General features: G+C 72.2%; 49 protein-coding genes (2 of these 49 cut by a window edge). 21 read left to right on the top strand and 28 right to left on the bottom strand.

Going from position 1 to position 56372, the window contains the following annotated elements; genetic code table 11:
- A protein-coding gene (locus KME79_RS09680; RefSeq protein ID WP_219544142.1) for a zinc metalloprotease crosses the window boundary here: on the top strand, positions 1-450 show its end. Its footprint begins 1464 nt before the window's first position; the window shows 450 of its 1914 coding nt (coding positions 1465-1914); its start codon lies off the left edge, out of view; its stop codon occupies positions 448-450.
- Here KME79_RS09680 and KME79_RS09685 read toward each other — a convergent pair.
- Positions 434-868 carry a hypothetical protein gene (locus KME79_RS09685; RefSeq protein WP_219544143.1) on the bottom strand — a complete coding sequence of 145 codons (435 nt, stop codon included), beginning with the start codon at positions 866-868 and terminating at the stop codon, positions 434-436. The genes KME79_RS09680 and KME79_RS09685 overlap by 17 nt on opposite strands.
- A gap of 94 nt (positions 869-962) precedes the next feature.
- On the opposite strand from KME79_RS09685, the gene KME79_RS09690 reads away from it, so the two are divergent.
- From KME79_RS09690 to KME79_RS09700, 3 genes are read left to right on the top strand one after another with little or no spacing between them, the layout of a single operon-like run.
- Positions 963-1640, top strand: a complete 678-nt coding sequence (locus KME79_RS09690; protein WP_219544144.1) for a response regulator transcription factor — start codon at positions 963-965, stop codon at positions 1638-1640.
- Entirely contained in the window at positions 1637-2875 is a 1239-nt protein-coding gene (locus tag KME79_RS09695; RefSeq protein ID WP_219544145.1) for a sensor histidine kinase, read from the top strand. Before KME79_RS09690 ends, KME79_RS09695 begins: the two co-directional genes overlap by 4 nt.
- 36 nt (positions 2876-2911) lie before the next feature.
- A complete protein-coding gene (locus KME79_RS09700; protein WP_148033524.1) occupies positions 2912-3271 on the top strand; it encodes a PepSY domain-containing protein in 360 nt (119 codons plus the stop codon).
- A 3-nt stretch (positions 3272-3274) separates the two neighbouring features.
- Here the strand turns inward: KME79_RS09700 and KME79_RS09705 are convergent, their stop codons facing one another.
- The 5 genes from KME79_RS09705 to KME79_RS09730 all read right to left on the bottom strand — a co-directional run bounded on the left by KME79_RS09705 (position 3275) and on the right by KME79_RS09730 (position 11347).
- Entirely contained in the window at positions 3275-3910 is a 636-nt protein-coding gene (locus KME79_RS09705; protein WP_219544146.1) for an HNH endonuclease family protein, read from the bottom strand.
- A 102-nt stretch (positions 3911-4012) separates the two neighbouring features.
- A complete protein-coding gene (locus tag KME79_RS09715; protein WP_308248853.1) occupies positions 4013-7495 on the bottom strand; it encodes a 2Fe-2S iron-sulfur cluster-binding protein in 3483 nt (1160 codons plus the stop codon).
- Positions 7492-7740, bottom strand: coding sequence for a sarcosine oxidase subunit delta (locus tag KME79_RS09720; protein ID WP_148033525.1), 249 nt, complete (start codon positions 7738-7740; stop codon positions 7492-7494). The genes KME79_RS09715 and KME79_RS09720 overlap by 4 nt, the downstream gene beginning before the upstream one ends.
- The gene (locus KME79_RS09725; protein WP_219544147.1) at positions 7740-8942 is read right to left on the bottom strand and encodes a sarcosine oxidase subunit beta family protein; all 1203 of its coding nucleotides are present in this window, start codon (positions 8940-8942) and stop codon (positions 7740-7742) included. The genes KME79_RS09720 and KME79_RS09725 overlap by 1 nt, the downstream gene beginning before the upstream one ends.
- On the bottom strand, positions 8939-11347 hold the full coding sequence (locus KME79_RS09730; protein ID WP_219544148.1) for a GcvT family protein: 2409 nt from the start codon (positions 11345-11347) through the stop codon (positions 8939-8941). Before KME79_RS09730 ends, KME79_RS09725 begins: the two co-directional genes overlap by 4 nt.
- 130 nt (positions 11348-11477) lie before the next feature.
- Here KME79_RS09730 and KME79_RS09735 point away from each other — a divergent pair, with 130 nt between their 5' ends.
- Complete coding sequence (locus KME79_RS09735; protein ID WP_219544149.1) at positions 11478-12083, top strand: TetR/AcrR family transcriptional regulator; 606 nt, start codon at positions 11478-11480, stop codon at positions 12081-12083.
- 8 nt (positions 12084-12091) lie between these two features.
- Here KME79_RS09735 and KME79_RS09740 read toward each other — a convergent pair whose 3' ends face one another.
- Genes KME79_RS09740 through KME79_RS09765 form a run of 6 tightly spaced genes read right to left on the bottom strand, consistent with a single transcriptional unit; the run spans position 12092 to position 18255 of the window.
- Entirely contained in the window at positions 12092-12850 is a 759-nt protein-coding gene (locus tag KME79_RS09740) for an SDR family NAD(P)-dependent oxidoreductase (RefSeq protein ID WP_148033529.1), read from the bottom strand.
- 2 nt (positions 12851-12852) lie between these two features.
- On the bottom strand, positions 12853-15129 hold the full coding sequence (locus tag KME79_RS09745) for a tetratricopeptide repeat protein (protein ID WP_219544150.1): 2277 nt from the start codon (positions 15127-15129) through the stop codon (positions 12853-12855).
- Positions 15130-15148: 19 nt separating this feature from the next.
- Positions 15149-15904, bottom strand: coding sequence for an SCO6745 family protein (locus KME79_RS09750; protein WP_246639585.1), 756 nt, complete (start codon positions 15902-15904; stop codon positions 15149-15151).
- A 50-nt stretch (positions 15905-15954) separates the two neighbouring features.
- Complete coding sequence (gene dapF / locus KME79_RS09755; protein ID WP_148033531.1) at positions 15955-16761, bottom strand: diaminopimelate epimerase; 807 nt, start codon at positions 16759-16761, stop codon at positions 15955-15957.
- An 18-nt stretch (positions 16762-16779) separates the two neighbouring features.
- The gene (gene miaA, locus KME79_RS09760; protein WP_219544151.1) at positions 16780-17673 is read right to left on the bottom strand and encodes a tRNA (adenosine(37)-N6)-dimethylallyltransferase MiaA; all 894 of its coding nucleotides are present in this window, start codon (positions 17671-17673) and stop codon (positions 16780-16782) included.
- A gap of 48 nt (positions 17674-17721) precedes the next feature.
- Positions 17722-18255, bottom strand: a complete 534-nt coding sequence (locus KME79_RS09765) for a methylated-DNA--[protein]-cysteine S-methyltransferase (protein ID WP_246639586.1) — start codon at positions 18253-18255, stop codon at positions 17722-17724.
- Here KME79_RS09765 and KME79_RS09770 point away from each other — a divergent pair.
- Positions 18233-19132: a ribonuclease Z gene (locus KME79_RS09770; RefSeq protein WP_219544152.1), complete on the top strand. Its 900-nt coding sequence runs from the start codon at positions 18233-18235 to the stop codon at positions 19130-19132. The genes KME79_RS09765 and KME79_RS09770 overlap by 23 nt on opposite strands.
- Positions 19133-19150: 18 nt before the next feature.
- On the opposite strand, the gene KME79_RS09775 is transcribed toward KME79_RS09770, so the two are convergent.
- From KME79_RS09775 to miaB, 3 genes are all read right to left on the bottom strand, one after another.
- Positions 19151-19897 carry an isocitrate lyase/PEP mutase family protein gene (locus tag KME79_RS09775; protein ID WP_219544153.1) on the bottom strand — a complete coding sequence of 249 codons (747 nt, stop codon included), beginning with the start codon at positions 19895-19897 and terminating at the stop codon, positions 19151-19153.
- A gap of 141 nt (positions 19898-20038) precedes the next feature.
- Positions 20039-20626 carry a prolipoprotein diacylglyceryl transferase gene (locus tag KME79_RS09780; protein ID WP_219544154.1) on the bottom strand — a complete coding sequence of 196 codons (588 nt, stop codon included), beginning with the start codon at positions 20624-20626 and terminating at the stop codon, positions 20039-20041.
- An 898-nt stretch (positions 20627-21524) separates the two neighbouring features.
- Complete coding sequence (gene miaB / locus KME79_RS09785; RefSeq protein ID WP_219544155.1) at positions 21525-23009, bottom strand: tRNA (N6-isopentenyl adenosine(37)-C2)-methylthiotransferase MiaB; 1485 nt, start codon at positions 23007-23009, stop codon at positions 21525-21527.
- A gap of 137 nt (positions 23010-23146) precedes the next feature.
- Here miaB and KME79_RS09790 point away from each other — a divergent pair, with 137 nt between their 5' ends.
- Genes KME79_RS09790 through KME79_RS09810 form a run of 5 tightly spaced genes read left to right on the top strand, consistent with a single transcriptional unit; the run spans position 23147 to position 28306 of the window.
- Positions 23147-23902, top strand: coding sequence for an amino acid ABC transporter ATP-binding protein (locus tag KME79_RS09790; protein ID WP_219544156.1), 756 nt, complete (start codon positions 23147-23149; stop codon positions 23900-23902).
- A gap of 18 nt (positions 23903-23920) precedes the next feature.
- Positions 23921-24805: a glutamate ABC transporter substrate-binding protein gene (locus KME79_RS09795; RefSeq protein ID WP_148033538.1), complete on the top strand. Its 885-nt coding sequence runs from the start codon at positions 23921-23923 to the stop codon at positions 24803-24805.
- Between the two features lie 58 nt (positions 24806-24863).
- The gene (locus KME79_RS09800; protein WP_219544157.1) at positions 24864-25532 is read left to right on the top strand and encodes an amino acid ABC transporter permease; all 669 of its coding nucleotides are present in this window, start codon (positions 24864-24866) and stop codon (positions 25530-25532) included.
- Positions 25529-26422, top strand: a complete 894-nt coding sequence (locus tag KME79_RS09805) for an amino acid ABC transporter permease (RefSeq protein ID WP_219544158.1) — start codon at positions 25529-25531, stop codon at positions 26420-26422. Before KME79_RS09800 ends, KME79_RS09805 begins: the two co-directional genes overlap by 4 nt.
- A gap of 36 nt (positions 26423-26458) precedes the next feature.
- Positions 26459-28306 (top strand): S9 family peptidase, encoded by a 1848-nt coding sequence (locus tag KME79_RS09810; protein WP_219544159.1) that lies wholly within the window; start codon positions 26459-26461, stop codon positions 28304-28306.
- 4 nt (positions 28307-28310) lie between these two features.
- On the opposite strand, the gene rny is transcribed toward KME79_RS09810, so the two are convergent.
- From rny to recA, 5 genes are all read right to left on the bottom strand, one after another.
- Positions 28311-29927, bottom strand: coding sequence for a ribonuclease Y (gene rny, locus KME79_RS09815; RefSeq protein WP_246639587.1), 1617 nt, complete (start codon positions 29925-29927; stop codon positions 28311-28313).
- Between the two features lie 293 nt (positions 29928-30220).
- Positions 30221-31561 (bottom strand): hypothetical protein, encoded by a 1341-nt coding sequence (locus tag KME79_RS09820; RefSeq protein ID WP_219544160.1) that lies wholly within the window; start codon positions 31559-31561, stop codon positions 30221-30223.
- On the bottom strand, positions 31558-32058 hold the full coding sequence (locus tag KME79_RS09825) for a SigE family RNA polymerase sigma factor (protein ID WP_219544161.1): 501 nt from the start codon (positions 32056-32058) through the stop codon (positions 31558-31560). Before KME79_RS09825 ends, KME79_RS09820 begins: the two co-directional genes overlap by 4 nt.
- A gap of 218 nt (positions 32059-32276) precedes the next feature.
- Positions 32277-34793, bottom strand: a complete 2517-nt coding sequence (gene recX, locus KME79_RS46875; RefSeq protein WP_308248854.1) for a recombination regulator RecX — start codon at positions 34791-34793, stop codon at positions 32277-32279.
- A gap of 11 nt (positions 34794-34804) precedes the next feature.
- The gene (gene recA, locus KME79_RS09835; RefSeq protein ID WP_148033544.1) at positions 34805-35902 is read right to left on the bottom strand and encodes a recombinase RecA; all 1098 of its coding nucleotides are present in this window, start codon (positions 35900-35902) and stop codon (positions 34805-34807) included.
- Between the two features lie 221 nt (positions 35903-36123).
- Here recA and KME79_RS09840 point away from each other — a divergent pair, with 221 nt between their 5' ends.
- The gene (locus KME79_RS09840; RefSeq protein WP_219544163.1) at positions 36124-36390 is read left to right on the top strand and encodes a hypothetical protein; all 267 of its coding nucleotides are present in this window, start codon (positions 36124-36126) and stop codon (positions 36388-36390) included.
- Here KME79_RS09840 and KME79_RS09845 read toward each other — a convergent pair.
- On the bottom strand, positions 36382-36576 hold the full coding sequence (locus KME79_RS09845; protein WP_219544164.1) for a DUF3046 domain-containing protein: 195 nt from the start codon (positions 36574-36576) through the stop codon (positions 36382-36384). The genes KME79_RS09840 and KME79_RS09845 overlap by 9 nt on opposite strands.
- Positions 36577-36951: 375 nt before the next feature.
- The gene (locus tag KME79_RS09850) at positions 36952-37440 is read right to left on the bottom strand and encodes a VOC family protein (RefSeq protein ID WP_219544165.1); all 489 of its coding nucleotides are present in this window, start codon (positions 37438-37440) and stop codon (positions 36952-36954) included.
- An 86-nt stretch (positions 37441-37526) separates the two neighbouring features.
- On the opposite strand from KME79_RS09850, the gene KME79_RS09855 reads away from it, so the two are divergent.
- Positions 37527-42017 (top strand): ATP-dependent helicase, encoded by a 4491-nt coding sequence (locus tag KME79_RS09855; protein WP_246639613.1) that lies wholly within the window; start codon positions 37527-37529, stop codon positions 42015-42017.
- Between the two features lie 4 nt (positions 42018-42021).
- Here KME79_RS09855 and KME79_RS09860 read toward each other — a convergent pair whose 3' ends face one another.
- The 3 genes from KME79_RS09860 to KME79_RS09870 all read right to left on the bottom strand — a co-directional run bounded on the left by KME79_RS09860 (position 42022) and on the right by KME79_RS09870 (position 45002).
- The gene (locus KME79_RS09860; RefSeq protein WP_148033548.1) at positions 42022-43107 is read right to left on the bottom strand and encodes a carboxylate-amine ligase; all 1086 of its coding nucleotides are present in this window, start codon (positions 43105-43107) and stop codon (positions 42022-42024) included.
- A 69-nt stretch (positions 43108-43176) separates the two neighbouring features.
- A complete protein-coding gene (locus KME79_RS09865; RefSeq protein WP_219544166.1) occupies positions 43177-43833 on the bottom strand; it encodes a M15 family metallopeptidase in 657 nt (218 codons plus the stop codon).
- 23 nt (positions 43834-43856) lie between these two features.
- Complete coding sequence (locus KME79_RS09870; RefSeq protein ID WP_219544275.1) at positions 43857-45002, bottom strand: ROK family transcriptional regulator; 1146 nt, start codon at positions 45000-45002, stop codon at positions 43857-43859.
- A gap of 137 nt (positions 45003-45139) precedes the next feature.
- Here KME79_RS09870 and KME79_RS09875 point away from each other — a divergent pair, with 137 nt between their 5' ends.
- The 4 genes from KME79_RS09875 to KME79_RS09890 are packed head-to-tail and all read left to right on the top strand — an operon-like array spanning position 45140 to position 49833.
- A complete protein-coding gene (locus KME79_RS09875) occupies positions 45140-46465 on the top strand; it encodes an extracellular solute-binding protein (RefSeq protein ID WP_148033550.1) in 1326 nt (441 codons plus the stop codon).
- 6 nt (positions 46466-46471) lie between these two features.
- On the top strand, positions 46472-47476 hold the full coding sequence (locus KME79_RS09880; RefSeq protein WP_219544167.1) for a carbohydrate ABC transporter permease: 1005 nt from the start codon (positions 46472-46474) through the stop codon (positions 47474-47476).
- The gene (locus KME79_RS09885; RefSeq protein WP_219544168.1) at positions 47476-48327 is read left to right on the top strand and encodes a carbohydrate ABC transporter permease; all 852 of its coding nucleotides are present in this window, start codon (positions 47476-47478) and stop codon (positions 48325-48327) included. The genes KME79_RS09880 and KME79_RS09885 overlap by 1 nt, the downstream gene beginning before the upstream one ends.
- A 60-nt stretch (positions 48328-48387) precedes the next feature.
- Positions 48388-49833 (top strand): glycoside hydrolase family 3 protein, encoded by a 1446-nt coding sequence (locus KME79_RS09890; RefSeq protein WP_219544169.1) that lies wholly within the window; start codon positions 48388-48390, stop codon positions 49831-49833.
- A 15-nt stretch (positions 49834-49848) separates the two neighbouring features.
- Here the strand turns inward: KME79_RS09890 and KME79_RS09895 are convergent, their stop codons facing one another.
- A complete protein-coding gene (locus KME79_RS09895) occupies positions 49849-51030 on the bottom strand; it encodes an ROK family transcriptional regulator (protein WP_148034846.1) in 1182 nt (393 codons plus the stop codon).
- Positions 51031-51120: 90 nt separating this feature from the next.
- On the opposite strand from KME79_RS09895, the gene KME79_RS09900 reads away from it, so the two are divergent.
- Together KME79_RS09900 and KME79_RS09905 are read left to right on the top strand one after the other, a co-directional pair.
- Positions 51121-53073 carry an endonuclease/exonuclease/phosphatase family protein gene (locus KME79_RS09900; protein ID WP_219544170.1) on the top strand — a complete coding sequence of 651 codons (1953 nt, stop codon included), beginning with the start codon at positions 51121-51123 and terminating at the stop codon, positions 53071-53073.
- An 8-nt stretch (positions 53074-53081) separates the two neighbouring features.
- Positions 53082-53531, top strand: coding sequence for an RrF2 family transcriptional regulator (locus KME79_RS09905; protein ID WP_148033555.1), 450 nt, complete (start codon positions 53082-53084; stop codon positions 53529-53531).
- Between the two features lie 46 nt (positions 53532-53577).
- On the opposite strand, the gene KME79_RS09910 is transcribed toward KME79_RS09905, so the two are convergent.
- Positions 53578-54780, bottom strand: coding sequence for an MFS transporter (locus KME79_RS09910; protein WP_219544171.1), 1203 nt, complete (start codon positions 54778-54780; stop codon positions 53578-53580).
- An 81-nt stretch (positions 54781-54861) separates the two neighbouring features.
- Between KME79_RS09910 and KME79_RS09915 the strand changes: the two genes are divergently transcribed.
- A complete protein-coding gene (locus tag KME79_RS09915) occupies positions 54862-55446 on the top strand; it encodes a TetR/AcrR family transcriptional regulator (protein ID WP_219544172.1) in 585 nt (194 codons plus the stop codon).
- Between the two features lie 7 nt (positions 55447-55453).
- On the opposite strand, the gene KME79_RS09920 is transcribed toward KME79_RS09915, so the two are convergent.
- Positions 55454-55633, bottom strand: a complete 180-nt coding sequence (locus tag KME79_RS09920) for a hypothetical protein (protein WP_219544173.1) — start codon at positions 55631-55633, stop codon at positions 55454-55456.
- A 152-nt stretch (positions 55634-55785) separates the two neighbouring features.
- Here KME79_RS09920 and KME79_RS09925 point away from each other — a divergent pair, with 152 nt between their 5' ends.
- Positions 55786-56372: the 5' portion of a DNA-formamidopyrimidine glycosylase family protein gene (locus tag KME79_RS09925; protein WP_219544174.1), read on the top strand. Its footprint extends 193 nt past the window's final position; the window shows 587 of its 780 coding nt (coding positions 1-587); its start codon is at positions 55786-55788; its stop codon lies off the right edge, out of view.

The following is a 56372-nucleotide window of genomic DNA, read 5'->3' on the forward strand; positions in this document are numbered from 1 at the left end:
GGCGAGGACCAGGGCAAGCTGTTCTCGCTGCTCGGCTCCGACTCGCCGGCGCTGCGCCCGGGCAACGAGGCGCTGGACGAGATGATCGACCGGTTCGGGCAGCACCCGCTGTCCGTCTACGCCCGGATGGTGAAAGGGCTCAACGCCGAGCGGGAGTTCAAGACCATCACCGCCGGCAAGCGGCTGCGGATCCGGCCGCCCGACCCGAAGCAGGGCATCGAGCAGCTCGCCAGGGTCGCCGGGGCGGGCACGATCGACAACATCACGCTCAACATGGTGATGCGCCGCTGGGCCAGGGCGGAGGCGCGGCAGGGCGACCTGCCCAAGGCCAGGGCGGTGCTCGACAAGATGGTCGCGACCTTCCAGGCCAAGGGGGTCAACCCCATCATCATGGGCCAGATCAGGAAGCAGGCCGAGCTGACCTCGCAGGCGCTCAGTCTGGAAGCTTGACCGGTCGGCCGCCCGCGCAGCCCACCTTGACCTCGACCTCCTCGGCGTCGTCGTCCGGCTCGAACTCCACCTTGGCCTCGGTGTCGGGGCCGGGCTCGACGCCGTCGACCGAGTAGCCCTGGGCGGGGCTCCACGAGCGCAGCGTCACCTCGCCGCCCGCGCAGGAGGCGATGACGGTGCCGCCCGCGGTGCGGATCACCTCGTTCTCCAGGGGCGCCTGGGTGGGGGTCCGCGCGGGGCTCTGGGACGGGCGCTGAATGGTGGCGGTCACCCTGGTCAGCGCGGCACGGGCCTCCTCCTGCGTCATCACCTGGCCGGACGTGCCGGTCAGCGCGCCGCCGAGCAGGCCGAGCACCGCCACGGCCGCGCCGGTCGCGGCGACCGCGGCGGCGGCCCAGGCCAGGACGAGTCGCTTCACCCTCGTCACCTTTCCCCTCGTACGGCTAAGCGCGGGTTAAGACAGCCCTAAGACGGCGGCTCGTACCTCTGTTTACCGTCTACCGTTTCACCATATGGCTGACATCCTGCTGATTGAGGACGACGTGACGATCCGCACGGCGCTGAGCCGCGGGCTGCGGGATCTCGGCCACGCCGTCGCCTCCTCCCCCACCGCGCTCGACGGCCTGCGGCTGGCCGTGCAGGACCGGCCCGACCTGATCGTGCTCGATCTGGGGCTGCCCGACCTCGACGGCGCCGAGCTGCTGCGGATGCTGCGGGCGGTGAGCAAGGTGCCGGTCATCGTGGCGACCGCCCGCGACGGCGACGCCGAGATGGTGCCTGTGCTGGACGCGGGCGCGGACGACTACGTGGTCAAGCCGTACAGCGCGGCCCAGCTCGACGCCCGGATCAGGGCGGTGCTGCGGCGGGCCGGCGACCCGGCGCCGACGCCGCTCCAGGTCGGCGCGCTGCGCGTGGACCCGCGCGCCCGGCTGGCCGAGCTGGACGGCGCGGCGCTGGACCTGACGCCGCGCGAGTTCGACGTGCTGCACTACCTGGCGGCGCGCGCGGGCGAGGTCGTCACCAAGCGGGAGCTGCTGACCGAGGTGTGGCAGCTCCCGTACGGCGGCGCCGACAAGACCGTCGACGTGCACCTGTCGTGGCTGCGCAGGAAACTCGGCGAGACCGCCTCCGAGCCCCGTTACCTGCACACGGTGCGCGGCGTCGGGGTGAAGCTGGTCGAGCCGTCGTGAGGCGCTGGCTGGCGCTGCTGGTGGCGGCCACCACGTCGCTGGTGCTGATCGCGCTGCTGGTGCCGATGGCGCTGCTGATCCGTTCGGTGGCGGAGAACGGCGCGATGAGCCGCGCCACCGCCGCCGCCGAGTCGGTGGCCGTCTCGGTCGGCACGGCGGACCTGCCGCTGGCGGTCGAGCGCGTGGAGTGGCCCGTGACGGTGTTCCTGCCCGGCGGGCGCGTGATCGGCGAGGAGGCCCGGCGCACCGACGCCGTGGAGCTGGCGTCGACCGGCCGCAGCGTCACCGCCGAGTGCGACGACGGCAGGGAGGTGCTGGTCGCGGTGCAGTCGCCGGAAGGCACCGTGGTCATCAGGTCGTTCGTGAGCGACGCCGAGCTGATGCGCGGCGTCCGCGAGGCGTGGACGGCCCTGCTCGTGCTGGGGCTGGCGCTGGTCGTGCTGGGCATCGCCCTGGCCGACCGGCTGGCCAGGGCCATGACCGGGCCGATCGACGGGCTGGCCCGGGTGTCGCACCGGCTGGCCGGCGGCGACCTGGACGCGCGGGCGGAGCCGGGAGGGCCGACGGAGGTGCGGGCGGTCGCGCTGGCGCTGAACCACCTGGCCGGCCGCATCGGCGACCTGCTGGCGGCCGAGCGCGAGTCGGTGGCCGACCTGTCGCACCGCCTCCGTACGCCTCTGACGGGCCTCAGGCTGGACGTGGAGTCGCTGCGCGACCCCGAGGAGGCGGCGCGCGTGGGCGCCCGCGTGGACGCGCTGGAGCGCGCCGTCAGCGCGGTCATCACCGACGCCCGCCGCCGCTCGGCCGGGCGCGAGTCCTGCGACGCCACCGCCGTGGTGCGGGAGCGGGTGCGCTTCTGGTCGGTGCTCGCCGAGGACCAGGGGCGCGAGGTGGACGTCGCCCTGCCCGGCGGCGAGCTGCCCGTCGCGGCCGGCGCCGAGTCGCTGGCGGCGTGCGTGGACGCGCTGCTGGGCAACGTGTTCGCGCACACCCCCGAAGGGGCGTCCTTCTCGGTACGGCTCGCGCCGCATCCGAAGGGGGCCGAGCTCGTGGTCAGCGACACGGGCCCCGGATTCGACCCCGCCCTGCTCGCCCGGGGCAACAGCGGCGGCGGCTCGACCGGCCTGGGCCTGGACATCGCCCGCCGCACCGCCGAGTCCAGCGGGGGCGGCCTGGCCGTGTCGCCCGTGCCGTCCGGCGGCGCACGGGTTGAAGTGACGTTAGGGCGGCCTTAGCGCGGCATTACCGGCGACCGGGGTTTTCTTGAAGACATGCAGACCACTACGAAAATCATCGTCGCCAGCGCCGCCGCCATGGCCCTCGTGGCCGGCGGCTCCGCCGCCTTCGCCGCCTCCCAGGACTCCCTCGAAGGCCCCGCCTCCCAGAGCGTCGCCCAGACCGCCCCTCAGGTGACCGCCCAGCAGGCCATCGAGCTCGCCCTGAAGGAGGTGCCGGGCTCGTGGGTGTCGGAGGTCGACTTCGACGGCCGCGGCAAGAAGACGGACGTCTGGGAGGTCAAGACGATCAAGGGTGACGTCGAGCACGAGCTCGACATCGACGCCGCGTCGGGCAAGCTGCTCAAGCAGGAGACCGAGCGGGCCGACGACGATGACGACAGCGACGACGACTGACGCTCAGCACGAGTCGAGGATGCCGTCCATGGCGTCCTTCTCGGCCTTCGTCACCCAGAGCTCGTACTTGGCCTTGACGTCGATCTGACGGGCGATGTACGCGCAGCGGTAGGACCGGCGCGGCGGCAGCCATGTCGCCGCGTCGGAGTCGCTCTTCTGGCTGTTGAGCGGGCCGTCGACGGCGAGCAGGTTGAGCGGGTCGTTGGCGAACTCCTTGCGCTTGGCGTCCGACCACTGCTGGGCGCCCTTCTGCCAGGCGTCGGAGAGCGGGATCAGGTGGTCGATCTGGACCTTGCTGCTGGTGTCCTGGCCGCGCTTGAAGTTGATCGTCTCGCCGCCGTACGGGTCCTTCAGGACGCCGGTGAGGACGATGCAGTCGTGGGTGCCCTCCTTGAACGTCTCGTCGGTCAGGTCGCGCTTGAGAATGTCGTTACGGGTGTCGCAGCCGTTGCGGTCGACGTCCGCCCAGGCGGGGCCGAACTCGTCGCGGTCGAACCCGGTCTTCGGCGCCCGCCCCTTGACGGCCAGCTTCTCCAGCTTGCCGCGCGCGTCCTTGACGTCGACGTCGGACGAGGCTTTGCCGCCGTCCTCCGCCTGCTGTCCCAGTTGTGCTTCCAGCTCCCCGCACCCAGTGAGCATCACTACGGCGGCCAAACCCGCCAAGACCGCCCGAACACGCACTGCGACTCCCAGACTCGGCTATCGATCGTCTAGGTATATCAATTCCTCTTTGCCCGCGCTTTACCCCTCCAAGGCATCAATCAGCCACTCTCCGAGATAGTTCGCGTACGAGGAGCGAACGAAAATCCGGTACAAGTCGCCGTACCTCTGGAGGATCACCGGCGCCTTGCCGAGGACCGTCTGCGCGTGGCCGGTGAACACCCCCGGATGCAGGTCGATCGGGCACCCGGTGATCAGGACGTCCAGCGCCCCCGGACCGGTGAGCTCGATGACGGTCCGCTGCCCCGAGACGTCCACCCACCCAGGCCCCGGCTCAACCTCCCCGGCCACCAGCCACCACTCCGGCCCCAGCCGCATGCCCTTGCCCGGTTCCTCCCCCCGTACCTCCCACATCGGCACGAAGGGCACCTCCCGCACCCGCACCCGCCCACCACCCACCGCCGCGAACCGCTCCTTGAACCCCGCAGCCGGACTCTCCGCCCACATCCGCAGGACCGGAAAACCCCCGCCCCCGGACGACACCGTCCCTTCAGGTCTGGTGGGGGTGACCTCGGACGACACCGCCCCTCCAGGCGAACCGGAGGTGACCTCGGACGACACCACCCCCTGCGGTGAGACGGGGGTGACCTCGGACGACACCCTCCCTTGAGGTGAGACGGGGGTGACCTCGGACGACACCCTCCCTTGAGGTGAGACGGGGGTGACCTCGGACGGCACCGCCCCTTGAGGTGAGGAGGGAGTGGCCTCCGACGACACCACCCCTCCAGACGAGCCGGGAGTGACCTCGGACGACACCACCCCCTGAGGTGAGGCGGGGGTGATCTCGGACGGGGGGATTGCTTGGGGCGGGGGGTTCTGGGGGGTGGGGCCGCCGTCGCGGCGGTGGTTGTCCGGGTCGTAGAAGACCGGGGACACCACTCGCACGGGGATCGTCGTGTCGCCCGAGATGGCCGTCAGCCGGTCGCCGGGCGAGACGTTCCTGGCGAGCGCGAGGCTGATGGCGCGGCCGAGCGGGACGCTCGGGTAGCTGGAGGTGACGTGTCCGAGCATGACCCCGTCGGCGACGAGCTGGGCGCCCTCCTCCACGAACGCCGACGGATCCTCCGTCAGCAGGCCCACCAGCCGCTTGCGGTCCGTCCGGGAGGTGTCCGGCCGCGTGTGGGAGCGCTTGCCGACGAAGTCCGGCTTGCGCCCGGACACGATCCACGACATGCCGAGGTCCTGCGGGGTCACCGTGCCGTCGGTGTCCTGGCCGACGATCGGGAACCCCTTCTCGGCCCGCAGCACGTGCATGGTCTCGGTCCCGTACGGAACGGCGCCGAGGTCCAGCACCGCCTCCCAGAGCGCCCGCCCGTGGTGCCAGGGCACGTTCACCTCGTACGCGAGCTCACCCGAGAAGCTGATCCTGAAGACCCGGCCGGGCACGCCGAGCACGGTGGCGTCGGTGTAGCGCATGAACGCCAGGCCGACCGCCTCAGGGGCGACGGCGGCGATGACCCTCCCGGCCAGAGGGCCGGCCACGGCTACGGTGGCCCAGTGGTCCGTCACCGAGGTGAACCGCACGTCCAGGGACGGCCACTCGGTCTGGTGCCACTCCTCCAGCCAGTCGAGCACGGCGGCGGCGTTGCCGGTGGTGGTGGTCATCAGGTAGTGGTGCTCGCCCAGCCGGGTGGTGGTGCCGTCGTCGAACACCATGCCGTCGGCGGTGCACATCAGCCCGTAGCGGCAGGCGCCGATGGCGAGCGTGGAGTACATGTTGGTGTAGATCCGGTCCAGGAACGCGCCCGCGTCCGCGCCCCGGATGTCGATCTTGCCCAGGGTGGAGGCGTCCATCGCGGCCACGGCGGTGCGGGCGGCCTCGCACTCGCGCCGCACGGCCTCGCGCATGGTCTCGCCGCTGAGCGGGAAGTACCAGGGCCGCTTCCACTGGCCGACGTCCTCGAACACCGCTCCCCTGGCGACGTGCGCGCCGTGCATGGCGGTGGTCCTGGCGGGGTCGGACAGCGGTCCCCGGTCGCGGCCGGCCAGGGTGGCGAACGACACGGGCGTGTACGGGGGACGGAACGTGGTGACGCCGACCTGGCCGGGGGCGGCGCCGAGTAGCTCGGACAGCACGCCGACGACCAGTGCGCCGGAGGTCTTGCCCTGGTCGGCGCCGGTGCTCGCGGTGGTGAACCGTTTGACGTGCTCGACCGAGCGCATCCCGGCCCCGGTGGCCCTGGCCACGTCGGCGACAGTGACGTCCCGCTGGAGGTCCACGAACGCCGTGGGGTCGGGATCCAGCTCACCCCAGTACGCGGCGGGCGGCCGTAGAGCCTCCTCGTCCGACACCGGGACCCGTAACCCGGCGACACGACCGTGAGCCTCGGCGCCCGCCCGGTAGCCGTCCTCGATGGCCTGCGCTGTGCCGTACAACCCGCGGCAGGCGCCCGCGGGGCTCACGGCCTGCGCGGGCTCGCCGGGCACGAACGCGCGCAAAGTCTCGTCGAACCACAGCCTGCCCTGTGACTGGCTGAACAGGTGCACGGCCGGGTTCCAGCCGCCCGCCACGGCCAGCAGGTCGGCCTCCACGCGCCGGTCGGCGATCAGGACGGCCGCGAGCGTCCCGTCGTCCCCGGCAACGGTGCCGGTGACGCGCCCTGCCAGGGCGCCGGAGAGACCCTCCGGGCGGGGGTCCACGACGGCGGCGATCTCCACCCCGGCCGCCGCCAGGTCGCGGGCGGCTTCGTACCCGGAGTCCGCGCACGCGTACACGACCGCGCGGGCGCCGGGACGTACCCCGTACCGGTTGGCGTACGTGCGCGCGGCGGCGGCGAGCATGACGCCGGGCAGGTCGTTGCCGGGGAACGGCAGGGACCGCTCGTGCGCGCCGGTGGCCAGCACGACGCGGCCCGCGCGGAAGTGCCACAGCCGCTCGCCGAGCGGGCGGCGCTCGACGGCGACCACGTAGCCGTGGTCGTAGAAGCCGGTCGCGGTCGTCCTGGTGAGGACCCGCACCTCGGGCAGCGCGGCCAGGCGCGACTCGGCGGCGGCCACCCAGCCGAGCGCGGGCGCGCCGTCGAGCAGGACGCGGCTGCCCAGCAGGTCGCCGCCGAGCCTCGGCTGGTCGTCGACCAGGATGACCCGCAGGCCGGACTCCCCGGCGGCGAGCGCGGCGGCCAGCCCGGCGGGGCCGCCGCCCACGACGAGCACCTCGCAGTGCAGGTAGCCCTTGTCGTGGCGGCGATCGTCCACGGCGCCGGGGTCGAGCCGGCCCTTGCCGCGCAGGCTCCACGCCTCCAGGCCCGCGTGCAGCTCGACCGTGGTGGCGGCCAGCATCGGGTCGGCGCCGACCCGTACCAGCGCGTTCGGCTCCTCCGGCCCGGCGGTGAAGATCCCGCGCGGCCGGCCCAGGTTCACGCTGTGCCCGGCCACGCGCACGCCCGAGGCCAGCAGCGCGGAGGCGAGCGTGTCGCCGGGGTGGCCGTGCAGCTGCCGTCCGTCGAAGCGGAAGGGCAGCGTGACGGAGCGGTCGATCAGACCGCCGGACGGCAGACGGCTCATGGCGCCTTCCGGATCTCGTGGGTGACGGTGTGCCGTTCGACGGTGAACCAGGTGCGGCAGCCGAGCCCGTGGAACCAGCGCTCGCGGAACCAGCCTCTGGGGTTGTCGCGCATGAACACGTACTCGGCCCACTCGGCGTCGGACAGCTCGCCGGGCGCCTCCGGGTAGGCGATCCCGGCCTGACCGCCGTAGTGGAACTCGTTCTCGTCGCGGGGGCCGCAGAACGGGCAGTCGATGAGCATCATCAGTGCGCCACCGCCGCCGCGCCGTGCTCGTCGATGAGCGCCCCGCTGGTGAACCGGTCGAGCGCGAACGGCCCGGCCAGCGGATGGGGTTCGCCCTCGGCGATCGTGTGCGCGTAGACCCAGCCGGAGCCCGGCGTGGCCTTGAAGCCGCCGGTCCCCCAGCCCGCGTTGACGTACAGGCCGTCGACCGGGGTGCGGCCGATGATCGGGGAGGCGTCCGGCGACACGTCCACGATGCCCGCCCAGGTGCGCAGCACCCGCGCCCTGGCGAAGATCGGGAACAGCTCCAGCGCCGCCGCCATCTGCGCCTCGACGACGTGGAAGGCGCCGCGCTGGCCGTAGGAGTTGTACGCGTCGATGCCGGCGCCCATCACCAGCTCCCCCTTGTGCGCCTGGCTGACGTACACGTGCACGGCGTTCGACATGACCACGCAGTCGAGCACCGGCTCCAGCAGCTCCGACACCAGTGCCTGCAGCGGGTGCGACTGCAGCGGCAGCCGGATCCCGGCCCCGGCCGCGAGCACGGAGGTGTGCCCGGCGGCGGCGAGCGCGACCTTCCCGGCGGCGATCCGGCCGCGCGTGGTCTCGACGGCCAGCACCCGGCCGCGCTCGATCGCGAAGCCGGTCACCTCGCAGCCCTGGATGAGGTCGATGCCGTACGCGTCGGCCCGGCGGGCCAGCGCCCAGGCCACGTGGTCGTGCTTGGCGATGCCGCCGCGCCGCTGGAGCGTGCCGCCCAGGACGGGGTAGCGGGCCCGGCTCGACACGTTGACGATCGGGCAGAACTTCCCGACCTCGTCGGCGTCGAGCCATTCGGCGTCCACGCCGTTGAGCCGGTTGGCGTTCACCCGCCGCCTGGCCTCGCGCACGTCGCCGAGGTTGTGCGCGAGGTTGAGCACGCCGCGCTGGCTGAACTGCAGGTCGTAGTCGAGCTCGTCGCTCAGCCCCTCCCACAGCTTCAGCGAGTGCTCGTAGATGGCGGCGCTCTCGTCCCACAGGTAGTTGGAGCGGATGATCGTGGTGTTGCGCGCCATGTTGCCGCCCGCGAGCCAGCCCTTCTCCAGGACGGCCACGTTCGTGATGCCGTGGTTGCGCGCCAGGTAGTAGGCGGTGGCCAGGCCGTGGCCGCCGCCGCCGACGATGACGACGTCGTAGGCGGGTTTCGGATCGGGGTCGCGCCAGAGGAAGTCGGGATGGGTCACCGTCGGATCTTCTCCATCTTCGGGTCGAACAACGGCTCGGCGGCGACCTCGGCGGGCACGCGCCGGCCGAAGTACGTGACGTCCACCTGGGTGCCGGGCTCGGCCAGCTCGGCGGGCAGCCAGGCGTAGGCGATCGGCGCCCGTATCGTGTGGCCGTGGGCGGCGCTGGTGACGTACCCGACGGTGCGGCCCTGGTGCCTGACCGGCTCCTTGCCCATGACGACCTCGGCGGTCAGCAGCGGCACCAGCTTGCGGGTGACGTCCGTGGACAGCGCGTCGCGGCCGACGAAGTCCTTGCCGGTCTTGACCGCGAACCCCAGCCCCGCCTCGTACGGGTCGTGCTCGGGTGTCATGTCGACCCCCCACAGCCGGTAGCCCTTCTCCAGGCGGAGGCTGTTGAACGCGGCCCGCCCGCCGGCGACCGGCAGGCCGGTCGCCCACAGCGTGTCCCACAGCTTGAGCCCGAGGTCGGCGGTGGTGTAGAGCTCCCAGCCCAGCTCGCCCACGTACGAGACGCGCATCGCGGTCACCGGCACGTGGCCGACGTAACCGGTCTTGCAGGTGAAGTAGCGGAAGCCCTCGTGGGACATGTCCAGGTCGGTGAGCGGCTGCACCAGCTCCCTGGCGCGCGGCCCCCACACGCCGACGCAGCAGGTGCCGGGCGTGATGTCGCGCACGTACACGCCGCCGGGCGCGTGGCGGGTGATCCAGTCGAGGTCCAGGTTGCCGTTGGCGCCGATCTGGAACCGGTCCTCCTCGATCCTGGCCACGGTGAGGTCGGAGCGGATGCCGCCGCCGGTGTCCAGCAGGAGCGTGTACGTGACCGAGCCGGGCTTCTTGTCCACGTCGTTGGTGGTCAGCCGCTGCAGGAACGCCGCCGCCTTCGGGCCGCCGACCTCGATCCGCTTGAGCGGGGTCATGTCGTAGAGCGCGACGCTCTCGCGGGTGGCGTGCGACTCGGCCGCGGCGATCGGCGACCAGTAGCGGCCCGCCCACGCGTCCCGGCGGCCGAGGAACGCCTCGTCGCCGGGGAGGTCGTCCAGCAGCGGACGGTTGGCCTCGAACCAGTGCGGCCGCTCCCAGCCCGCGCCCTCCAGGAAGAAGCCGCCCAGCTCGCGCTGCCGGACGTGGAACGGGCTGGTGCGCATCGGCCGCGGCGCCTCCATCGGCTGCAGCGGGTGGATGACGTCGTACACCTCGACGAAGTTCCGCGCGCCGCGCTCGGCGACGAAGGCCGGGGAGAGCTGGACCGGCTCGAACCGGCTCAGCTCGCACTCGTGCAGGTCGGTCGCGGACACGCCGTCCACCAGCAGCTCGGCCACCGCCCTGGCGACCCCGGCCGAGTGCGTCACCCAGACGGCCTCGGCCAGCCAGAACCCCTCCAGGTGCGGCGCCTCGCCGATCAGCGGGAAGCCGTCGGGGGTGAACGAGAAGACGCCGTTGATGCCGTCCTCGTACGTGGTCCCGGCCAGCGGCGGCAGCAGTTCGCACGCGTCCCGCCAGGCGGGGTCGAAGTCCTCTTCGGTGAACGCCTGCACCGACGGCATCGTGGTGCCCTTGGGCCCGATCTCGTGCTGGGCGACGGGCATCGGGCGGTGGGCGTACGAGCCGACGCCGACGCGGTCGCCGTGGTGCCGGAAGTAGAGGTCGCGGTCCTGGTGGCGGAGGATGGGCCCGATGCCCGGGCTGCCGGCCAGCGGGCCCGATCTGGCGTACTGGTGGGCCAGCGGCTGCAGCGGCACGGTCAGCCCGGCCAGCTCGCCGATCGACGGCCCCCAGAACCCAGCCGCGCACACCACCACGTCCGCCTCGATGACCCGGTGCTCGACGACCCCGTGCTCGACGTCGGACTCGACCGCCACGCCGGTGACCCGGCCGCCGTGCTGCTCGACGCCCACCACCGTGTGCCCGCCCAGGAACCGCGCGCCGCGCTCCGACGCCCGCCGCGCCTGCGTCTCGCAGCAGCGGACGGCGACGGCCAGCCCGTCGGACGGCACGTGGAAGCCGCCGAGCACCTTGCCCGGGTCGAGCAGCGGCCACAGCTCGGCGCAGGCGGCGGGGTCGACCAGGCGGCTCTCCACGCCCCAGGACTCGGCCCAGCCGTGCTTACGGTGCAGGTCCTGCCAGCGTTCCTCGGTGGTCGCCACCTCCAGACCGCCGACCTGCTCGAAACAGCCCAGCTCGGTGTACTTGCGCACGGTGTACGAGGCGAACTCGGTCATGGTCTTGGACGGGTTCGTCTGGAAGACCAGGCCCGGCGCGTGGGAGCTGGAGCCGCCGGTGGCGGGGAGCGGCCCCCGGTCGACGACCGTGACGTCGGTCCATCCGCGTGCGGTCAGTTCGTCGGCCAGGGCACAGCCCACGATGCCGGCTCCTATGATCACCAATCGAGGCCGGCTCGTCATGCACCCTCCGGTTGTTCCTTAATACGCAACACGTACCGGACTACGCAACGAACATAAAGCCCAGCGATCGGCAGGACAAGAGCGTCTCTCAGCAGAGACGGACCGTCTCGTCTCCTGCTAGGATCGGCCCGTGCAGCGCAGAACCACACCTGACACGGGCCGCCGCAGCGAGGCCTCCCGCCGCGCCATCCTCGACGCCGCCTTCGCGCTGGCGGGCGAGGTCGGCTACGCCAAGCTCAGCATCGAGGGCATCGCCGCCCGCGCGGGCGTCGGCAAGCAGACGATCTACCGCTGGTGGCCGTCCAAGGGCGCGGTGCTCTTCGACGCCGTGCTGAGCCTGACCGAGGGGCGGGAGGGCGCGGAGGGCACGGCGCTGCCCGACACCGGCGACCTGGAGGCCGACCTCAAGCTGGTGCTGCGCGCCACCGTCGACGAGTTCGCCGACCCGGCCTACGACCGGCCGCTGCGCGCGCTCTCCATCGAGATCACGAACGACCCCGCGCTGGCCGCCCTCTACGCCGAGCGCCTGGAGAGGCCGATGAACGAGCTGAAGAAGGCCCGCCTGCGCGCCGCCCAGGAGGCCGGGCAGCTGCCCGCGGATCTCGACCTGGACGTGGCGGTCGACCTGATCTGGAGCCCGCTGCTGAGCCGCTGGCTGCACCGCTCCGGCCCGCTCACCCACGCCTACGCCGACGCCGTGGTCGAGACGGCGCTGCGCGGCCTCTACGCGCGCTGACCGGCGCGTCAGGTGATGAGCACGCCGCCGTCGACCGGCAGCGCGACGCCGGTGATGTAGGAGGCCGCGTCGCTCGCCAGGAACACCGCCGCCGCCACGAGCTCGGCCGGGTCGCCCGCCCGGCCCATCGGCACCCGCTGCTCCAGGACCCGCTCCAGATAGCCGGGCGGGTACTGATCGGTCATCTCGGAGGCGAAGAACCCCGGCACCAGGCAGTTGACCCGGATGCCGCGCCGCCCGGTCCACTGCTGCGCGAGGTCTCTGGTGAGGCCCTCCACGCCCGCCTTGGACGCGCTGTAGGCGGCCTGCGGGAGCCCGGCGGTGGTGCCGCCGAGCACGCTGCCGATGTTGACCACCGACGAGCCGGGCCGCATCACCCGCGCGCACGCCTGCGCCATCCAGTAGGTGCCGAGCAGGTTGACGTCGATCACCTGCCGGAACTCCTCCGGCGTCTCGCGCAGCGCGGGCACGGCGGTGCCGACCCCGGCGTTGTTGATCAGCACGTCGACCGCGCCGAACTCGGCCATCGCGGCCTCGGCCAGCGCGCCGCAGTCTTCGGCCCTGGCCACGTCGGTGGCCACGGCCAGGCACCGGCGACCGGTCTCCTCGACCAGCCGCCGCGTCTCTCCCAGCCGGTCGGCGCGGCGAGCGCCGATCACGACGTCGGCCCCGGCCTCGGCGAACCCTCTGGCGAAGGCCACGCCGAGCCCCGAGGACGCGCCGGTGACGATGGCGACCTTGCCGTCGAGCCCGAAACGCCGCAGCATGACTAGAGTCCGTACTCCTTGACGATGCGCTCGTGCCGCTCGACCTCGACGTCGACCTCGCGGGCCAGGTCGAGCCAGGCCAGCGGGTGGGACCAGCGCTCCGTGGCGTCGTCGAGCAGGGCGTCGACCTCGACCGGCGAGACGCCGGGCGGCACCGCCACCCAGCCGAACACACCGGGGAGCTGCTCGCCGCTCGTCGGGTGGTTGACCTGGTAGTTCTCGTCGCTGTAGACCCACATGGGCCAGCCGCGCTCGGCCATGACCTCGGTGAACTCGGCCCAGTCGCTCTCGCTCGGCGCGGCGCCGTCGAAGAAGTAGCTCGTGTAGCCGCCCGGCCGCAGGATGCTCACCGCCGCGAACGGCGGCACGAAGTTCTGCTGCTCCTCGGGGTCTTCGGGGAGCGGCTCCAGCAGCTGCGGGTCGAACACCACGAGGTCGCCGGCGTTGTAGTCCATGCCGCGCGGCTGCGGCAGCGCCAGCCGGGCGGTGGCGGGGCCGGTGCGGATGGACAGCACCTGGCGGCGGCCGCCGTCGGGCGCGGGGAGGATGACCCGGATCAGGCCCATCTCCTCCTCGATCGGCCCTTCGGTGGACTTGATCGGCATGCCGATCCTGGCGGCGCCCTTGCGGACGGCCGCCCAGTCCTCGGCCGCCGTGGCCATGACGATCATGCGCCAGACGTCCTCGTCGGCGAGCTCGTCGAGCACCTCCAGCAGCGCCTTGGCGCCCTTGACGTTGTCGTCGAGCTGCTGGGCGGCGGTGGCGACGATGCGGCGGGCGTCGACCCCGGCGCCGGCGGCTACGGCGTGCTCGGCGTTGTCGAGGGCCTCGGGCCAGCGCTCGCGGGCAGTGTGGAGGCGGGCCAGCGCGAGGTGCTTGGCGGCGTGCGGCAGCATGCCGGCCAGCTGCTCAAGGCGCTCGTCCTGGCGGGCCTCGATGAGGAGCGTGGTGAGGTAGCCGATGTCGTCGGGCTCGGCCGTGGCGATGTCGCCGGAGTCGACGAGCATCTTCCAGTAGATGTCGGCGCCGGACGCGGGGTAGCCGAGGAAGCCGAGGGTGGTGGTGTGGCGGCGGGTGGCCTCGAGGTCCTCGCCGGACAGCGGGGCGAGCCAGCCGATCCAGCGCTCGGGGTCGGCGTTGTAACCGTCGGCGGCGTCGAAGTAGGCGACGCGCTCCTCCAGCGGGCCGGGCGCCTCGGGCTCGGCGGTGGCGTCGGCGGCGGCGCGCAGCGCGGCGACGCGCTCGGCCACGCCGGCGTCGGCGCGCAGCTCGGCGGCGGCGGACTCGGCCAGGTCGGCCAGCGCCCTGGCCTGCCAGACGCCCTGCCGGGCGACGGCCAGGTCGCCCGCCACGAGGGCGAGCTCGACGCGGGAGCGGTAGCCGCCCATCATGCCGAAGTAGTCGATCCACTGGCGCAGCACGCGGCCGAGCTGCCAGGTGTTGGTGATCTGGGCGGAGCCGGAGAGCTTGTAGACGGCCTGGGCCCACTCGACGAACACCCGCGGGTGCTCGCCCACCACGTCGAGGTCGGGCAGCGCGTCGACGGCCTCGGCGAGGCGGTCGAGCTGCGCCAGGACGAGCGCGCGGCGCACGCCGTCGCGGTGGTCCTTGGCGACCGGGTCGTCGGCCTGGAAGCCGGCGGCGGCCTGCAGCGCGGTGAGCGCGTCCTCGGCGCGGCCCGCGGCGAGGAGCGCGCGGGCGCTCTCGGCGCCGAGCTCCCAGCTCGCCTCGCGGCCGGCGGCACGCAGCCGCTCGACGGCGGACTCGATGGAGGTGACGGCCTCCCCGGCGCGGCCGGCGTCGACGAGCGCGGCGGCGTACTGGGTCACCAGGCCGGAGAAGGCGGGCCCGGCGGGGTCGGCGCTCTCGATGGCCGGGGCCAGCAGCTCCAGCCGCCGGTCGGCGTAGCCGGGGCCGTCGGTGTTGGCCCACGCCACGGCGAGCGCCTCGACGGCCGCCGGGGTGGCCGGGCAGTCGCGGACGTCTTCGCGCTGGGCGAACGCGAGCAGCTGCTCGGCGTCCTCGATCGCGACCGCGCCCTGGACGCGGTCGCCGATGCGGCCGACGAGGTGCCAGTAGCGGGAGTAGAACTCCAGCCAGGGCTGCCCCAGGGCCTCCGCCTGCTGAGCGATGGCCGGGGCCATCACGTCGAGCTGCGGATATCGCCCTTCGTAGGCCTGCGCGGGCAGGTCTCCCAGAGCCATGGCGAGGCCCACGTTGCCCGCCTCGGAAAGCTGCTGCTGGGTTTCGCCGACCCACGCCCAGATGTCCACGTCCATGGGCAGTCAGTCTGCCAGGTCAACGAGCGTCCCCCAAACGCAGAAGCGCGATGAGCTCGTCCGATTCGTCATCGTTTAGCACGGAAAATACCGGTGCCATCAGGTCGTCGGTGGCGTCCTCGGCGGCGGCCCGGCGTGCGACGACGTCAGGTCCGGGGGTCGGATAGGGCTCCGGCCACTGGAAGAACTGGGCGATCATCTCGCCGCTCCGGTGGCCGAACGGCGTCGCGTCGTGGTCGGCGGCCAGCGTGGCCTCCAGAGGGCTCAGCCCGGCCGCGAGCACCGCGTTGGCGTGCAGCCCGCCCCGCAGCTCGCGGACCACGTGCATGAGCTGGACGGCCCGCGCGGGCGGATCGCCGGCGAGCGGCACGGCCCGCCACCCGGCGAACAGCGGCGCCCCGACCGGTGAGGCCGCCTCGACGACCTTCTCCAGCAGCTCGGCGATCCTGGCGCAGCCGTCGTAGCCGCCGAGCTTGCGCCGCCCCCAGTCCTGGCAGGCCCCGGCGGCCAGCTCGACGGCCTGGTCCACGGGCATCTTGCGGCCGCCCTCCCAGCTCTGCCTGACGTGCTCGGGCGGGAAGAAGACGGCCACCGAGGTGACCACGTCGGCCTCGCACTCGCCGAGCACCCCGCAGCGGCCGCGGAAGTAGAACTCGCGAGGCCCCAGGCCGTGCTCGTCGCAGACGGCCTTGGCCTCGCGGGAGATCATGAAGCCGCCGCCGTACTGCCCGATGGGCGCCTTGACCTGGACGGCTGTGGTGCGCGGGTCTGCCATCTCCACCCCTCTCGGTTCGGGAAACAGACCCAGCATCCCCTAGGAGAACATCATTCTGCAAGCATCAGCTCGCCGGAGGCCACGATGACCGCCGGGCCCCGCAGATAGCTGGTCTCCTCGTCGAGCACCACGGTGAGCGTGCCGCCCGTCACCTCGATCGTCCACGTGCCGGTGGTCTCGCCGGACAGCGCGGCGGCCGCGACCGCGGTGGCGACCGCGCCGGTGCCGCAGGAACGGGTCTCGCCGGAGCCCCGCTCGAAGACCCGCATCACCGCGCGGCTGGGGCCGACCGCGTTGAACAACTCGATGTTGACGCCGGCCGGGAACACCGCGGGGTCGAAGGTGGGCTGGTGGGTGAGGTCGAGCTGGACGACCGGGTCGCCGATCGAGCAGGCGAGGTGCGGGTTGCCCACGTCGACGTGGACGCCCTCGTACTCGTGGCCGCCCACCGTGGTGACGCTGGAGCCCAGCACGGCGGGCTTGCCCATCTCGACGGTGATCTCACCGTCAGGCTCCACCCGGACCAGGCGGGTGCCGCCCCGGGTCGCGATGGCGAACTCGCCCGGACCCTCCAGCCCCGCGTCGACCAGGTAGCGGGCGAAGACCCGGCTGCCGTTGCCGCACATCTCGGCCATGCCGCCGTCGGCGTTGCGATAGTCCATGAACCACTCGGCCTGCTGCCCCGCCACCTCGGGAACCTGCTTGGTGCGCACCACGCGGAGCACGCCGTCGGCCCCGACACCGGCCCGCCTGTCGCAGATGCGGGCCACGAGTGTGGCGGGCAGGTCGAGCTCGCCATCGGGATCGGGAAGGATGACGAAGTCGTTCTCGGTGCCGTGCCCCTTGAGAAAGCGCATTACCCGATTTTATCCGGACTACTGTCCGGCTATCAGCGCCAGGGACCGGTCGAGCAGGCCGGGGTCGTCGTACGGGAGCCAGCGCACCCGCGGATCGCGCCGGAACCACGACTCCTGCCGCCTCGCGAACCGCCGCGTCGCCCGCACCGTCTCGGCGAACGCCTCCTCCTCGCTCCACTCCCCTTCCAGGTAGCGGATCACCTGGGCGTAGCCGAGCGCCCGGCCGGCCGTGCGGCCCTCGGCCAGGCCCCGCCCGAGCAGCTCGCGCACCTCGCCGACCAGCCCCGCCGCCCACATCCGCCCGACCCTGGTCTCGATCCGCTCGTCGAGCACCGGCCTGGGCACCTCCAGCCCGATCTGCACGCTGGGGTAGATGGCCTCGTAGGAAGGCATGGTGGCGGAGAACGGCCGGCCGGAGTGCTCGATCACCTCCAGCGCCCGCACGATGCGCCGGCCGTTGCTCGGCAGGATCGCCGCGGCGGCGGCCGGGTCGAGCTCGCGCAGCCGCGCGTACAGCGGCCCGGCGCCGCGCTCGGCCAGCTCGGCCTCCAGGCGGGCCCTGATCTCCGGGTCGGTGCCGGGGAACTCCAGGTCGTCGATGGCCGCGCGCACGTAGAGCCCGCTGCCGCCCACCAGCACCGGCACGGCGATGGCCTCGATCAGCGGCCTGACCAGCTTCTGGTACTCGGCCACGCTGGCCGTGACCGTCACGTCCCAGACGTCGAGCAGGTGGTGGGGCACGCCGCGCCGCTCGGCCTCGGTGAGCTTGGCGGTGCCGATGTCCATGCCGCGGTAGAGCTGCATGGAGTCGGCGTTGACGCACTCCCCGCCCAGCCGCAGCGCGAGATCGACGGCGAGGTCTGACTTACCGGCCGCGGTGGGCCCCACGACGGCGATGACTGGGTGACGCACGCCTACCAGTGTGGCCTGCCCAGGTCAGCGGTCGCGCCCGGCACCACGTCACAGGTCGAGCAGCGTGGGCTGCAGGTAGCCCTCGTGGGTGAGCAGCCAGCGCTTGGTCTCGACGCCGACCCCGCCGCTGAACCCGCCCAGCCCGTTGCCCGCGACCACCCGGTGGCACGGCACCACGATCGGCAGCGGGTTGGACCCCATGATCGAGCCGATCCCGCGCGCGGGCACGCCGGTGCCGCTGCGCGCCGCCAGCTCACCGTAGGTCACCGCGGTGCCGTACGGGACCTCGTACAGGGCCTGCAGCACCTCGCGCCGCACGCCCGACGTCAGCCGCCAGTCGATCGGCGTCTCGAACCGCCGCGAAGCACCGGTGAAATAACCACTCAGCTCCTCGACCACGGAACCCGTACGATCCGGGTCATGGACCTCAGGCAGGCCGAGGCGGTCGCGCATCCGGTCACGGACGCCCCACCCCGACGCCACCAGCCCGTCCTCGGTGACGGCCAGCACGAAGGGCCCGACCGGCGTCGGCACCTCCGCGAACGCGACGGTGGTCGTCATGTCGTCTCGTGAACTCGTCATCCTCGGCACCTCCAGCGCGGTCCCCACCCGACACCGTAACCACAACGGCTACCTGTTGCGCTGGGACGGACAGGGTTATCTGTTCGATCCCGGCGAGGGGACCCAGCGGCAGATGCTGCACGCAGGGGTGAGCGCCAGTGACGTCCACTGGATCTGCCTGACGCACTTCCACGGCGACCACTGCCTGGGCGTGCCGGGCGTGATCCAGCGCATCGCGCGCGACAGGGTGCGCCACCCGGTGCGGGCCGTCTTCCCCGCCTCCGGCGCTGACTACTGGCGCAGGCTGCGGCACGCCGCCGTGTTCGCCGACACCGCCGTCATCGAGGAGCACCCGGTCTCCGGCGAGCTGGCCTCCACCGGCCCGCTGACCGCCCGCCGCCTGTCCCACCCGGTCGAGTCGTACGGATACCGCGTCCAGGAGCCGCCCGGCGTGCGCATGCTGCCCGAGCGGCTGGCCGCCCACGGCATCCGCGGGCCCGAGGTGGGCGAGCTGCAGCGCACCGGCTCGGTGCGCGGCGTGACGCTGGCCCGGTGCAGCGTGCCGAAGCCGGGCCAGGCCGCGGCGTTCGTCATGGACACCCGGCTGTGCGACGCGGTGTTCGAGCTGGCCGACGGGGTCGACCTGCTCGTCATCGAGGCCACGTTCCTGTCGGGCGAGCAGGCGCTGGCCAAGGAGTACGGGCACCTGACCGCGTTCGAGGCGGGGCTGGTGGCCGCCCAAGCGGGGGTGCGGCGGCTGGTGCTCACGCACTTCTCCGAGCGCTACACGTTCGCGGACGAGCCCGTTTTCCTGGGAGAGGTGCGGCGCTCCTTCGACGGGGAGGTCTTCCTGGCGCGCGACCTGATGCGGGTCCCGGTGCCGCGGCGCCGCCGCTGACACGCTCTCGTCCTGTGGTCACTCGTAGGGGCTGCGGCCCTCGCGCACGGCGCCGATCATGCCGACGGCGTACGCGTGAGCCGCCCGGTGCAGGCCGTGGCCGTAGCTGACCCGGGCCACGCCCAGCTCAGCCAGCCTGGCCAGGCTCGGCGCGCCCGGCTTGAACAGGATGTTGACCGGGCCGTCCACCTCGCCCACCAGCGCCCCGATCTCGTCCTCGGCCGACAGCCCGATCGGGTAGACGCAGTCGGCGCCCGCCTCCAGGTAACGCCGGGCCCGCGCCACCGCGTCGGCGCGCCCGCCGCCGTCGCGGACGATGTAGGTGTCGATCCTGGCGTTGACGACGAGCGCCGGTCCCGCCGCGGCGCGCACCGCCGCCAGGAAAGCGGCCTGCTCGTCCGGATCGACCAGTTCTCCGGTACGGGGGTCGGAATCCTCCAGGTTGCAGCCCGCGGCGCCGGTCTCCAGCAGCCGCCCGGCCAGCTCGGCCGGGTCCAGCCCGTATCCGCGCTCCATGTCGGCCGTCACCGGCACGTCCACCACCCGGACGACGCGGGACACGGCGGCCAGCATCTCGGCCACCGGCGTCGCCTCGCCGTCCTCGTAGCCCAGCACGCGCGCCACCGCGGCGCTGCCGGTCGCCACCGCCGGGAAGCCGGCCTCCCGGACGGCCGTCGCGGACGCGGCGTCCCAGGCGTTCGGCAGGATCAACGGCTTTCCCGGCACGTGCAGGGCACGCAGTGCCGCCGCCTTCTCAAGGGTCATGGCCGGAACCATAGGAAGGCGGGGCCGGTGGCTGTAGGTCCAATGCCCGCGAGAACCGGCAAGCCACTTCAGGTTTCGCAGAAGGCGCGGGGTGCGTCCGGAGGGTGAACGGCCGCGTCCCGCGCCACCGTGCTCGTGGTGTCAGCAGCCGCTCTTGGCGCACTGGCCGCCGACGGTGCCGGCCGGGCCGTCCGCCGGGTTGTCGCCCTCGTCGGAGGGCGGCGGCTTGGCCGCGGTCGTGGGCTTCTTGCCGCTGTCGCCCTGCTTCGCGGCGGTTTCCTGCTTGGCGCCGTCGCCCTTGCTCGCGGTGCTCTTGTCCGACGAGCCGGCGCGGGTGTCGCGGGTGTCGCCCGACGTGTCGCCCGATGTGTCACCCACGGAGGCGTCGCCCATCTCGGCGGCTTCCTCCTCGGGCAGGCCGGTGTCGGCGTCGCCCATGGTGGCCTCGTCGGCGGCCGCCTCGTCCTGCAGCGGCTCGCCCTCGCTGCCGGTCTCGCCGGCGCCCTGCTCGGGCCCCGCCTGCCGGCTCTGCTGGGTGGGCGTGCCCGTCTCTCCGGACCCGGCGGTCAGCGCGTAGCCGACGCCGCCCACGGCCATCGCCGCCACGAGTACGGACGCGGCGATGACGGTGATCTTTTTCTTCTTGCTCGGCCTGTTCCTGGCGGCCCGGCGGCTCTCGCCTGGCCCGTTGAGGATCTCAAGACGATCCGGCTCGGTCGGATCTTGCATGGTGTTACAGCTCCCTGCGGTCGTATCGGGAAAGCTCTCCGGCTTCCGCGGGCGATGGACCACACTAGCCGCAACAGCCGAATGCTCGCGCAACAATCACAAAGGAATCACGACTTGTCCCCCCAAGGTCCTATTCGCCCAGGTCGACGCCACCGCCTCGCCCCCGTCGCCGCGGTCACCGCCGTCCTGGCCATCGCCACGGCGGGAATTCTCCTCGCGTTCACCGGCCCGCGAATGCACCCTCGCAAATCCGCCCCGGAAATCGATCAGGAAAGCCCGCTTTTCGATCAATCCCGCCGCACGCCCCCACCCACGTGGACGTCCATTCCACCGCCCCATTCAGCCAGCCCAGAACCCCCCGCACCGGTGACGAGCGTCACCACCGAAACCCCCTGGCTCCACCCGATCCCCCCACCAAGGGCAACACCCTCGTCCCACCCAGGAGACGCCACCAGGCGTCCGGCAGACGTCCCAGAACGCCAGCCCCCCACCCGAGATCGCGAAGGCCCCCGTGCCCAACCCCGCACCCATCGACCCGAACCCCGGGAACGTTCCAGCACCCACACACCGAACGAGAACACCAGCACCGGCGAGGCGGTCACACTCACCACCGCCCCCTCACCCACCCCCGAGCCCCAGCCCAAGGCCCAGACCCCACCAGGACTCCCCGCCCCCGACCCCTGCGCCACCTTCCACGACTTCCGCCGCGAAGCCTGCTACGAGGCCCTCAAGAGCCTAGGAAAATGATCACCCGAGGTGAGCCCGCAACTCAGGAACTACGGCGGGCAGAGCAGGCCGAAGGCTTGCTATCGGCGCCCAGCCCGAGGGGTTTCCCGAAAAGCCCTTAAGGTCTTGATCTTTTACGGCGCGACCCACCCGAGCCAAGCCCACCCGACGATCAGCGAGCGGAACAGCCCGAAGAAGAAGGAGAAGTCGCCGGCCGGCCGATGGTAGGCATACCGAGGAGCACTCCGGACGGCTGAGGAGCCACACGCGCCTGCCAGGCGTCACCCGCCCGGGTGCGGCGCAGTTCGCGGACCGCCCCGTCGGCGACCAGGTGGTGCGGGGCCGCGTACGTGACCTCGACCGTGACCATGTCGCCCGGACGCGGCGTCTCCTCGCCCACGGCGAAGTGGACCAGGCGGTTGTCGGGCGCGCGGCCGGAAAGGCGGCGGGTGGCCTCGTCCTTGCGGCCTTCGCCCTCGGCGACCAGGATCTCCAGCGTGCGGCCGACCTGCTTCTTGTTCTCCGCCCAGGAGATCTCCTCCTGGAGGGCGACCAGCCGCTCGTAGCGCTCCTGGACGACCTCCTTGGGGATCTGGTCGTCCATGGTGGCGGCGGGGGTGCCCGGCCTGATCGAGTACTGGAAGGTGAAGGCGTTGGCGAAGCGGCTCTCCCGTACGACGTCGAGGGTCGCCTGGAAGTCGTCCTCGGTCTCGCCGGGGAAGCCGACGATGATGTCGGTGGAGATGGCCGCGTCGGGCATGGCGGCGCGGACCCGCTCGATGATGCCGAGGTAGCGCTCGGCGCGGTAGGAGCGGCGCATGGCCTTGAGCACCCGGTCCGAGCCCGACTGGAGCGGCATGTGGAGCTGGTGCATGACGTTGGGCGTCTCGGCCATGGCGGCGATGACGTCGTCGGTGAACGCGGCCGGATGCGGCGAGGTGAACCGGACCCGCTCAAGGCCCTCGACGTCGCCGCAGGCGCGCAGCAGCTTGCCGAAGGCGAGCCGGTCGCCGAACTCGACCCCGTAGGTGTTGACGTTCTGGCCGAGCAGGGTGACTTCGAGGACGCCCTGGTCGACGAGGGTGCGCACCTCGGCGAGGACGTCGCCGGGCCGGCGGTCCTTCTCCTTGCCGCGCAGCGACGGGACGATGCAGAAGGTGCAGGTGTTGTTGCAGCCGACCGAGATGGCCACCCAGGCGGCGTAGGCGGACTCGCGCCTGGTGGGGAGCGTGGAGGGGAAGACCTCCAGCGACTCCTTCAGCTCGACCTGCGCCTCGCCCTCGATGCGGGCGCGCTCCAGCAGCACGGGCAGGGAGCCGATGTTGTGGGTGCCGAACACCACGTCGACCCAGGGCGCCTTGCGGACGATCTCGCCCTGGTCCTTCTGCGCGAGGCAGCCGCCGACGGCGATCTGCATGCGCGGGTTGCGGACCTTGGCGGGCCGCAGATGGCCGAGGTTGCCGTAGAGGCGGTTGTCGGCGTTCTCGCGGACGGCGCAGGTGTTGAAGACCACGACGTCGGCGGTCTCGCCTTCGGTCACGGCGACGTAGCCGGCGCCTTCCAGCAGGCCGGACAGCCGCTCGGAGTCGTGCACGTTCATCTGGCACCCGTACGTGCGGACCTCGTACGTACGGGGGCTCTCCTGGGTCACAGTCATGGCATGAACAAGGGTAGTCGTTATGAGCCCTGCGCCAGCCGTACGCCTTCAAAAGACCAGCTTGACTGCCTGATGTGATCGGATCGGTACCGCCTGGTTAGTGACCAGCGTCCTTCGTACCTCTACCGTTTGGGTCCATGACGGAGAACGGGGACGCCACTCCACTCGTGCAGATGGAGCACGTCAACAAGCACTTCGGGGCGCTGCACGTCCTGAAGGACATCAACTTGACCGTCTCACGTGGCGAGGTCCTGGTCGTCATCGGCCCGTCCGGCGGCGGCAAGTCGACGCTCTGCCGGACGATCAACCGGCTGGAGACGATCGACGACGGCAGGATCGTCTTCGACGGCCAGGTGCTGCCGGCAGAGGGCAAGGCGCTGGCCAGGTTGCGCTCCGACGTCGGGATGGTGTTCCAGTCGTTCAACCTGTTCGCCCACAAGACCATCCGGGAGAACGTGACGCTGGGCCCGGTCAAGGTCCGCCGCCAGGCCAGGGACGCCGCCGACAAGCGCGCCATGGAGCTGCTGGAGCGGGTCGGCATCGCGGCCCAGGCGGACAAGTATCCCGCCCAGCTCTCCGGCGGCCAGCAGCAGCGCGTCGCCATCGCCAGGGCGCTGGCCATGGACCCGAAGATGATCCTGTTCGACGAGCCGACCTCCGCGCTGGACCCCGAGATGGTGCAGGAGGTGCTCGACGTCATGATCGGGCTGGCGCGTGACGGGATGACGATGGTGGTCGTCACCCACGAGATGGGCTTCGCCCGCAGGGCCGCCAACCGGGTCGTGTTCATGGCCGACGGGCAGGTCGTCGAGGAGAACACCCCTGACGAGTTCTTCACCAACGCGCAGACCGACCGGGCGCGTGACTTCCTTTCGAAGATCCTCACGCACTGACTAACGAGGCAGGTACACATGCACATGCGTCGAATGGGAGCGGTGCTCGCCGCGTTCGCCATGGCGGGCGCGCTGACCGCTTGCGGCGGCGATGACGCTGGCGGCGGCGGCGACGGCGGCGGCTCCTACGCCACCGTGATCGACAAGATCAAGGGTGGCGGCACCGTGGTCGTCGGCACCAAGTGGGACCAGCCGAGCCTGGGTCTGAAGACCGGGCCCGAGCCGGAGGGCTTTGACGTCGACGTTGCCAAGGCCGTGCTCAAGGAGCTCAACGGCGGCACCGACGTCAAGGTCGAGTGGAAGGAGTCGGCCTCGTCCAACCGCGAGCCGTTCCTGCAGAACGGCACCGTCGACATCATCTTCGCCACCTACTCGATCACCGAGGAGCGCAAGGGCAAGGTCACCTTCGGCGGCCCGTACGTGATCTCGCACCAGGACATCATGGTGCGCAAGGACGACACGTCGATCAACACCCCGCAGGACCTCAAGGGCAAGCGCATCTGCAAGGCTGCGGGCTCCAACTCCTACAAGCGCATCACCGACCCGCCGCCGGACGGCGAGCTCGACATCGACGCCACCACCGTCGACGCGGCGAACTACTCGGAGTGCGTGCAGAAGCTCAACGGCAGCAACCTCGACGCCGTCACCACCGACGACCTGATCCTGGCGGGCTTCGCCAAGCAGGCGGGCGGCAACTTCAAGGTGCTGGGCCAGGGCTTCACCGACGAGAAGTACGGCGTCGGCCTGAAGAAGGGCGACACCGCGACCTGCGAGGCCGTCAACACCGCGATCAAGACGCTGTGGGACAACGGCCAGATGAAGACCATGCTGGACAAGTGGTTCGGCGGCATCGAGGGCCTGCCGCTCTCGACCGAGGCACCGCCGGCCGAGGGTTGCGCCTGATCATGTCGTAGGCGGCGGCCGGGATCCCGGCCGCCGCCCTCCTATGCGGTGGAGCACGATGGACGAACTAATCAAGTACGCGCCCGTCCTCGCGGAAGGCTTCCTGGAGAACGTCAAGCTCTCCCTCGTGGCCGCGGTCGCCTCCCTCATCCTGGGCACGATCCTCGTGGGGATGCGGGTCTCGCCGACGCCGGTGCTGCGTGCGGCCGCCACCGTCTACGTCAACGTGGTGCGCAACACGCCGCTGACGCTGGTGCTGGCGTTCTCCGCGCTGGGCCTGAGCGACCAGCTCGGCCTGGTGTTCTCCCAGGAGCCGAGCGTCAACTCGTTCTGGATCGTCGCGATGGGCCTGTCGTTCTACACCGCGTCGTTCGTGTGCGAGGCGCTGCGGGCCGGCATCAACACGGTGCCCCTGGGGCAGGCCGAGGCGGCGCGGTCGATCGGGTTGTCGTTCTTCCAGTCCCTGCGGCTGATCATCCTGCCGCAGGCGTTCCGGGCCGTCATCGCCCCGCTGGGCAGCGTGATGATCGCCATGATCAAGAACACCACGGTCGCGACGGCCGGCGGCTACCTCGCCGACGCGGCCGCCACCATGAAGGAGGTCTTCGACACCACCGGCGCGTCGATCCCCATCTTCATCGGGATCGTCATCGCGTTCATGGCCCTGACCATGCCCATCGGCTACTTCACCGGTTGGTTGTCCCGACGTCTGGCGGTGGCCCGATGAACCTTTCCGTCCTGTTCGACACCCCGGGCCCGCGCGGGCGGGTGCGCAACCACCTGCTCACCGCGGTCAGCGTGCTGGTCGTGGGCGGCATCGCCTACTGGGTCTATCTGGGCTTCGACGCCAAGGGCCAGTTCGAGGGGAAGATCTGGGAGCCGTTCCTCGACCCCTACACCTGGCAGACGTGGATCCTGCCCGGCCTGGCCGGCACGCTGCGGGCCGCCGCGCTGGCCGCGGTGCTCGCGCTCGCGTTCGGCGCGATCTTCGGTCTGGCGCGGCTGTCCGACCACGCCTGGATCCGGATCCCGGCCGGGCTGGTGGTCGAGGTCTTCCGGGCCATCCCGCTGCTGCTGCTGATCTTCTTCATCTTCTACCTGGCGCCGACCGTGATGGGCGGCGGCGACTACGCGTTCATGGCCGTGGTGCTCGGCCTGACCCTCTACAACGGGTCGGTGCTGGCAGAGGTGGTCCGGGCCGGCGTGCTCTCGGTGCCGAAGGGCCAGGCGGAGGCCGCGTACGCGGTCGGCATGCGCAAGAACCAGGTGATGCGGCTGGTGCTGCTGCCGCAGGCGGTCACGGCCATGATGCCGGCGATCGTCAGCCAGCTCGTGGTGCTGCTCAAGGACACCGCGCTCGGCTACATCATCGCCTACGTCGACCTGCTCAACACCGGCTTCAAGATCCTGCCGGCGGTGTTCTTCGGCTCGCTGATCCCGGCGGCCATCGTCATCGGCATCATCTACGTCGGGCTCAACATGGCGCTCAGCTACCTGGCCCACTGGCTGGAACGCCGCAGCAGGCGCAGCCGCAAGACGGCGGCGCCCCCGGTGGCGCCCCCCGGCGCGGAGGCGATCGGCCTGCGCTCCGGCGGCGGGCTCGACAGCACCGACTGACCCACGAGCGGCGGGGATTTCCGGCAGGATGCGGGTATGCCCGCCGCTCTGTGGCCCTCACCCATCTCCACCTCCGACGTCGCCCGGGCGGCGGCTCGTCCGGCCTGGCCCGTCGTGTCCGGCGGCGCCGCCTGGTGGACGGAGGACCGCCCCGGCGAGGGCGGGCGCACCACGATCGTGCGCCTCACCGCCGACGGCGCCCGGACCGAGCTGCTGCCGCCGCCGTGGAACGCCCGCACCCGCGTGCACGAGTACGGCGGCCGCCCCTACGCCGTCACCTCCGGCGGCGACGTCGTCTTCACGGAGCTGACCGACCAGCGGCTCCACACCCTCGACCGGTCGGGCGAGATCAGGCCGCTCACTCCCGAGGGCGACCGCTACGCCGACCTGGTGGTCCGCGACGACCAGGTGTGGTGCGTCCGCGAACGCCACCTCGACGGCGGCAAGGTCTCACGGTCGATCGTGTCCGTCCCGCTGGCCGGGGGCGAGGCCGCCGAACAGGTCACGGGCCACGACTTCTACGCCTTCCCCACGCTCTCCCCCGACGGCCGGCTGCTCGCGTACGTGTGCTGGAACCACCCCCGGATGCCGTGGCACGGCACCGAGCTGCGCGTCACCCGCCTGTCCGACGGCGAGACGTGGACCGTGGCCGGCGGCCCCTCGGAGTCCGTCCTGGCGCCCCAGTGGCGCGATGACGGCCGGCTCTACCTGATCTCCGACCGCTCCGGCTGGTGGAACCTGTACGCGGCCGACATCGGCGGCGGGGAGCCGGAGCCGCTCTGCCCGCGCGAGGAGGAGTTCGCCTGGCCGCTGTGGTACCTGGGCGGCCTCCCGTACGCGGTCCTCGCCGACGGCCGGCTCGCCGTCCTGCACGGGCGCGGCGACCTGCGGCTCGGCGTGCTCGACCCGCTCACGGGCGTCCTCACCGACCTGGACACCCCGTTCCCTGGGTGGGCGCCGACGCTGGCCGCCGACGGCGCCTCCGTCCTCGGCATCGGGTACGGCCCGGCGACCCCGATGTCCGTGACCCGGGTGACCACGGCCATCGGAACCCCCGGCGGGATCGAGGTGCTGGCGGCTGACCCCGGCGGGTTGCCCGACCCGGCCTACCTGCCGGAGCCTCGGGCGGTGACGCTGCCGGGCGAGGACGGCCGGGAGGTGCACGCGTTCCTGTATCCGCCCGCGCATCCGGACCACGCCGCCGACGGACCTCACCCGTACGTGATCTTCGTGCACGGCGGGCCGACCGCGCACGCCACCACCGCGCTCGACCTCGGCAAGGCGTTCCTGACCTCGCGCGGCATCGGCGTGCTCGACGTCAACTACGGCGGCTCCACCGGCTACGGCCGCGCCTACCGCGAGTCGCTGAAGGGGCAGTGGGGGCTGGCGGACGTCGCCGACACCGTGGCCGCCGCCCGCTGGCTGGCCGCCGAAGGGCACGCCGACCCCGGCCGGATCGCCGTCAGGGGCGGCAGCGCGGGCGGCTGGACCGTGATGGCGGCCTGCTGCCGGCCAGGCGCGTTCGCCGGCGGCGTCTCGTACTACGGGGTGAGCGCCCTGGGCCCGCTCAACGCGCACACCCACGACTTCGAATCCCGCTACGTGGAGTGGCTCGTCGGCCCCGAGGACTCCCAGCTGTACGCCGAACGCGAACCGCTCGCCCTGGCCGGCGGCGTCTCCTGCCCGATGCTGCTGCTCCAGGGGCTCGACGACCCGGTGGTGCCGCCGGAGCAGTCGGCCGCCTTCGCGGAAACGCTGTCGGAACGCGGCATCCCCTGCACCTACCTGGCCTTCGACGGCGAGGCGCACGGCTTCCGCCGCACCGAGACCCGCTCCACCGCGCTCGCCGCCGAGCTCGCCTTCTACCAGCAGATCTTCCGGTGAGAGGTCAGCGCGCGAACTCGGTCGCCCGCGACTCCCGCACCACCGTGATCCGGATCTGCCCCGGATAGGTGAGCTCCTCCTCCACCTGCTTGGCCACGTCGCGGGCGATCACCTGCGCCTGGATGTCGTCGATCGCGTCCGGCTTGACCATCACCCGGATCTCCCGCCCCGCCTGCATGGCGAAGACCTTCTCCACGCCGTCGTAGGACTGCGCGATCTCCTCCAGCCGCTCCAGCCGCTTCACGTACGCCTCCAGCGACTCGCGGCGGGCGCCGGGACGGCTGCCGCTGATGGCGTCGGCCGCCTGGGTGAGCACCGCCTCGACGGTGCGCACCTCCACCTCGTTGTGGTGCGCCTCGATGGCGTGCACCACGTCCTCCTGCTCGCCGTAGCGGCGCGCGATCTCCGCGCCGATCAGCGCGTGGCTGCCCTCCACCTCGTGGGTGAGCGCCTTGCCGATGTCGTGCAGCAGCGCGCAGCGCTTCATCAGCGTCTGGTCGAGCTTGAGCTCGGCGGCCATGATGCCGGCGATGTGGGCGGACTCGATGAGGTGCTTGAGCACGTTCTGCCCGTAGGAGGTGCGGTAGCGGAGCTGGCCGAGCAGCAGCACCAGCTCCGGGTGCATGTCGGTGAGGCCCAGCTCGACCAGCGCGTCCTCGCCGGCGCGGGCGCACAGCTCCTGCACCTCGGCGCGGCTGCGGTCGTGCGCCTCCTCGATGCGCTGCGGGTGGATCCGGCCGTCGAGCACCAGCTTCTCCAGCGTGAGCCGCGCCGTCTCCCTGCGAACCGGATCGAAACACGACAGAAGCACCGCTTCCGGGGTGTCGTCGATGATCAGGTTGACGCCGGTGGTCGACTCGAACGCCCGGATGTTGCGGCCCTCGCGGCCGATGATGCGGCCCTTCATCTCGTCGCCCGGCAGGTGCAGCACGCTGACGACCGACTCCGCGGTCTGCTCGGTCGCCATCCGCTGCACCGCCAGCGTCACGATCTTGGTGGCGCGCTTCTCGCCCTCGCGGCGCGCCTCGCCCTCGATCTCCCGTACGATCAGCGCCGCCTCGCGCTTGGCCTGGTGTTCGATGTCGCGCACCAGCTCGGCCCTGGCCTGCTCGCCGGTCAGCCCGGCCACCCGTTCCAGGATGACCCGCCGCTCCTCCTCCACCTTCAGCAGCTCGGCCCGCCGGTCGGCCAGCTCGATCTCCGTCTCGGCGAGCTTGCGGTCGCGCTCGGCCTGCCGCCTGGCCTCCTCGTCGAGCCGCTGCTCCCGCTCGGCCAGCCGCTGCTCCCTGCGCTCCAGGTCGGTGCGGAGCTCCTTGAGCTCCGACTTCAGGATCCGGCTCTCCTCCTCGACCTCCCGCCGCATCTGCGCCGCGCTCTCCGCCGCCGCCTCGGACCTGCGCAGGATCTCCTCGGCGTCGGACTCGGCCCTGTCGCGGATCTGGCCCGCCTCCGTACGAGCCTGCTCCAGCTCGTCGTGCACGGCCTCCAACTGCTCCGGCGTGGGCTTGGCGCCTCTCGGGACGCCTCCCGAGGTGCGCCTGACGACGATGAAAAGGGCTGCCATCATCCCGCAGGTCAGTACGAGCACCGCCACCGACAGCACCACGACAAGCGGCCCCATGTACGCCCCGCCCTCCTCGCGTCGTCAACACCCACAAACGCGGCCCTCGCACGGGAGGGTCACGGGCGCGGCACGGAAAGCCCCGGGACAGCTATCAAGCACAGGCCGACTTCGTGCCGACCGCAACAGCCGGCACCTCGTCCGCCTCGATCAACCAAGCTCGCTCGTATGTCGTTCACCGGTATGGCAATCCGCACTGCGCGGAGTAACTCCTCACTGCCGTCGAGGTTATGCGTCGAACAGGTCACGAGCAAGCAAACGACTTACCAAGCGTGTCTTACCCGACACCCTCGTCAGTCGATCCCGTCCAGGTTGACGATCTGATATTCGCCGGGCAACCGGTGAGCGACGAGCGGGCCCTGGGCGGACCTGAGCCGGACGACGCTGACGCCTCCTTCCTCGCTGGGCGCGTGCTCCAGGTGCGCCGACCTGCCGGTCCGCACGTCGTACAGAACCTGCCCGTCCGTGAACCGGGCCAGAGGTCCGGTCGTGAACCGGTCGGCGGCCAGCTCCGCGTGGGCCCCCGGCGGCAGGTCGCGTTCGTCCGAGCCGTCGCGCAGCCGGTGGAAGCCGCTGCCGTCCTGGCGGACGCCCGCGCAATGGGTCACCCCGCAACGGACGTACTGCTCGCCCGGATGGACGACGGCCGTGCTCGTCTCGCCCGTCTCGGCGTTGAGCAGCCGCTGGAAGCTGGGCTCGTTGTCCGGCGTGTACTCGCCCGGCGTGCCCACCCACGGCCAGCGCAGGATGTGGTGCCTCTCCGCTCCCGGCACCGGCGTGGGGGCGCCGCCCTTGATGGGGACGGTGTAGACGCCGCCGTTCTCTCCCAGCGAGAAGGCCAGCCGGTCACCCGCCACGGCGAAGGCGTCGGACCGGCCGCGGATCGTCTCCGTCATGCGGATCTCCCGCGGCTCGCCGCCTCGGACGGGCACCCACCAGAACCGGGAGGCGCCGCTGTCGCCGAACGCCTCGAAGTAGACGCGGTCGCCGACCACCTGGAAGCCGTCGGCGTGCTTCCCCGTGGAGGTGCGGATATCCGTGATCTTGCGGGCCTTCCGGGTCTCGACGTCGTAGGCGTAGATAGCGTTGGCCAGCTCGTGACCGGCCCAGGTCTCCACCAGGATGGTGTGGTCGTCGATGAACGCCCGCGGGTGATACTCGCGGCCGTTCGGAAGCTTGTCCGGGATCCGCCACACCGCGTCCGGCCAGACCTTCTCCAGAGCGGGCGGGATCTTCGCCGGCGGCTGCCGATCTCCCTGCGGCGGCCCACCGGACGTCGCCTCGGGCTCCCCTGGCTGGTCCGTCTGCCGGCCGGGCGTCGTCTCCGGCTCCCCTGGCTGGTCCGTCTGGAACGGCCCGCCCGGCGTCGTCTCGGGCTCCCTCGCATCCCTCGGGATCTCGATCTCGGACCGCTCCGACGCCGGGCCGGAGTCGTTCCCGGCGCCCCGCACCACCGCCCCGACACCGCCCGCGATCACCACCACCGCCACGGCCGCGATCAGCGCCTGCCCGCGCGCCCGCCGCTTGCGCGACCGCGTCACCATCCGCCCCGACAGATCGGACGGCGCGCGCGGCGCGCGCTCCGCGGCCTTCCCCAGCGCCCGGCGGAGGCCGGCCTCCAACTCCGTGCTCATGACGACCTCCCGTTCACCGATGCGGATCGTGCCACGACGGCCCGCAACTTGCCCAAGCCGAGCGAGGCGTGACTACGCACCGTCCCCTGCGAGATCCCCAGCACCTGGGCGATCTCCGCGTCGGTCAGCTGCTCGTAGTAACGCAGCACCAGCACCACCCGCTGCTTACGCGGCAGCCCCTCCAGCGCCCGCCACAGCCCGTGCTCGCCATCGGACGGTGGCGCGTCCACGTACGACTCCTCCGGCGGATCCCACGCCAGCTGCTCCCGCCGGCGTAACCGCCAGACGCTGATGTGCAGCCTGGCCATGATCACCCGCGTGTAGCTCTCCGGGTCCTGCTTCCGCCGCACCCTCGGCCAGGCCCGGTGCAGCCTGATGAGGGCCTCCTGCGTCAGGTCGGCCGCATCGTGCGGGTTGCCGCTGAGCACGTACCCGTAACGCAGCAACGCGTCGGCCCGCTCAGCGACGAACTCCGCGAACCACGACTCGTCGTCCAAATGATCTTCACCTTCTTCGTAGCCTCCCCCTCCAGACGGCCACACAGGTGAATTCGTTGAACCGCGACGAATCTCCCGGCGACTCGGTACGGGGCCACGCAAGAAACCCCTGCCGGGCTCCAGCCCCCGCCCAGGACCTGTACCACTGCCGGAGACCACCTTCGCCGAGGTCATCCGCCGCCAGGGCCACGGGTACTCGTCCTCGACGCACCACCGGCCTACGGGTACTCGTCCTCGACCTCGACGCCCTCCTGCTCCAGAGCCTCCCGGATCACCCGGAACGACAACCCTGGCGGGTAGCCCTTTCTCGCGAGCATGCCGGCCAGGCGGCGAGTGCGGACCTTGGAGTCCAGGGAGCGAGTGGAGGGCAGCTTCCGCTCCACGAGGCGCCGGGCGGTCTCCTCCTCCTGATCCGGATCGAGCCGCTCGACGGCGTCCTTCACCGTCTCCTGGTCGACCCCGCGATGCCGCAACTCGTTGGCCAGAGCCCGCTTGGCCAGGCCCCGGCCGTGATGCCGGGAGTCGACCCAGGCCTCGGCGAACGCCTCGTCGTTGATGAGCCCCAGCTCGGTGAACCGGTCGAGCACCGACTCCGCCACCTCGTCGGGCACCTCCCGCTTCCGCATCGCCTCGGCCAACTGCGCCCGCGTCTTGGGCGCCATGGTGAGCAGCCGCAGGCAGATCGCCCGCGCCACCGCCTCAGGATCGGCGGGGGGCGCCGCTGCCGCTCCCGAACCGGCATCCGGCCCATCAGCCGGCCATCCCCGCCCGGCCTTCCGTCCGGACCGCCTCCCCTTACGCCCCTTCCTCGCCTTCTCCCCGGAACCTGGGTCCACCCCCGGCGTCGCCCAGAACTCCGTACCCGCAGCCGACGCCCCCGCAGGAGTTCCGGTCCTTGCGTCCGACACCCCCGCAGATGTTCCGGTCCCTGCGTCCGACACCCCCGCAGGAGTTTCGACCCCTGCGTCCGACACCTCCATACGAGCCTCGGTCCCCCCATCCGAAGCCCCGATTCTCTCGTCCGCCGGCACCGCACCGCCCGGCACCTCACCATCCCCTGCCGACGCCGCACCATCATCCGGCGCTTCACAGGACGCGCCCTCTGACGAGACCGCACCGCCGCCCGTCGCCTCTCCGGACGCATCCCCCAGTGGGACCGCACCACCGCTCAACGCCTCACCTGAAGCATCCCCTGATGACGCCGCACCACCGCCCGACATCCCATCGGACGCGGCGTGGGAAGCCGCCGCACCGCCGTCCTGCTCATCGAGGGCAGTGTCGGGAGAAAGAGAGGACGCCCCATCTCCGGCGGGTCTCCCCTCCTCGGCGGCCTGCCCAGGCTGCGAGACACTCACGACGGACGTGACACTCCTCCCGGGCGTGACTTGCGGCGTGTCATGCGAATCCGCATCGTCCCGACCGACCTCCTCACCGGAGAACGCAGTCCGGGAGTCAGCGGCTGCAGCGTCGGAGCCTGCGGAGGAAGAAAGCATGTCATCGGACGCCACAACGGATTCCCGCTGACGACGGCGCTGCTCGCGCCACTCTTCAGGCGAAGGCCAACCACCGCTCCCACCACTCGTCGCGGAAGAAGACCCCTTCCTCGAAATCCCCTGATCAGTCAACCCGTCGCCTCGCCGGAAAACGGAACCGGCCCGCTCCCCGCCCGAGCGACCACCGCCGCCCCGTCTTTCAGCAGCAGCACCGCCACCAGCCCGTTCCCCAGGCGAGGCACCATCAGCCCGCACCCGGTCGAAAGGACCATCGGCCCCTACGCGGTTATAAGGACCATCGGTCCGCACCACGCCGAAAGAGCCGTCAGACGGTTCCTCACCGGACGCATCATCGCCCTGAGCCCCGTTGAAAGGACCATCGACCCGCACCACGCCGGAGGAGCCGTCAGACCGTTCATCACGGGAAGCATCATCGCCCCGAGCCTCGCCAAAAGGACCGTCAGACTCTTCGCGGGAAACACCATCGACCCGAGCCTCACTGGTAGGGCCGTCACCTGGCTCCGCTGCGGAAGATCCACTGAAGGCTCCCAGTGTGAAGCCGCCAGGCACGGAAAGATTCTCCTGGGAGACCGCCCGCCCCTCCCCCGGCTGAGCCTCCAGAGACCCCCCCTCGGGCACCGAATACTCCCGCCGTGCCTCCGAGGACAGCCCCTCATCAACCCCCTCCGGCGTGAAGGATCCATCCGCAGGTCGCCCTCCCGTATCCAAATCCCGCCGCGACTCCTCTAGGGACAGCCCCATAGGCGCCTGCTCGCGGACAGCTTCAGACCGCCCCACCGCGTCCCGTCGCCCCTCCCGGGACAGCTCTTCACCAGCCTGCCCCCGTACGGAAGAGTTGCCCCCAGACTGCCCCGCCGCAACCGGATCGTCCCGTGACGCTTCCGGGGAAGCCTCCTCGGCGGCCCGCTCCCGTACCGAGAAGCCACCCGCCGCTCGCCCCTCCAGGGACGGCTCTTCACCAGCCCGCTTCCCGGATTCCCCCTCAGCAGAGGCCGTGTCAGGGCTCTGCGGATCGCCCCAGAAGGGGTGGCTTTGCTGGGGTTCGCCCGCCGGCCGTGTCCACCAGGTGTCTTCAGGCGGCGGCTGCTCCCCCGGGGCGCGGCCGCCGAAGAAAGGGTGGCGCCCGCCGGGTGGGGCGCCCTCGGATGAGGAGCGCCGGGGTTTGCGGCGGGATGAGGCCGGGGCGCCCCGGTCGGGGGGCGCCGGATCCGTGTCACTCATGCGCCGACCGATCAGACGTCACCAGGCTTCGGCGTGGACTTGGAGCCGCGGCCGGACGCGGCGGGCGCCTTGGCGGGCGCGGGAGGCGCGGGGGCCTCGGCGGGCTCGTCGAGGCGCGGGCCCACACCCAGCTTGTCCTTGATCTTCTTCTCGATCTCGTTGGCCATGTCGGGGTGGTTGCGCAGGAAGTTGCGCGCGTTCTCCTTGCCCTGGCCGAGCTGGTCGCCCTCATAGGTGTACCAGGCGCCGGACTTGCGGACGAAGCCGTGCTCGACGCCCATGTCGATGAGGCCGCCCTCGCGGGAGACGCCCACCCCGTAGAGGATGTCGAAGTCGGCCACCCGGAAGGGCGGGGCCATCTTGTTCTTGACCACCTTGACGCGGGTCCGGTTGCCGACCGCTTCGGTGCCGTCCTTGAGGGTCTCGATGCGGCGGATGTCGAGGCGGACCGAGGCGTAGAACTTGAGCGCCTTGCCACCGGTCGTGGTCTCGGGGCTGCCGAACATCACGCCGATCTTCTCGCGGAGCTGGTTGATGAAGATGGCGGTGGTGCCGGTGCTGCTGAGCGCGCCCGCGACCTTGCGCAGGGCCTGGGACATCAGGCGGGCCTGGAGGCCGACGTGGCTGTCGCCCATCTCGCCCTCGATCTCGGCCTTGGGCACCAGGGCGGCCACCGAGTCGATGACGATGATGTCGACGGCGCCGGACCTGATCAGCATGTCGGCGATCTCCAGCGCCTGCTCGCCGGTGTCGGGCTGGGAGACCAGCAGGGCGTCGGTGTCGACGCCGAGCTTCTTGGCGTATTCGGGGTCGAGGGCGTGCTCGGCGTCGATGAACGCCGCGATGCCGCCGGCCCGCTGCGCGTTGGCCACCGCGTGCAGCGCGATGGTGGTCTTGCCGGAGGACTCCGGACCGTAGATCTCGACGATCCTGCCGCGCGGCAGGCCGCCGATGCCGAGCGCGACGTCGAGGGAGATCGACCCGGTCGGGATCACCTCGATGGGGGCTCGGGCGTCATCGCCGAGGCGCATGACGGAACCCTTGCCGAACTGCCGCTCGATCTGGGCGAGGGCGGTCTCGAGGGCCTTCTCGCGGTCGTTGATAGCCATGGGAGCTCCCTCTTGAGGGTCGTGGTCGGAATCAGTCGAGTGAAAGCTACGGTCTGCCACCGACATTTTCCCGGAAGCGGTCGTGGAAGACGTGGCCCGGCGAGCCCATCGTAGCCGAACGGCTGTTCGATCACACGCACGTCCGCGAGGAAGTCTGCCCGCGCCCGGATGCGTTCCCGCAGCCTGGGGAGACTCCTGGAAAGAGGGCAGGAGGTGACCACGTGGCGAGCTCGTACACCAGCGAACGGCGCGCTCATCTGCAGGGCCTCGCCGAGGTGCTCCCTCGCTACGGGCTGGTGAGCCGGATGGTGGGCGAGGAGGAGCCGCTGTTGTGGGTGTGGCATCCGCACACGAGCAGGCAGACCCTGGTCTTCGCCACGCCGTCGGAGCGGGGCTGGCTGTTTCTCTGGGCGCCCGGCGGCACGGGCGGCGCCGACGACCTCGATCGCACGGCGCGCGCTCTGAGGGAGACGCTGGGCTCAGCGTAGCCGCGGGGAGACGTCCTCGACCTGGCAGACGGCCCGCCAGACGGTCTTGGCGCTCTCGCCGTCGGCCAGCGCCTGCACCACGGTGCGCCCGCCGAGCGGCGCGAGCACGTAGTCACGCGCCCACGACTCGGCGTAGGTGTCGCCGAAGTGCAGGCGCATCCTTCTCCAGAACTCAGTCAGGCGCATCACTCAAGTATGGATCGGCCCCGGGAGTGGGTAGGACGCAACGGGAACGTGAACGACCTGCGTATCACCCGCCTTCGAACCACGGCATCGGCATGTGCCGGAGACCCGGAAGGGAGGAAGCGCGGATCCCCCCGCCGGCTGAGGCAGGCGGTCCCCCTCCGCGCGACTCTGATGGCGAAGACCGCGAAACCCTCACCCCCCAAGTCAGCCAAGGCCAAGACCAACAGGGCGAAGCGCCGCCACTTACTGTCATTACGGCGCGAGGCCGTACGGAAGGAGAAGGCGGAGAGGTCCGAGCGGCATGCCGGGATCCGGCAGGAGCCGCGGGCGGGCCGTCCGCGCACGCGCCGCGCGTCGCGGCGTTAGGTCACGGCGTCACAGCACGTGCGCGCCGTACATCTCACCGAGATGGTCGGCGAGCAGCTCCAGCCGGGCGCCGTCGGGGTCCTTGAAGTAGATGGAGGCGCCGCTCTCGATCTGGTGCGGCACGCCGGCCATCTCCAGCTTCCCGCGCAGCCGCTCCCAGGTGGCGGGGTCGACGGAGATCGCGATGTGGTGGAGGCCGCCGAGCACCTCCTGATAAGGGCCGAGGTCGAGGCCGGGGAGGTCGAAGAAGGCCAGCAGGTTGCCGTTGCCGAGGTCGAAGAAGAAGTGGCTCGAGCCCTTGTAGTCGCGGTTCTCGAAGATCTCCGTCAGCGGGAACTCCAGCAGCTCCTGGTAGAACTTGACGGTGCGTTCCACGTCCGACGACAGCAGGGCGATGTGGTGCAGGCCGCGCGCGCTGGAGGAGGGCCGGCGCGCTAAGAGGTAGCGCCGCCTGATCTCCTCGCGGCGGGCCTCGACGGCCGCGTGGTCGATGGTCACGGTCGGTGTATGTCCGCCCGCGCGCCCGCTCAATCACGCGGCGCGGCCGCAATGCGTTTTCTGTCGGTGGCGCGAGGCAGTATGTGCTGGTGAGCTCGCTCGACCGCTTCAGCAAGGTGACCAGCAGCTGGTTCTCCGGGGCCTTCGCCGCGCCCACCGCCGCCCAGGATGGCGCGTGGGAGTCGATCGCCCGCGGTGACAACACGCTGGTCGTGGCGCCGACCGGGTCCGGCAAGACGCTGGCGGCCTTCCTGTGGTCGCTCGACCGGCTGACGGCCGAGCCGCCCGCGAAGGGCACGCGGGTGGTGTACGTGTCGCCGCTGAAGGCGCTGGCCGTCGACGTCGAGCGAAACCTGCGCGCTCCGCTGGCCGGGCTGAAGCAGACGGCGCGGCGGCTGGGGCTGCCGGTGCCGGAGATCTCGGTGGCGATCCGTTCCGGCGACACCCCCGCCGAGGACCGCAGGAGGTTCGCCGCCAAGCCGTCCGACATCCTCATCACCACGCCCGAGTCGCTGTTCCTGCTGCTGACCAGCCAGGCGCGGGAGGCGCTGCGCGGCGTGGAGACGGTGATCGTCGACGAGGTGCACGCGGTGGCCGCGACCAAGCGGGGCGCCCACCTGGCGCTGACGCTGGAGCGGCTCGACGCGCTGCTGGAGCGGCCCGCCCAGCGGATCGGCCTGTCGGCGACGGTGCGGCCGGTGAGCGAGGTCGCGGCGTTCCTCGGCGGTCCGCGCGCGGCGACGGTGGTGCAGCCGCCGGCCGACAAGCGCATCGAGGTCCAGGTGGTCGTCCCTGTCGAGGACATGACCGAGGTGGAGGCGGGCCCGTCCCCCGCCGAGGCGGAGGAGTTCGCGCCCGACCCGGCCACCCGGTCGATCTGGCCGCATGTCGAAGACCGGCTGTTCGACCTGATCGCGGCCCATGACTCGACGATCGTGTTCGCCAACTCGCGGCGGCTGGCCGAGCGGCTCTGCACCCGTCTCAACGAGCTGGCGCTCGCCCGCCGCGGGGGCGAGGCCGACCTGTCGGCGTGGGACCGCCCGCCGGCCGAGGTGATGGCGCAGGCCGGGGCGAGCAAGGGCGTCGGGCCTGAGGTCGTGCGCGCCCATCACGGCTCGGTGTCCAAGCAGGAGCGGGCGCAGATCGAGGAGGCGCTCAAGTCGGGGCGGCTGCCCGCCGTGGTCGCCACCTCCAGCCTGGAGCTGGGCATCGACATGGGCGCGGTCGACCTGGTGGCGTGCGTGGAGGCGCCGCCGAGCGTGGCGAGCGGGCTGCAGCGCATCGGCCGGGCCGGTCACCAGGTGGGCGCGGTGTCCAAGGGCGTGATCTTCCCCAAGTACCGCGGCGACCTGGTGCAGACGGCCGTGGTGGCCGAGCGCATGAAGAGCGGCCTGATCGAGGAGCTCCGCTATCCGCGCAACCCGCTCGACGTGCTGGCCCAGCAGATCGTGGCGATGACGGCGCTCGACGAGTGGACCGTCGAGGAGCTGGAGACCGTGGTCAGGCGCGCGGCCCCGTACGCGACCCTGCCCAGGAGCGCGCTGGAGGCGACGCTAGACATGCTCGCGGGCCGCTACCCGAGCGAGGAGTTCGCCGAGCTGCGCCCGCGCGTCGTGTGGGACCGGGTGACGGGCACGCTGCGGGGCCGGCCCGGCGCGCAGCGGCTGGCCGTCACCAACGGCGGCACGATCCCCGACCGGGGCCTGTTCGGCGTGTTCCTGGTCGGCGAGCGGGCCTCGCGGGTCGGCGAGCTCGACGAGGAGATGGTCTACGAGTCGCGGGTCGGCGACGTGTTCGTGCTGGGCGCGTCGTCGTGGCGGATCGAGGACATCACCGCCGACCGGGTGCTGGTCTCGCCCGCTCCCGGCCAGCCGGGCAAGCTGCCGTTCTGGCACGGCGACACTCCCGGCCGCCCGGCCGAGCTGGGCCGGGCCATCGGCGCGTTCCTGCGCGAGCAGGCCAAGGACGACTCGCCGGAGCGGCTGCGCGAGGCCGGGCTCGACTCCTACGCCGCCGGAAACCTGCTGTCCTACCTGCGCGAGCAGCGCGCGGCCACGGGTTACGTGCCCGACGACAAGACGCTGGTGGTGGAGCGGTTCCACGACGAGCTGGGCGACTGGCGGGTGGTGATCCACTCTCCTTACGGCGCGCGGGTGCACGCCCCGTGGGCGCTGGCCATCAACCGGCGGCTGCGCGAGCGCTACGGCGTCGACGTGCAGGCGGTCCACTCCGACGACGGCGTGGTGCTGCGCATCCCCGACACCCTGGCCGAGCCGCCGTCCGACGTGGCGGCGTTCGACGCCGAGGAAATCGAGCAGATCGTGACGGAGGAGCTGGGCGGGTCGGCGCTGTTCGCGTCCCGGTTCCGCGAGTGCGCGGGGCGCGCGCTGCTGCTGCCGCGCCGCGTGCCGGGAAGGCGCAGCCCGCTGTGGCAGCAGCGCCAGCGGGCCGCCCACCTGCTCGGGGTCGCCTCACGATACGCGTCGTTCCCGATCGTGCTGGAGACGATGCGCGAGTGCCTGCAGGACGTCTTCGACGTGCCGGGGCTGGTCGAGCTGATGCGCGACATCGCGGCCCGGCGGGTGCGGGTGGTCGAGGTGGAGACCGGGCAGGCGTCGCCGTTCGCGGCCTCGCTGCTGTTCCACTACGTGGGCGCGTTCATGTACGAGGGAGACGCGCCGCTGGCCGAGCGGCGCGCGCAGGCGCTGGCGCTGGACACGTCGCTGCTGGCCGAGCTGCTGGGCCAGGCCGACCTGCGCGAGCTGCTCGACCCTGACGTGATCTCCGACACCGAGCGCGAGCTCGCCAGGCTCGATCGGCCGCTGCGTGACGTGGAGGCCCTGGCCGACCTGCTGCGCTCGCACGGGCCGCTGCTGGCGCCCGATGTGAGCGTGCGCGGCGGCGACCCGGCCTGGCTGGAGGAGCTGGAGCGGGCGCGGCGGGCGATCAGGGTGCGCGTCGCGGGCGAGGAGCAGTGGGCGGCGGTCGAGGACGCCGCCAGGATGCGCGACGCGCTGGGGACGCCGCTGCCGGTGGGGGTGCCGCACGCGTTCCTGGAGCCGGTGGCCGACCCCCTGGCCGACCTGCTGGCCCGCCACGCCCGCACCCGGGGCCCGTTCCACGCCTCGACCGCGGCCGGCCGGTTCGGGCTCGGCGTGGCCGTGGTGGCCGACGCGCTGCGCAGGCTGGCCGTGTCCGGGCGGGTGGTCAACGGCGAGTTCCGGCCGGGCGGGCGGGGCGAGGAGTGGTGCGACGCGGGCGTGCTGCGGATGCTGCGCCGCAGGTCGCTGGCCCGGCTGCGCAAAGAGGTGGAGCCTGTCCCGCCGGAGACGCTCGCGGTGTTCACCCCGGCCTGGCACGGCATCACCGGCGGCCCGCGCGGCGGGCCGCAAGGCGGCGCGCGGGCGATGGACTCCCTCGTCCGCGCCATCGAGCTGCTGCAGGGCGCGGCGGTGCCGGCCTCGGCGCTGGAGACGCTGGTGCTGCCGTCGCGGGTGCCGGGCTACCACCCGGGGCTGCTCGACGAGCTGACCGCGGCCGGCGAGGTGGTGTGGGCCGGGCAGGGGTCGCTGCCGGGCGGCGACGGCTGGGTGGCCCTCTACTTCGCCGACACCGCGCCGCTGCTGCTCCCCGAGGCGGGCGAGATCACGGTGACGCCGGTGCACGAGCGCATCCTTGAGGAGCTGAGCGGGGGCGGCGCGCTGTTCTTCCGTCAGCTCGCCGACCGGCTGGGGCTGCTCGACGACCAGGCGGTGGCGACGGCGCTGTGGGACCTGGTGTGGGCGGGGCGGGTGTCGGGCGACACGCTGGCGCCGATGCGGGCCGCGCTCGGCTCGGGGCGGCCCGCCCACCGGCCGGCGACCCGCAGGCGGCGGGCGGTGCTGCCGAGCCGCAGCGGGCCGCCCACGGTGGCGGGGCGCTGGTGGCTGCTGCCGGAGCCGGCCGCCGAAGCGACCCTGCGGGCTCAGGCGCAGGCGGAGGTGCTGCTGGAGCGGCACGGCGTGGTGACGCGCGGGGCGGTCACCGCCGAGCGGCTGCCGGGCGGGTTCTCGCCGGTCTACCAGGTGCTGCGCGCCTACGAGGAGAGCGGGCGGTGCCGGCGCGGCTACTTCGTCGAAGGGCTCGGCGGGGCCCAGTTCGCGCTGCCTGGGGCGGTCGACCGGATGCGCGCGATGGCGCCCTCCTCCCCCGACGGCCCGCCCGGGGAGGAGCGCCGGGCCGTGGTGCTGGCCGCGGCCGATCCGGCCAACCCCTATGGGGCGGCGCTGCCCTGGCCGGCGCATCCCGGCGAGGTGGCCCACAAGCCGGGCAGGAAGGCGGGGGCGCTGGTGGTGCTGGTCGACGGGCGGCTGGTGCTCTACGTCGAGCGGGGCGGCAAGACGCTGCTGTCGTTCGCCGACGACGACCGGCTGCGGCCCGCCGTCGACGCGCTGGCGCTGGCCGTACGCGACGGCGTGCTGGGCAAGCTGACGGTGGAGCGGGCCGACGGCGAGCCGATCGTCGACTCGCCGCTGGGGGCCGCCCTGGAAGAAGCCGGTTTCCACCCCACCCCGCGCGGTCTCCGGCTGCGTGCGTAGGGCGTCAGGCGACGGTGGCCTCGATGAGGTCGTCGACCACCTCGGTGAGATCCTGCTCGCGGGCGTGCACGCGGCGCTGCCGTTCGGCGCCGGAGCCCTTGTCGAGCAGGCGTTCCAGCCCGTCCTCGACGTAGGGCAGGTCGCCGGCCTCCGACAGGGCGTCGCTGACGTGGGCCAGGAGGCGGCGGGCCATCAGCGGGGCGGGCACGAGCGTGCCGTGGCGGACGTCGAGGCTGTCGCCGGTGAGCCCGTCGCGGGCGGCACGCCAGTAGGCGGCGCGCACCACCTCCGACGGGATCGGCAGGCCGCGGTCGCCGCGGGCCACGTCGGCCAGTGCCCTGACGACCAGGCCGCGCACCAGCCCGATGATGGTGAGGCTGTCGTTCACGTCGAGCGGCACGTCAGCCACCCGCACCTCGACCGTGGGCAGCCGGGGTGAGGGCCGGGCGTCCCAGAAGACGGTCTTCGGGTCCATGAGGGCGCCCGACTCGGCGAGCGCGCGCACGGCCAGCTCGTAGTCGCCGAAGGTGGGGAAGTACGGGGGCGCGCCGGAGACGGGCCACCGGCCCCAGCTGATCACCCGCCAGGAGGCGTAGCCGGTGTCGCGGCCGACGAAGAACGGCGAGTTGGCGGCCAGCGCGATCAGCGTGGGCAGCCAGGGCCGCAGGTGGTTGCCGACGTAGACGGCGTGTTCCTCGTCCGGCACGTCGACGTGCACATGCAGGGCGCAGATGCTGATCTCGTCCTGCAGCGCCCGGTAGAGGCTGCGGCCCTGCTCGTAACGGGCGTCGTCGCTGAGCGGCGGCGTCATGACGTTGCCGAGCACCGGGATGCCGCTGGCGACGACGGCGAGCCCGCACGAGCGGGCGGCCCCGGCGACCTCCTTGCGCGCGGCCCGCAACTGGGCGCCGAGCTCGGCCAGGTCAGCGGAGGGCGCGCTGCGGGCCTCCACCTGGAACCTGGTGATCTCGTGGGCCACGTCGAGCACGTCCGTGGCGGCGGCGAGGACGTCGGCCGCACGTGGGGTGACGTGGCGGGTGTACGGATCGACGACGAGGTACTCCTCTTCGATCCCGATCAGCGGAACCATGCCCACACCTCGCAGGAAGTCGGGGGAGCCTCCGCACGATTTGTGCCCGCCTGCCGCCTTCCGGAATCGCTACATGCTTACTGGCCCGTAGCAAGCGGCGGGGGCGCCGGCGGTCAGGGCCCAGTAGCGGTCGCCGTGGGACCAGTGCCACCACTCGGTGGGGTAGTTGACCAGCCCGGCGGGCTCCAGGGCCGCGGCCAGGAGCTTGCGGTGGGCGCGGGCGTCGGCGGAGATGTGCGGGGCGGCGGTGTAGCAGGCGCCGTCGCTCTCCTCGGGGTTGTCGTTGACCTGGGTGCCCATGTCGTACTCGGTGCCGTCGGGGTCGCAGAGGGTGAGGTCGACGGCGGCGCCGGCGGTGTGCGGGGCGACCTCGACCGGGGAGACGTAGCGGCTGGCGGCGACGTGCGCCTCCTGCTCGGACATGGCGGGGAAGGCGGCGCGCAGCTCGTCGCGGTACTCCTCGAAGTAGCGGCGCTGGGTGGCGACGGGCCGGTAGCCCTCGACGATCATCAGGTGGTATCCGCCGGGCAGGAGCCGCTCGGCCCGTTCGAGCCTGGCCAGCAGCCCGGCCCGCAGGTGGGCGTAGGCGCCGGCGGCGTCGGCGAGCCGGGTGTCGACCCGGAGCCGGCCGCGCGCGTCGGCCAGGGGCTCGCCGTTGTCCTGCACCGGGATCGCCGCCACGCGGGGATCGGAGATGAGCACGATGTCACTCGGTGGCTGCCACATGTGCAGTGATTCTCACACACGTGTCAGACGGTGTCGGAGAACACCTGTTCGCGGGCCTGTTCGAGAGCGGCCACGAGGGCGCCGCGGAGCACCGGGTTGCCGGGGACCCCGCCGGCGGCGACGCGGGGCGGCGCGGGGCAGATGCGGGCGACGGCGTCCTGGACCTTGGCGGCCAGCCGGGCGCCGCCCGCGCGGCCGATGTCGCCGCTGAGCACGATCAGGCCGGGGTCCAGGACGACGGAGACGGCGGCCGCGCCGACGGCGAGCCGGTCGGCGAGCTCGTCGAGGTAGTCGTCGCCGCCGTTGCGCACCTGGTCGGGGACGCCCGCGCCGGGCACCTGGTACGTGCCGGCCAGGTTCTGGAGTGCGGCGGTGCCGACGAGACGCTGGAAGGACCCGGAATTGGGGTGCTTGACGTCGGAGGGCAGCGGTTCGCCGGGCACGGGCAGCCAGCCGATCTCGCCCGCGCCGCCGGTGATGCCGCGGTGCAGCCGGCCGCCGAGCATGACGCCGAGGCCCTGGCCGACGCCGGCCCACATGACCACGAAGTCGTCGACGCCGGCGGCGGCCCCGTAGCGGTGCTCGGCGAGGGCGACCAGGTTGACGTCGTTCTCGATGGTGACGGAGGCGCCGAGGCTGCGGCGCAGGCCTGCCAGCACGCCGACGTGCCAGGTGGGCAGGTCGAGTGAGAAGCGGACGTCGCCGGTGCGCGGGTCGACCATGCCTCTGGTGCCGATGACGAAGGCGCGCAGCCGCGACAGGCTGACGTCGGCTACGGCGCAGGCGCGCTCGACCGCGGCCTGGACCGTACGGACCGGGTCGCCGTCGAAGGGGTTGACCGTGACCTCGACCACGGTCCGGCCTGTGATGTCGGCCACGCCGACGGTGACGCTCTCGGGCAGCACCTCCAGCCCGGCGACGTAGGCGCTGGAGGGTCGTACGCCGTAAAGTGCGGCGTTGGGTCCCCTGCCGCCGGCGCGTTCCCCTGCCACCTCCACCAGGCCCCTGTCTTCCAGCCTGGCGAGCAGCTGACCTGCGGTGACCTTGGACAATCCGGTACGTTCTCCGAGTTCGGCCCTGGTGAGGGGGCCCTCGGCGAGGAGGAGTTCGAGCGCGGAGCGGTCGTTCAGCCTGCGCAGCAGCCGAGGCGTCCCGGGGTTCCGGCTCATCTTCATGCCCTCTCGTCACGATCGGCTAACAGACGGTTTTTTTTAAGAAAGTTTCTTGTTAGTTTAACACCTGTCGTTCGGCATTGACGATCAGCCTGGTGCGGACCGTAGGCCAGCACCCGGGAAGGGAGAACCCTGTGAGGATCGCGAAGATCACAGCCACTACGGTCACCACGGCCGCCCTGGCCCTGGGCGTGGCCGCCTGTGGCGGCGGTGAGGCGCCCGCGGAGCCCAGCGCGGCGAGCACCGCCGAGGCTAGCGGCCCCGCGTTCGCGGGCAAGGAGCTCACGCTCTGGCGCCTCGGTGACAGCAACCCCGACGCGCAGAAGTACACCGATGAGCTGGTGGCCGCCTTCCAGCAGGAGACCGGCGCCAGCGTGAAGGTCGAGTGGATCCCGTGGCCCCAGGTGAACGACAAGTTCACCGCCGCCGCGGCCGGAGGCGCCGGCCCCGACGTCACCGAGATCGGCAACGACCAGGTCCCGCTCTGGGTGAGCCAGGAGGCGCTCGCCCCGGTCACCGACATCGTCGGCTCCGGCGACCAGGCCGGGATCCCGAAGAACCTGATGGGCATGGAGACCATCGACGGCGAGACGTACGCCGTGCCGTGGGGCGGCGGCACCCGCGCGGTGCTCTACCGCAAGGACTGGTTCGAGGAGCTGAAGATCGAGGTCCCGAAGTCCTGGGACGAGCTCGTGGCCGCGGCCAAGAAGGTCCAGGCGGAGAAGGGCTCCGACGTCGACGGCTTCGCCTTCAACGGCGGCTCCGACGCCAACCACCTGCTGGGCTCGCTGGCCTGGACCTCGGGCGGCGAGTACGCGGTCAAGGAGGGCGACAAGTGGGTCGGCAAGCTGACCGACCCCGCCTTCAAGGCCGGTTTCGAGCAGTACACGTCCCTGGTGACGGACGGCCTGTCCAGCAAGTCGCGGCTCACCCAGAACAGCTCGGACATCCGCACCCGCTTCTCCAACGGCAAGGTCGGCATGTACCTGACCGCGTCGTGGGACCTCGCCACGATCGAGGAGGAGAGCAAGGGCAAGCTCAAGGGCGACAAGCTCGCGTTCTTCCCCCTGCCGAGCAAGGACGGCGGTGAGGCCCAGGCCTTCCTGGGCGGCAACGACATCGCCGTGTGGGGCACCGCCAAGGAGCCCGAGGCGGCCAAGGAGTTCGTGAAGATGGCGACCAACAAGGACTGGGGCGTCCGGTACGCCACCGAGGGCGGCCTGCTGCCGGTCTACCCGGAGGCGCTCGCCAAGCTGGCCGAGGACCCGGCGCAGGCGCCGTTCGCGGCCGCGTTCGCCAAGGCCAAGGCCTTCCCCGCGGACCCGAACTGGACCGAGGCCAACGAGACCAAGGCCGTGCTGCAGAACGCCGCGCGCCAGGTGATCGAGGGCAAGGCCACCGCCGACGAGGCGCTGGCGGCGGCCAACACCGAGCTCGAAGACATCCTCAACCAGTCCTGACAGGCCATGACGAACACGCCGACACTCGCCCGGGGCGGCAGGCACGCCTCCGCCCCGGGCCGGGGCCCGTCCCGCGGGGGCAGGGGCAAGGGCCTGCCCGTCTGGTCCATCCCGTACGTCCTGCTGATCCCCGGCCTGCTGGTCATCGCGGCGCTGCTGCTCTACCCGATGGTCCAGGTGGCGATCATCGCCTTCCAGAAGGTGGGCCTGCCGCAGATCAGCGGGCGGCGGCCGGCCGAGTGGGTCGGCACCGACAACTTCACCCGCATCTTCGAGAGCCAGATCTTCTGGGACTCGCTGCGCAACACGGTCGTGTTCGCGGTCATCGCGGTCACCATGACGCTGGTGCTGGGCACCGCCGTGGGGGTGCTGCTCAGCAAGCTCGGCAAGAAGATGTCCACGTTCCTGGTGATCGGCATCATGTGCGCGTGGGCCGTGCCGCCGGTGGCGCAGGGCATCATCTGGCGGTGGCTGTTCGACGCCGAGGCCGGGATGATCAACTGGGCGCTGAACCTGCTGCCCGACTGGCTGTCCACGCTGGTCTTCGGCCGCGCCGACTGGACCGGCGAGCCATGGCTCAACGACGCCTGGTCCGTCTACATGGTGCTGATCATCACGGTGGTGTGGGCGTCCTTCCCGTTCATCGCGGTGTCGGTGCTGGCCGGGCTCAAGGGCATCCCCTCCGACCTGTACGAGGCCGCGCGGGTGGACGGGGCGACCGGCTGGCGCACGTTCTGGCAGATCACGTTCCCGCTGCTCAAGCCGGTGTTCGCGGTGCTGACCGTACTGTCGATCATCTGGGACTTCAAGGTCTTCAGCCAGTTGTACGTGCTCATGAGCGGGCCGACGAACCGTGAGGCGTTCAACCTGTCCATGTACTCCTACACCGAGGCGTTCAAGGCGCCGCAGAAGATGGGCACGGGCTCGGCGATCGCGCTGGTGCTGACGGTCCTCCTGCTGGTCGTCACCGCCGTGTACATCCGGCAACTGGTCAAGCAGGAGGAGTTGTGATGAGCCCGCTGGCCAGGAAGCGCTTGGGCAAGGTGGCACTGAACGCCACGGCCCTCCTGGTGTTCCTGTTCGCGGTCTTCCCCGTCTATTGGATGGTGTCGACCGCCTTCAAGGCCAACGACCAGATCTTCACCACCGAGTTCATCCCGTTCCCCACCCATTTCACCTTCGAACACCTGCACCGGGTGCTGACCGAGGGCGTGGCGGGCAACTCGATCTGGGTCTACATGGGCAACAGCGCGGTCGTGGCGCTCGGCACCGTGCTCATCGGGGCGGTCTTCTCGCTGCTGGCGGCGACGGCGGTGGCCCGGTTCCGGTTCAAGGGCCGCGCCGGCTTCCTGTTCCTGCTGCTGATCGCGCAGATGATCCCGGCCGAGGCGCTGCTCATCCCGCTGTTCCTGCAGGTCAAGACCCTCGGCCTGTACGACCACCTCGCCGGTCTGATCCTGGTCAACGTGGGGCTGACCCTGCCCTTCGGCATCTGGATGCTGCGCACGTTCGTGGCCGCGGTGCCGAAGTCGCTGGAGGAGGCGGCCTGGATCGACGGGGCGTCCAGGTTCGTCACGTTCTGGCGGGTGCTCTTCCCGCTGGTCGCGCCGGGCCTGGTGGCGACCAGCATCTTCTCCTTCATCACCGCGTGGAACGAGCTCATCTTCGCGCTGGTGCTGATGAGCGAGTCCACCGGCTACACCATGCCCGTGGCCCTGCAGTACTTCTTCGGCCACAAGGGCACGGACTGGGGCGCCATCATGGCCAGCTCCACGATGATGACCATCCCGGTCGTCATCTTCTTCATGATCGTGCAGCGCCGCATGGTGACCGGCCTCATGGCCGGCGCCGTCAAGGGCTGATCGACACCACGGGCGCCTCCCCGTATCCGAGGCTGCCCGTTTTCCATCTGATGAGGAGCCATGAGTCGTAGTGATCGGGGGCTGCGCCGCCTCGCGGCCGGTACGTTGCTCGTCGCCTTCCAGGGCACCACGCCGCCGGGCTGGGTGCTGCGCGAGCTGGAGCGAGGGCTGGGCGGCGTCACGCTCTTCGGCTTCAACGTCGACGGCCACGAGCCGCCCGCCGCGCTCACCGCGGCGCTGCGGGAAGCGGGCGGCGAGCCGGTCGTCTCCCTGGACGAGGAGGGCGGCGACGTCACCAGGCTGGCCTACCACGAGGGCAGCCCGTACCCGGGGAACGCGGCGCTCGGCGCGGTGGACGACGCCGAGCTGACCCGGCAGGTCTACCGGGCGATCGGCGCGGAACTGGCCGCCTGCGGGATCAACCTGGACATGGCGCCGGACGCCGACGTGAACTCCGAGGCGGACAACCCGGTCATCGGCACCCGGGCGTTCGGCGACGAGCCCGGACTGGTCGCCCGGCACACGGTGGCCGCCGTCGAGGGCCTGCAGGCGGCGGGGGTCGCGGCCTGCGTCAAGCACTTCCCCGGCCACGGCGCCACCCGCGTCGACTCGCACCTGGCCATCCCGGTTGTCGACGTCACCCCGGAGGTGCTGCGCGAACGGGAGCTGGTGCCGTTCCGCGCGGCCATCGAAGCGGGCACCAAGTCGATCATGACGGCGCACGTGGCCGTGCCCGCGCTGACCGGCGGCACGCCCGCGACGCTGTCACCCGCCGCGCTCACCGGGCTGCTGCGGGGCGAGCTCGGCTACGACGGCGTGGTGATCTCCGACGCGCTCGACATGCACGCGATCACCAAGAGCGTCGGACTGGCCGGTGGCGCGGTGCGTTCGCTGGCCGCCGGCGCCGACCTGCTCTGCCTCGGGCCGATACCCGGCCACGACGAGGTGCGCGAGGTGATCGACGCGATCGTGGCCGCCGTGGGCGAGGGAACGCTGCCGCCGGCCAGGCTGGAGGAGGCGGCGGCCCGGGTGGAGGCGCTGCGTGCCTGGTTCGGCGCGCCGGGGCGCACCCTGCCCGAGCGGAACGGGGTCGGGCTGCGCGCCGCCCGCCGCGCCGTGCGGCTGGCCGGCGAGCCGGCGCCGCTGTCGCAGCCGCTGGTGGTGGAGGTGGACACGCCGCCGACCATCGCCGTGGGCGACGTGCCGTGGGGGCTCGGGCGCTGGCTGCCGGAGGCGGAGGTCCTGCGGCTCGCCCCCGGCTCGGCCGACGTGCCGGCGCTGCTGGCCAAGGCCGCGGACCGGTCGCTGGTGGTGGTGGTCAGGGACGCGCACCGCCACCCGGACAGCCGTGCGCTGGTCTCCGCGCTGGTGGCCGCCCGGCCGGACGCGACGGTGGTCGAGATGGGGCTGCCGGTCTGGCGCCCGGACACGGCCGCCTACCTCGCCACGTACGGTGCGGCCAGGGCGAACGCGCAGGCCGCGGCGGAACTGCTCGCCGGGACCTGAGCCACCGGCCGCCGGTCAGGACGTGAGGAGCTCCTGGCGGGCCTGGTCGAGCGCGGCGAGCACGGCGCCGCGCAGCACCGGGTTCGGGTCGGTGACGGCGGTGGTGACCACCTGCGGGCGGACCGGGCAGACGCGGGCCACCGCCTCCTCCACCCGCGAGGTGAGCGCCTCTCCCCCGGCGTGACCGACCTCCCCCGCCAGCACCACCAGGCCGGGATCGAGGATCACGCAGACGGCCGCCACGCCCAGGGCGAGCCTGCGGGCTATCTCGTCGAGCAGCGGCTCGCCCTCGGCCCCGGCCGCCACCGCCACCTGGACGCACTGGCCCGCGCTGTCGGCCGCGAACCCGTACCCCTGCGCCAGCTCCGCCACCGCCTCCGCGCTGACCAGCGACTGCAGGCCGCCCGCCAGCGACGGCAGCCGTCCCGGCGCGGTGCGGATGTCCTCCGGCAGCGGCACGCCCGGCACGGGCAGGTAGCCGATCTCGCCCGCGCTGCCCGAGCGGCCGCGGTGGAGCCGGCCGCCGAGCATCACCGCCATGCCCAGGCCGCGGCTGGACCACAGCAGCACGAAGTCGTCGATGCCCCGCGCGGCGCCGTCGGCCCGCTCGGCGATGGCGGCGAGGTTGACGTCGTTCTCGATCGTCACCTCTCGCTTGAGGTCGCCCGCCAGGGCCTCGTGGATGCCTTCGTGCCAGCCCGGCAGGTCGAAGGAGAAGCGCACGTCGCCGCTGCGCGGGTCGACCACGCCGGGAGTGCCGATGACGACGCCGCGCAGCCTGCCCAGGCCGACCTTGGCGCTCCGGCAGGCCTTGGTGATCGCGTCGTGCACGGCGGCGACCGGGTCGGGGTGGCTGTCGGGGTCGACGGTGACCTGGGAGATCGTGCGGCCGTGGATGTCGGCGACCGCCGTGGAGATCAGCCCGGGACCGACCTCCAGCCCGGCGACGTAGGCGCTGGAGGGGATGACGGAGTAGAGCGCCGCGTTGGGGCCGCGCCCCCCGGCCTGCGCGCCGACCACCTCGACCAGCCCGCGCTCCTCCAGCCGGGCCAGCGTCTGGGAGGCGGTCACCTTGGACAGGCCGGTCAGCTCGCCGATCTGGCCGCGGGTCATCGGCCCGGAGGCCAGCAGCAGCTCCAGAGCGGCCCGGTCGTTGATCTCCCTGAGCAGTCTGGGCACACCAGGCCGTCGCTCCACGCTGAATCCCACCGTCACAATCGAAAAGGTTGTTGCAAGTTTAGCGCTCCCACCCTTGCTTATCGATGCAGGTGAACGCGAGGATTGCTCATGCTCTCCCTCCGCCACCAGGTCGCTCTCCTGGCGATCGGCGTCGTCCTCTTCCTCGACGTGCTGCGGGTGTTCCTCCCGTCATTGATCACGCTGTTCGGGCGGGCCGGGTCGACGGCTCCGGAGCTGATGGGCCTGTACGCGGCCGCCTGGTTCGTACTCCCGTTCCTGGCGCTGCGGCTGAAGCCGCGCTGGGCCGTGCTGGGCGGGGCGGTCGCGCTGGTGCTGGTCCGCGTGCTCCTGCAGGCCGGCGTCTCGCAGCTGTACGTGGCCTCGGCCGGGGTGAGCGCCGGCTTGGTCTTCCTGTACGGATGCGCGCGGACGACGACCCGGGCGGCGGCGCCCGTGGGGATCATCGGCGGAGTGGCCTGCTCGGTGCTCGGCCACCTGCTGCTCGACGGGGTGGACCTGGTGTGGCGACCCGGGCTCCTGGCGTGGGCGGCGGTGCTGGGGCTGTGCGCCGCGTTCCTGGTGCTGACCCGTACAGCGGGCGCCGACCCGGCCCGCACGGATGCTGACACCCCAGCCCGCGCGGGAGGCGCCGACCCGGCTGGTGACGCCTCAGCCCGGGCGGGTGGCGACGGCGGGCTCGCGCCTGCCGGGACCTGGTTCCTGGTCGGGCCGGTGCTGCTGCTGGCCGGGATGGCGGCCACCGGCTACGCGAAGGCGGCCGTCGGGCCGAGCGTGATCGGCTGGGACGCGCTCCTTCAAGTGGCGGCGCTGGTGGCGGCGACGGTGCTGGCGTCGCGGGTGTCGCACTCCCCCGCCTTCGACGCCGCCGCGGCCGTGCTGCTGGTGTGCTTCACGGTGTTGCTGCTGCTCCCGTCGTCCGGGTCCACGGGGCTGGGGCTGAGCGGCGCCATGGTGCTGCTGTGGACGGGCCCGGTGCTCGCCGCCTCGGCGCAGCGGCCGGCGGGCGGGCGGCAGGGGGTCGCGGTGCTCGGCGGCGGGCTGGTGTTCCTGGTGGCGACCTTCGGCTACTACGCCTCGTACGACCTGGACCTGGGCATACCCAACCAGGTCTGGCCGGTCACGGTCGCGGTGCTGGCGGCGGTCGTGGCCGTGCGGCCGGGGCGGCCCCGGCCGCTGGGTCCGCGGGTGCGGCGGCGGGTGTGGCCGGCCGTGGCGGTGGCGGCGGCGCTCATGGTGCTCGTGGCGGCCACCAGCTGGCGGCCGCCGCCCGCGAACCGTCCCCTGGGCGGAGACACGATCAAGCTGATCGCCTACAACATCCGGATGGGGTTCGGCCTGGACGGGCGGCTGTCACTGGACGACATCGCCGCCTGGGCCGCCGCCGAGAAGCCGGACGTGGTGCTGCTCAGCGAGGTGGACCGGGGCTGGCTGCTCAACGGCGGCCACGACGACCTGGCGAGGATCGCCCGCGGCCTGGGCATGCGCTACTACTTCGCCCCGGCCGCCGACAACGTGTGGGGCGACGCCCTGCTCACCAACCTTTTCGTACGCGGCGTCCACTCCCATCGGCTGGGCGGGCACGACTACCCGACCGGTGCCCAGGCCCAGGCCATCGTGCTGGCCGCCGGGCCCCACGAGCTCGGCATCGTGAACACCCACCTGCAGGCCCCGGCCGGGCAGGCGCCCGAGGTCGCCGCCATGGTCAGGGCCCTGGCCGCCGGGAGGGACGCCGCCGAGGCGGGCCCGCGCTCGCGGGTGGGCAACGGCCTGATGAGGCCGGTGATCCTGGCCGGGGACCTGAACATCCGGCCCGGTGACCCGGAGATGCGGGTGCTGGAGCGGGCCGGGCTGTCGGACCCGCTGCTCGCGCTCGGCGACCCGCCCACCTCGCCCGCCGACGCCCCCACGGAGCGGATCGACCACGTGCTGATCAGCGACGGGTTGACCGCCGTATCCGCCGAGGCGCCGCGGGTGCCGTTCTCTGATCATCTGCCCGTGGTGGCCACCTTGCGTCTAACCAGTGTTGACCAACAGGGATAATCGATAACATGCGCCTTTCTGCTCGCGTCGACTACGCCCTCCGCGCCGCCGCCGAACTCGCCGCGGCCGGTGCCGGCCCCACCACCGTGGGCGAGCTCGCCAAGGAGCAGGACATGCCGCCCAAGTACTTGGAGAACATCCTCCTGCAGATGCGCCGCGCCGGCCTGGTCCGCGGCCAGCGCGGTCCTGAGGGCGGCTATGTGCTGGCCCGCCCGCCGGCCGACATCTCGCTCGCCGACGTCATCAGGGCCGTCGACGGCCCGCTGGCCAACGTGCGGGGCGAGCGGCCCGAACACGTCGGCTACCGGGGCCCGGCCGAGTCGCTGCAGCAGGTGTGGATCGCGCTGCGGGCGACCGAGCGCGGCATCCTCGAAGAGGTCACGCTGGAGCACGTCGCCTCCGGCCGCCTGCCCGACCGCGTCAGCCAGCTCGCCGCCGACCCCGCCGCCTGGGACTGACCGGCCCGCGGCGCCGCCGTCGGAGGCCCCCGTACGGAAGCCCCGCTCAGGTCCCCGTACGGCTGACCGTGCTGGTGACCGCCGGTCGGCCCAGCCGGGACGCCTGCCAGAAGAGCACCAGGGCGACGACCTCCACCACGGCCGCGGCCGCCGGGAGCAGACCCGGCCCGTGCCACTCCAGCACGACACCGCCCAGCGCGCCCCCGCCGGACACGCCCACGTACACCGCGCTGCTGTTGAGCGCCAGCGCCTGCGGCCCGGCGGGACCGGCCAGGGCCAGCAGGCGAACCTGGGCGGGCGGCGGGATCCACCACGACACCCCCGCCCAGAGCGCGAGCAGCGGCAGGAGCGCGAGCAGGGCGAGCGGCCGCAGCCCCCACGCGACCGTGAACGCGGCCATGACGGCGCCGAACCCGCAGATCCCCGCGATGAGCGCCCGGTCGGCCCCCCACCGGTCACCGGCCCGCCCGCCGAGCTGCCCGCCGGCGAACCCGGCCGCCCCCGCCAGCACGAACACCCAGCCGACCTCGACGGGCCCGGCCCCCGCCAGCTCCCGCAGGAACGGGGCCAGGTACGTCATCACCATCATGCTGCCGAGCACGATCGCCACGATCCCCAGCAGTCCGGCGACCACCTGGGGCCGGGCCAGCGGCACCAGCCGGTCCCGCAGCGAGCCCTCGGCCGGTTCCGGCGCCACGCGCGGCAGCGTACGGCGCACGGCCACGAGCGACACCAGGCCGAGCAGCGCGGCGAGCACGAACGTGGCCCGCCAGCCGAACGCGCCGCCCACCCAGGTGCCGATGGGCACGCCCAGCATCAGCGACCCGGTCAGCCCGCCCATGACCAGCGCCAGGTAGCGCCCCTGCCGCCCGGCCGGGGCCTGGGAGGCGGTGATGGCGTACGCGGCGGGCACGACGGCCGCCGCGGCCACCGCCGCCAGCACCCGCAGCCCCATCAGCACCGGGTAGGACGTGACCAGCGCCGCCGCCCCGTTGGCGGCGACGAACAGCAGCAGCGCCCCGGTCATCAGCCCGCGCCGCGGCCACGAGGCGGTCACCACGGACGCCACCGGCGCGGTCAGCGCGAACGCCAGCGAGAAGCCGGTCACCAGTTGCCCGCCCACCGCCTCGCTGACCCCGAGGTCGCGGGAGAGGGCGGGCAGCACCCCGGCGATCACGTAGTCGTCGGTGGCGAAGGTGAACATGGTGAACGTCAGTGCCGCCAGCCAGGCGGGCACTCGCTTGGACATGGGAACCCCAAAATTAAGGCAACAGTTGTTACCGAGGTAAGGTAACAGTCGTCACCCCAATGACGTCAAAGGGATTATCCGATGGCCAGGACCGCCGATCCCGCCCGCCGGGAGGAACTCCTCGACCGCATCGTCGACTACCTGGCGGAGCGCGGCCTCTCGACGCTGTCCATGCGGCCGCTGGCCGAGCACCTGGGCAAGTCCACCCGCGTGCTGACCCACCACTTCGAGGACAAGGAAGAGCTGCTGTCGGCCACCATGCGACGCCTGGACGAGCGCCACCGGGCCTGGCTGCGCTCGCTGCCCGGCTGGGACGGCTCCGACAGCGTCGGCACGATCGTCCGCCGCACCTGGGAGTTCCAGCTGAGGGAGGACAACCTGCCGATCGCCCGGCTGATCCACGAGATCGAAGGGCTGGCGGCGGGCGGCCGGCTCACGGGTCTGGTGCCGGAACTGCTGGCGGACCGGTCGGCGTTCGTGGCGTCGCTGCTCCGCGATCGCGGCGTCCCCGAACGCGACGCGCTGCGCATCTCGACCCTGGTCAACTCCGCTTACACGGGCCTGCAGCTCGACGTCCTCACCACCGGCGAACGCGAGCGCGTCGACGAGGCCCTGCACCAGCTCGCCGACCTGGTCGACGAGTGGGTCGAGGCCGCCGCCCGCTGAGCGGCCGTCACGCCGCGCCCGGCCAGACGTGGCGATGGCGCGAGAAGTAGGTCTCGAGCCGCCCGTCCACCACCCAGTAGTGGTGGGAGACCGCGATCCGGGACGCGAGGTCGTACCCCTCGAAACCCAGGTGCTCCGGGGTCACGGTGAACGGGTGCACGGTCTGGCCGGGCGTGAGCCGTCGCAACTCGGGAACGTAGACCTCGACGACGAAGCTCGATGCCGTGGACGCGGACGCCCCGCCTGCTGAGCGGCAGCGCGATACGGCCGGCGCCCGGTCCGGCCAGCTCGGCGAGGAAGTCGACCGCCGGGCCGTCCAGGCTTCCTAGACTGGGACGCATGCCCGAAGGTGATGCCGTCTACCGCACCGCCGCGCGGCTGCGGGGGGCGCTCGACGGTCAGGTGCTGACCCGGTCGGAGTTCCGGGTGCCGCGCCACGCCACCGCCGACCTCACCGGCCGGACCGTGCTGGAGACCGTGTCACGGGGCAAGCACCTGCTCACCCGGGTCGAGGGCGGGCTCACCGTGCACACCCACCTGCGGATGGACGGCAGCTGGCAGGTCGCCCCGGCCGGCCGGAGCGTCCCCGGGGGCGACCGGGTGCGGCTGATCCTGGCCAACCGGCGGTGGCAGGCGGTCGGCGTACGGCTGGGGATGGTGGACCTGCTGAGGACGGCCGACGAGGGCAAGGTCGTCGGGCATCTGGGCCCCGACCTGCTGGGCGACGACTGGGATCCGGCCGAGGCCGTGCGGCGGCTGAGCCGGGACCCGGACACGACCATCGGCGAGGCGCTGCTCGACCAGCGCAACCTGGCCGGGATCGGCACGATCTACCGCGCGGAGACGCTTTTCCTGCGCGGCGTATGGCCGTGGCGGAGGGTCGGGGACGTCGGGGACTTGGAAGGGCTCGTCACGCTGGCTCAGAG

Source organism: Nonomuraea harbinensis (genome assembly GCF_019396385.1).
GTDB lineage: Bacteria > Actinomycetota > Actinomycetes > Streptosporangiales > Streptosporangiaceae > Nonomuraea > Nonomuraea ferruginea.

What these genes read in the sequence shown, in the direction of transcription:
- KME79_RS09690 (WP_219544144.1), top strand. Translation starts at nt 963, where the DNA reads ATGGCTGACATCCTGCTGATTGAGGACGACGTGACGATCCGCACGGCG.
- KME79_RS09700 (WP_148033524.1), top strand. Translation starts at nt 2,912, where the DNA reads ATGCAGACCACTACGAAAATCATCGTCGCCAGCGCCGCCGCCATGGCC.
- KME79_RS09705 (WP_219544146.1), bottom strand. Translation starts at nt 3,910, where the DNA reads ATGCTCACTGGGTGCGGGGAGCTGGAAGCACAACTGGGACAGCAGGCG.
- KME79_RS09715 (WP_308248853.1), bottom strand. Translation starts at nt 7,495, where the DNA reads ATGAGCCGTCTGCCGTCCGGCGGTCTGATCGACCGCTCCGTCACGCTG.
- KME79_RS09720 (WP_148033525.1), bottom strand. Translation starts at nt 7,740, where the DNA reads ATGATGCTCATCGACTGCCCGTTCTGCGGCCCCCGCGACGAGAACGAG.
- KME79_RS09730 (WP_219544148.1), bottom strand. Translation starts at nt 11,347, where the DNA reads ATGACGAGCCGGCCTCGATTGGTGATCATAGGAGCCGGCATCGTGGGC.
- KME79_RS09740 (WP_148033529.1), bottom strand. Translation starts at nt 12,850, where the DNA reads ATGCTGCGGCGTTTCGGGCTCGACGGCAAGGTCGCCATCGTCACCGGC.
- KME79_RS09745 (WP_219544150.1), bottom strand. Translation starts at nt 15,129, where the DNA reads ATGGACGTGGACATCTGGGCGTGGGTCGGCGAAACCCAGCAGCAGCTT.
- KME79_RS09750 (WP_246639585.1), bottom strand. Translation starts at nt 15,904, where the DNA reads ATGGCAGACCCGCGCACCACAGCCGTCCAGGTCAAGGCGCCCATCGGG.
- dapF (WP_148033531.1), bottom strand. Translation starts at nt 16,761, where the DNA reads ATGCGCTTTCTCAAGGGGCACGGCACCGAGAACGACTTCGTCATCCTT.
- KME79_RS09770 (WP_219544152.1), top strand. Translation starts at nt 18,233, where the DNA reads ATGTCGTCTCGTGAACTCGTCATCCTCGGCACCTCCAGCGCGGTCCCC.
- KME79_RS09765 (WP_246639586.1), bottom strand. Translation starts at nt 18,255, where the DNA reads ATGACGAGTTCACGAGACGACATGACGACCACCGTCGCGTTCGCGGAG.
- KME79_RS09775 (WP_219544153.1), bottom strand. Translation starts at nt 19,897, where the DNA reads ATGACCCTTGAGAAGGCGGCGGCACTGCGTGCCCTGCACGTGCCGGGA.
- KME79_RS09780 (WP_219544154.1), bottom strand. Translation starts at nt 20,626, where the DNA reads ATGCAAGATCCGACCGAGCCGGATCGTCTTGAGATCCTCAACGGGCCA.
- miaB (WP_219544155.1), bottom strand. Translation starts at nt 23,009, where the DNA reads ATGACTGTGACCCAGGAGAGCCCCCGTACGTACGAGGTCCGCACGTAC.
- KME79_RS09790 (WP_219544156.1), top strand. Translation starts at nt 23,147, where the DNA reads ATGACGGAGAACGGGGACGCCACTCCACTCGTGCAGATGGAGCACGTC.
- KME79_RS09795 (WP_148033538.1), top strand. Translation starts at nt 23,921, where the DNA reads ATGCACATGCGTCGAATGGGAGCGGTGCTCGCCGCGTTCGCCATGGCG.
- KME79_RS09800 (WP_219544157.1), top strand. Translation starts at nt 24,864, where the DNA reads ATGGACGAACTAATCAAGTACGCGCCCGTCCTCGCGGAAGGCTTCCTG.
- KME79_RS09805 (WP_219544158.1), top strand. Translation starts at nt 25,529, where the DNA reads ATGAACCTTTCCGTCCTGTTCGACACCCCGGGCCCGCGCGGGCGGGTG.
- KME79_RS09810 (WP_219544159.1), top strand. Translation starts at nt 26,459, where the DNA reads ATGCCCGCCGCTCTGTGGCCCTCACCCATCTCCACCTCCGACGTCGCC.
- rny (WP_246639587.1), bottom strand. Translation starts at nt 29,927, where the DNA reads ATGGGGCCGCTTGTCGTGGTGCTGTCGGTGGCGGTGCTCGTACTGACC.
- KME79_RS09820 (WP_219544160.1), bottom strand. Translation starts at nt 31,561, where the DNA reads ATGAGCACGGAGTTGGAGGCCGGCCTCCGCCGGGCGCTGGGGAAGGCC.
- recX (WP_308248854.1), bottom strand. Translation starts at nt 34,793, where the DNA reads ATGAGTGACACGGATCCGGCGCCCCCCGACCGGGGCGCCCCGGCCTCA.
- recA (WP_148033544.1), bottom strand. Translation starts at nt 35,902, where the DNA reads ATGGCTATCAACGACCGCGAGAAGGCCCTCGAGACCGCCCTCGCCCAG.
- KME79_RS09845 (WP_219544164.1), bottom strand. Translation starts at nt 36,576, where the DNA reads ATGCGCCTGACTGAGTTCTGGAGAAGGATGCGCCTGCACTTCGGCGAC.
- KME79_RS09860 (WP_148033548.1), bottom strand. Translation starts at nt 43,107, where the DNA reads ATGGTTCCGCTGATCGGGATCGAAGAGGAGTACCTCGTCGTCGATCCG.
- KME79_RS09865 (WP_219544166.1), bottom strand. Translation starts at nt 43,833, where the DNA reads ATGTGGCAGCCACCGAGTGACATCGTGCTCATCTCCGATCCCCGCGTG.
- KME79_RS09870 (WP_219544275.1), bottom strand. Translation starts at nt 45,002, where the DNA reads ATGAGCCGGAACCCCGGGACGCCTCGGCTGCTGCGCAGGCTGAACGAC.
- KME79_RS09880 (WP_219544167.1), top strand. Translation starts at nt 46,472, where the DNA reads ATGACGAACACGCCGACACTCGCCCGGGGCGGCAGGCACGCCTCCGCC.
- KME79_RS09885 (WP_219544168.1), top strand. Translation starts at nt 47,476, where the DNA reads ATGAGCCCGCTGGCCAGGAAGCGCTTGGGCAAGGTGGCACTGAACGCC.
- KME79_RS09890 (WP_219544169.1), top strand. Translation starts at nt 48,388, where the DNA reads ATGAGTCGTAGTGATCGGGGGCTGCGCCGCCTCGCGGCCGGTACGTTG.
- KME79_RS09900 (WP_219544170.1), top strand. Translation starts at nt 51,121, where the DNA reads ATGCTCTCCCTCCGCCACCAGGTCGCTCTCCTGGCGATCGGCGTCGTC.
- KME79_RS09905 (WP_148033555.1), top strand. Translation starts at nt 53,082, where the DNA reads ATGCGCCTTTCTGCTCGCGTCGACTACGCCCTCCGCGCCGCCGCCGAA.
- KME79_RS09910 (WP_219544171.1), bottom strand. Translation starts at nt 54,780, where the DNA reads ATGTCCAAGCGAGTGCCCGCCTGGCTGGCGGCACTGACGTTCACCATG.
- KME79_RS09915 (WP_219544172.1), top strand. Translation starts at nt 54,862, where the DNA reads ATGGCCAGGACCGCCGATCCCGCCCGCCGGGAGGAACTCCTCGACCGC.